Here is a 56,806-nt window from a genome sequence, read left to right as displayed (position 1 = left end):
ACGCCACGGCCGTCCTCGGGTACTACCCCTATCGTGACGAGATTGACGTCACGCCCGTCCTGCGCAGGGCCCTTGACAAAGGCCGCACGGTGGCGCTGCCCCGCTGCGTCGGCGGTGACGTGTCCCTTCAGTTCGTGGTCGTCGGCTCGTTTGACGACCTCGCCGCTGGCGCGCGCGGCGTCCTGGAGCCGACGCAAGGCGAGCCCCTTGACCCCACGCTCGTCGCCGGGTCCATCTGCCTCGTTCCCGGTCTCGTCTTTGATGCGCGAGGCTACCGCGTGGGCTATGGCGCGGGTTACTACGACAACTTCCTCGCGCGCTTCACGGGTACGAAGGTCGGCCTCGTGCGGACGCTTCAGGTCAGCGGGGCGCCTCTGCCCATTGACGAGCATGACGTGGCCGTGGACCTGCTCGTGAGCGACGCGGCCGTCTGGGGCTGCCGTTCGGCCTAGGCCCTCAGGCCAGGCTCGCGCCGCGCGGCCGCCTTGGCGCCCGCTAGGCCTCTCCCTGACGCCGCAGGTGGCTCGCCAGGTCCCTCATCGCCTTGGCGTACCCCTGTATGCCCATGCCCATGACCGTCTCGAGACAGGCCTTTCGCACGTAGGACACCTGTCTGAACTCCTCCCGGGCGTCGAGCTTGGAGATGTGCACCTCGATGGCGGGGATGCCCACCGCCCTCAGGGCGTCGAGCAGGGCAATGGACGTGTGCGTGTAGGCGCCGGGGTTGAGGATGATGCCCGCGTAGGTGCCGTAGGCGTCCTGGATGGCGTCCACGAGGTCGCCCTCGTGGTTGGACTGGTAGCAGACGCAGTCCTCAAATCCCAGGTCGGCCGCCGTGCGCCTGCACAGGTCGAGCAGCGTGGCAAAGTCCTGCGACCCGTAGATGCCCGGCTCTCGTATGCCCAGCATGTTGATGCTGGGGCCGTTGATGACGAGCAGCCTGCCAAGGCCCAGGCCCGCCCCGCCCTGCGCGCCGGGCGCCGTCGGGGCCTCGTCGGGGGCGCCCAGGCTCCCGTCCGCCGGCGCGGCAGCGTCTTTCTCGCTGCGCCGGAGCAGGCGCGCGAGCTCCATCACCTCGTCGCCGCCCGCACCGGCGGGGGCGGCGGACTCATAGGCGGGGCTCGTCCCCGCTGCGGCGGGGGTCTCGCCGCCGCGCAGGACCTGGACGTTCAGGCGTCGTGCGGGCTCCGGAGGACGCTGCGTGGCGTCCCTCGTGCTGTAGGGGTCCACGCCCAGCAGGCGACAGAGCGCATGGTGGACGGCCTCGACCTTGTTGGGGCCAAAGACGACCTCGATGCCGTTGGCGCCGCGGCCGACGACGCCCAGGACGCCGGGGATGGACACGAGCCCCTCGCGGTCGATGAGGGAGGGGTCGGCGACGGCAAGGCGCAGGCGCGTCATGCAGAGCATGTTGGACACAAGGTTATCGGGGCCGCCGATGTGCTCGAGGACATCGGTCGCCATGTCTTCAGTGGTCATGTGTGAGACTCCGGGGCCGCCGTGACAGGTTGATATGGGAACAAGTATAGGGCGCGCCGCCGCAGAGGGGCCCGGTGGGGGCGAGCGGCGCGACGGGCGACCGCCCGGACGCCTCTGGACGAAAACCTAGAGGCCCAGCAGCCTGCGCAGCGCACGCGCGTCGGAGCCGGCGGACCCCGTGCAGTCCAGCGTGACGTCCGCCCAGGACGCGTAGAGCCCGCTCCGCTCGTGCTCGAGCCGCTCGAGCCCGCATGCCTGGGAGAGGGGCCTGCCGGCAAGGGAAAGCTGCGAGAGGGGCCGCCTGAGGAGCACGATGGTGCCGTTCTGGTGCAAAAGCGGGTAGTTCTCGGGTCGCGTCACGATGCCGCCGCCGCAGGCGACGACAAGGCCCGAGCGCCTGCCGTGCTCGGCGGCGACCTTGGTCTCCGCGCGACGGAAGGCGTCCTCCCCGTGGCGGGAGAGAAGCTCCCGGGCGCTCATGCCGCACTGGAGGTTCACGGCGTCGTCAAGGTCGACGAAGGGTCGTCCCACCAGGCGGGCCAGGGCCCTGCCGGCGCTCGTCTTGCCCACGCCGGGCATCCCGATGAGAAGGACGTTGGCGGTCGTGCGCCCGAGCCAGGCGAGGGTGTCGGCGATGACCTCATCGGGGACGGCGCGACCGAGGAACAGCTCGGCGGACAGGGCGGCCTGGGCCACAAGCATGGCGAGCCCCGACTCCGCGGGAACGTGAGCGCGCTCGGCGGCGAGGCAGATGCCGGTGCGCAGGGGGTTATACACGACGTCGAGCACCCCTTTAAGCCCGGCCAGGGACTCGATCTGCCCCTCAGCCAAGGGCGAGGCCGGACAGGCGGGAAACATGCCCACGGGCGTCGTGTTGACGACGAGGCAGGCGTCGGCGTGACGCTCAACAAGGCCTTCGTACCCGTCGGCGCCCGAGCGGGAGATGACGCACGCCCGGGCGCCGACGTCCGTCAGGGCGGCCACGACGGCCTTGCTGGCCCCGCCGGAGCCCAGCACCAGCACGCGCTCGCCGTCAAGGACGCGCGCCGCCGCGCCGCCCAGCTCGCGCCTGCAGAAGGCGTCGAGCATCCAGGCGAAGCCGGCGAGGTCGGTGTTGTCGGCCAGGATGCTCCCGTCATCCCGCCTCACCAGCGTGTTGGCCACGCCCAGCCTGCGGGCCCGCGCGCTCGTCTCGTCCGCGAGCTCAAAGGCGCGGCGCTTGTACGGTATCGTGACGTTGAGGCCGCGCCAGCCGCCGTTGCGCACGAAGTCAGCGACATCCTGGGGCTCGCGCTCGAAGAGGGCGTAGGGAGCGGAGCCCAGGCGCGCGTGAATGGCGGGCGACCAGCTGTGCGCGAGCGTGCGCCCCAGGAGCCCAAAGCGCCGCTCGCCCGCGCCGGCCATGCTAGGAGACCTCCGCGTAGCTTCCGAGGTGCCGAAACTCCTCGCAGACGTCACCGAGCTCCTTGACCAGCCGCCTGAACGCGGGGGAGGCGGCGGGGCACGCGACGTCAAAGTAGAACATGAACTCGAAGTCGCGGTTGGGGATCGGACGGCTCTCGAGCTTGGTGATGTTGATGTCCAGGGCGAAGAAGATGCCCAAAACCCGGTAGAGGGCGCCCGGGCGGTGACGGACCACGAGCATGAGCGAGCTTCTGTCGGCACCGGGATAGATGGTGAGACCCTTTGCGATGCAGGCGAAGCGCGTGTAGTTGTTGTCGTTGTCCTGGACGTTTTTGGCGAGCGCCCTGAGGCCGTAGAGCTCCGCGCACTCGCGCGAGGCCAGCGCGCAGACGCCCGGCTCGTCGCTCTGGGCCACGAACCTGGAAGCCAGGGCGGTGTTGCGCGTCACGTGCACGCGCACGCCCGGCAGCGTGGCGAGAAACGCCTCGCACTGACGGATGGCCTGCTCGTGGCTATAGACGTCCGTGACGTCCTGGAGCCTGGTTCCAGGCTTGGCGAGGAGATTGTGGTTCACCTTGACGCGACAGCTCCGCACGATGTGGACGTCATGGCGCATCATGAGGTCATAGACCTGGTTGACGGTGCCGGCCGTGCTGTTCTCCAGGGGCAGGATGCCAAAGTCGCAGGTCCCGGCCTCGACGGCCTCAAACACGCCCTCAAAGGACCCAACGTAGTCGATCTGGGCGTGACTGAAGATGCGCTCGGTCGCGATCTGCTGGTAGGCGCCCTCGACCCCCTGGGTCACCACGAGCGCGTCGGTGGGAAAGAGCGCGGGCGCCACGGCCAGCGCCTCGTCGATGGCCTCGACGGCGGGCGACGTCGCGCCCAGTATGTCGCCCTGCCGCGTGCGCGAGGCCTCCATGAGGAGCTCCATCAGGGCGGCGGCATGGCTTTTCAGGCCCTCGGGCACCCGCCGGCGGGCGTCGGCGACCACGCGGCGCTCGCGGGCGCGGTCAAGAACGGGCAGGTGGTGCGCCGCCTTGTAGGCGGCGACGTCCGCCGCGAGCTCCGTGCGCCTCACCATGAGGTCGAGCAGGGCATGGTCGATCTCGTCGATCTTGTCGCGGACGTCCTCGAGTTGCTCCATGGCGTCAGTCTCCCAGTCAGTCGTGGCGGGCGGTCTCGGCGGGTGCCGGCTCGGGCGGGTACGAGAGCCAGGCGTCCAGGACGGTGAGAGCGCAGAGCGCCTCGACGACGGGGACGGCCCTCACGGCGACGCAGGGGTCATGGCGACCGCGCACCGCGAGCTCGGCGTCCTCTAGCGTGACGAGGTCCACCGTGCGCTGGGGAGCGGCGATGCTCGGGGTGGGCTTGACGCCCACCCTGACCACGACCGGCGCGCCGGTGGTGATGCCGCCCAGGATGCCGCCGGCGTTGTTCGTGACGGGCCGAGGCCGGCCGTCGCGCATGCGGTAGGGGTCGTTGTTCTGGCTCCCGCGCAGCTCGCTCGCCGCAAAGCCACGCCCAAACTCGACGCCCTTGACGGCGGGGATGCCAAAGAGGGCGCGGGCAAGGAGGTTCTCCATGCCGTCGAACGGGGGGGAGCCGATGCCTGCGGGCAGGCCTGTGACGACGCACTCGATGACGCCGCCGACCGAGTCGAGGTCCCTGCGAGCCTCGTCGATCGCCTCGAGCATGCGCGCGCCGGCGTCTGCGTCGAGGGTGGGCGGCTGTGCGCCCCAGCGCGCCTCGAGGACGTCGATCTGTCGGTCAAGGCGTGCGAGGCCCTCGGGTTCGGCGGAGAGGGTCGAGAACCCCTCGTCACGCACGTCGGCGACAGACGCAAGGTGCCCCGCCACGCGCACGCCCCTGGCGGCGAGCTGCTGGAGCGCGACGCCCCCCGCGACGCACAGCGGCGCCGTCAGGCGCCCGGAGAAGTGCCCGCCGCCCAGGACGTCCTGGTTGCCGTGCCACTTGGCCCAGGCCGTGAGGTCGGCGTGACCGGGGCGGGGGAGGCGGCGCAGCTCGTCGTAGTCGCGGGAGCGCGTGTCGGCGTTCTCGATCACGAAGGCCAGCGGCGCCCCGCACGTCGCGCCTCGCTCGTTGAGGCCGGCGACGAAGCGCGGGCGGTCGGCCTCCCTGCGCGGCGTGGCCCAGGGACCCTGGCCGGGGGCCCGACGCGCCATGAAGCGCGCGAGCCTTCCCTGGTCGATGACGAGGCCGGAGGGCAGCCCCTCGACGACGCCGCCGATGGCGGGAGAGTGGGACTGGCCAAAGACGCTGACGCTGAGGGTCGTGCCAAGGGAGGAGGGCATGGCTACTCCTTGCAGTTCTCGGCGATGCCCCCGAGCTCGCGGAAGTCATCGAAGAAGCCGGGATAGGACTTGGCGACGCACTCGGCGCCGCGGATGGTCGTGGGGCCCTGCGCGTAGGCGGCCGCGACGGCGGCCATCATGGCGATGCGATGGTCGTTCGCGGCATCGACGACGCCGCCGGCGAGTGCGGGGACGCCCCGGACGGTGATACTGTCGCGTTCGGCCGTGACGTCGGCCCCCATCGCGGCGAGCGCCGCGCGAATGGATGCGATGCGGTCCGACTCCTTGAGGCGCAGGCGTGCCGCGCCGCTCAGATGGGAGGTCCCGCTCGCGTAGGCGCACTGCGCGGCGATGGGGGCGGCGAGGTCGGGGATGTCGGCGACGTCCACGTCGAGGGCGCGCAGGGTGCCGCCGCGGACGGTGAGCGCCCCTCGTGCCCACGACGCGCGCGCGCCCATCGCGGCGGCGACATCGACGATGACACGGTCCCCCTGACTGCTGGCGGGCGTAAGGCCCCTGACGGTGACGCCGCCTCTCCCCAGCGCCCCGGCGGCGACCCAGAAGCCGGCGCAGGACCAGTCGCCCTCGACGGAAAGCTCGCCGGGCGAGACGGGACTGGCGGCGGGGGAGGGCCTCAGGACGAGGTGCCCCTCCCTCCCGTCCTTGACGTCCCCTTCGACCACGTCGATGCCGAAGGCCCTCAGGGCCTCGATGGTCATGTGCAGGTACGACAGCGACTCCACGGGCCTGCGCACGGCGATGACGAGGGGGTCGCCCATGACTGCCGATGCGAGCAGCAGACCCGACACGAACTGCGAGGACACGTCGCCGGGAAGCTCGAAGCGTCCCCCACGCAGACGGCCCCGCACGGCCAGGGGCAGCTCGCCTTGGGGTCCCAGCCGCACCCCATGCTCCGTGAGCCGCTCGTACAGGGGCGAGAGGGGGCGTTGTGCCAGCCTGCCGCGACCGACGAGCGAGCCGGACGTGCCCAGGGCGGCGAGCACGGGGAGCATGAAGCGTAGGGTGGAGCCCGACTCCCCGCAGTCGAGCACGGCGCCCGCGCGGACGACGGGGACGCCCTCGCGACGCCGGACGGGTTGCACGACGAACCCCCGCCGCGTGCGCGCGACGCGGGCGCCGAGGGCCTCGAGGCAGCGGACCGTGGCGTCGATGTCCTTTGAGCTTGTCGAGCAGCGCAGGTCGCAGGGGGCGTCCGCGAACGCGGCGAGCAGCAGGAGCCGGTGGGCCATCGACTTGGAGGCGATGGCGTCGAGCGAGCCCGAGAGGGGATGGGGGCAGATGCGCACGTCCATCGGCGTCAGATCCCGCAGCCCAGGTCGATGAGCTCGGCAAGCTCGTCAAGGCGCACGGTGCGCACCTCGACCTGGCCGATCTTGCGAGGCACCACGACGTTTAGCGTCTCGCCGTGGCGCTTCTTGTCGCGGGTGGCAAAGTCCACGAGCGCGCGGTGGTCGGCGTCGGTGTCCGTGGGCAGCCCCAGGGAGGCGACGAGGGCCTCGATGCGACGGGGGACCTCGGCGTCGCACCAGCCGCGCGTCGCCGACGCCCGGGCCATGGCGCACAGGCCCACGGCCACCGAGGAGCCGTGGCCCAGCCCAAAGGAGCTCGCCGCCTCGACGGCATGGCCGATCGTGTGGCCCAGGTTGAGGGTCTGCCTGGCGCCGTGCTCTCGCTCGTCCCCCTCGATCACGTCGCGCTTCGTCCTGACGTTGCGCGCCACGACCCACGAGAGGAGCTCATGGTCGGGCTCGTCGAGGTCGAGAGGCGTGGCCTCCAGGCGCTCGAAGAGCTCCCGGTCGCGCAGGACGCCGTACTTGACGACCTCGCCCAGCGAGTCCCTGAGCAGCTCGGGCGTGAGGGTGTCCAGGCAGTCCATGTCGGCGACGACCGCCGCGGGCTGCCAGAAGCTCCCGGCGAGATTCTTGCCCGCAGACAGGTCCACGGCGCACTTCCCGCCCACCGAGGAGTCGACCATGGCCAGCAGCGAGGTGGGCACCTGGACGTAGTCGATGCCGCGCAGGTACAGAGAGGCCGCGAGCCCCGCCATGTCGCCCGTGACGCCCCCGCCGACGGCGACGACGACGTCGTCGCGGGAGAGCCCTCCGGCGGCGAGCCCCTCAAGCAGGACGGCCAGGGTGCCCATGGTCTTGGAGGCCTCGCCCGCCTCGAAGACGCTCAGCGTGGCGGCAAGGCCCGCGTCCGCGAGCGAGCGGGCGACGGCGTCAGCAAAGAGCGGGGCCACGTTGGAGTCCGAGATGACCTGCGCCCGCGTCGCGCGGGGGCAGGCGTCCCTGACGATGCCGCCGACCTCATCGAGCAGGCCTTCTCCCACATGCACCAGGTAGTCCCTCGACGTCGTCGTGACCGTGATCGTCGTCTCGCTCATCGTCCCTCGATCTCCCTCTTCAGGCGGTCGCCCTCGACAAGCAGGCGCTCGAGCCTCTCGCCGTCCCGCGCGTCGATGGCGTCCTTGTACTGTCGCAGGTTGTCGATGAGCGTGCCGATCTCGCGCGAGAGGTTGTCGGCGTCATCGAGGAAGAGCTCACGCCACATGGGCGCGTTGAGGCGGGCCACCCGGGTGAGGTCGCGGTACGACCCCGCCGAGAAGCCGGCGTGCTGTCGGGCGGACGGGCTCTTGACGTAGGCGTTCGAGACCACGTGGGCCAGCTGGGAGGTGAAGGCGACCACCTCGTCGTGACGCTCCGCGGTGGTGACGGTGAAGCGCCCGAATCCGCAGGGGGCCAGCAGGCGCTCGATGCGGTCGAGAAGGTCGAGGCGCTCCACGTCGTCCATGCCTGCGGGGGGCACCATGACCATGGGGGCGCCCCTGAACAGGTTCGCGCGCGAGTGCGCGTAGCCCGAGAACTGCGTCCCCGCCATGGGATGGCATCCCACGAAGTGCCAGTCGTGGCGCGCGGCCATCGGGAGGCAGGCGTCGCAGACGGCCCGCTTGACCCCCACCGTGTCGATGACGACGGCGCCCGGCGCCACGAGTGCCTGCCTGCGTCGCAGCCAGTCAACGCTCACCCGGGGGTAGCCCGCCAGGATGATGAGCTCGCAGCTGCGGACCAGCTCGTCGGTGAGCCTGCCGTCCACGACGTCCACCATCGCGAGCTCGAGCGTGGCGTCGCTGCGGTCCCACGCGTACACCTCGCGTCCCGCCGCGTGCAGGGCGCGGGCAAAGGACCCGCCTATGAGACCAAGGCACACCACCCCCACGCGTCCGGGGACGAAGCCCTCCCCGTGCCCGCCGCGCGCCGCTCGCGCCTCGTCGTCCTGTGCCATGCCTAGCCCTCCTCGTCCGCCCTGACGGCCTCCCTGACGAGCGCGATGCGCCGCATGGCATCGGCGAACTGCCGAGGCGTCAACGCCTGGGCGCCGTCCGACCAGGCCTCGCTGGGATGGTCATGGACCTCGACCTCGAGCCCGTCGGCACCTGCCGCCACGGCCGCGTAGGCGATGGGGCGCACGTAGCGGGCGTGTCCCGTGGCATGGCTGGGGTCGCCGATGACGGGAAGGTGGGAGAGGCGGTGGAGGACGGGTATCGCGTTGACGTCAAAGGTGTTCCTCGTGCGCGTCTCGAAGGTGCGGATTCCTCGCTCGCAGAGCATGACGTTGGGGTTGCCCTCGCTCATGACGTACTCCGCCGCCATGAGCAGCTCGTCGATCATGAGGCCCGACCCGCGCTTGAGCAGGACGGGCACCTTCGTCTTTCCAACCTCCCTGAGCAGGGCGAAGTTCTGGGAGTTGCGCGCGCCCACCTGCATGACGTCCACGCCCTTGTCGAGGAAGGTCTGGACGTCGCGGGGGTCCATGACCTCGCTGACCACCGGGAGGTCGAGCTCGCCGGCGACCTCCATGAGAAGGTCGAGGCCCCGCTCGCCCATGCCCTGGTACGAGTAGGGGCTCGTGCGCGGCTTGTAGGCGCCTCCCCGCAGCAGCCCGGCGCCTGCCGCCTTGACGGCGCGCGCGATGGCACTGAGGCCCTCGCCCTCGACGGAGCAGGGGCCGGCGATCACCTGGAAGCTGCCGCCCCCGACCAGGACGCCGTGGCCGCAGTCTATGACGGTGTCTTCGGGATGGAACTTGCGGTTTGCCTTCTTGAAGGGCTCGGAGACGCGGCGCACCTGGTCAACGATGTCCAGCGACTCGAGGAGGAGGGGGTCGATCTGCGTGGTGTCGCCGATGATGCCCACGATGGTCTCGCTGGCGCCCTGCGACACGTTGGTCTTGAAGCCGCGCCTCTCGATCCACGAGACGAAGTGGTCGAGCTGGTCCTGCGTGGCGGTCTCGTTGATGATGGCGATCATGTGCGGCATCCGCCCCCTCGTCGGCACCGACGGCGCCGGTCCATATGAATGGGCCGGCCGCGCCTGATGCGCGGCCGGCCACAGACATGTCTGGTGACCCCAGTGGGGTTCGAACCCACGACCTTTCGCTCCGGAGGCGAACGCTCTGATCCACTGAGCTATGGGGCCATGCGAGAAGAGATTATAGCGAATGTGGCCCGCGCGGGTGCGTGTTGCGTGATAATCATGGCGCAGAAGACGACAATTCACATTGTTACGGGAGCCGCCATGCCATCCATCGTTGAGTCCCTCAGCGCCGAGACCTTCAGCACGGCCGTCATCGACGCACGCAGGCCCAAGACCCTCGAGGCGGGCGGCGTCCGTCGTCGCTACGTCGACGTGAGCGCAATCCCGGGGGCCGACAGGCTTCCCCGTGCCCTCGTCATCCTGCTTGAGAACTGCGTGCGCCGCGCCCGCACGGACGACGACGCGGTGCGCTTCGCCCGTCGCGTCGTCGAGGCGGGCCTCGCCGGCTCCCAGGGCGAGGAGATCGAGTTCATGCCCGCCCGCGTGCTCTTTCAGGACTTCACCGGCGTCCCCGTCTTCGTTGACGTCGCCGCCATGCGCGACGCGATGGTCGCCCGCGGCGGTGACCCCTCCCGCGTGAACCCGCGCATTCCCTGCACGCTCGTGGTGGACCACTCCGTCGTCGCCGACTGTGCCGGCGAGCCGGACGCGGCCGAGCGCAACGAGGCGCTCGAGGCCGAACGCAACGCGGAGCGCTTCGCCTTCCTCAAGTGGGCGAGCACGGCCTTTCAGAACGTCGACATCGTCCCTCCCGCAGGCGGCATCTGCCACCAGCTCAACATAGAGCGCTTCTGCACCGTCGTCGGGACCGACGCCTTGGCCGCCGGCGAGCTTGCCTGCTTTGACACCCTGGTGGGCACGGACTCCCACACCCCCACGGCCAACGGCCTCGGCGTCCTGGGCTGGGGGGTCGGCGGCATCGAGGCGGAGGCCGCCGCCCTGGGCCAGCCCATCTCCCTGCTCGTTCCGCCCGTGGTCGAGCTCAGGCTCGTCGGAGCCCTGGGTGACGGCGTCTCGGGCATGGACCTCGCCCTCACGGTCGCCAAGCTGCTGCGAGACGCCAAGGTCGTCGGGGCGCTCGTCGAGGTCACGGGGGAGGGGGTCGGCGCCCTCACGCCCACGCAGCGCGCCTGCGTCGCCAACATGACGCCCGAATACGGCTGCACGACCACGCTCTTCCCCGTGGACGAGGCGGCCCTCGACTACCTCAGGCTCACGGGCCGGCCGGCCGGCGACGTCGACTTCGCAAAGGCCTACCTGCGCGCCGAGGGGGTCTTCGGCACCCGGCGGGGCCGTCGCTACGCCCGCACCCTAAAGCTCGACCTCGCCCGGGTCACGACCTCCCTCGCCGGCCCCTCGCGCCCCCACGCCCTCGTCACGCCCGCCGGGCTCAGGGAGCGCTTCCGCCGCGCGGCGGAGGAGCATGGCAACGGCGACCTGACGGCCCGCTTTGACGTCACGGTGGGGGGGACGACCCACTCGCTGGGCCACGGGACGCTCGCCCTGGCGGCCATCACCAGCTGCACCACGGCGACCGACCCCGCCATGATGGTCGCGGCGGGGCTCCTCGCCCGGCGCGCCGTACGTCGGGGCCTGAGCCCCAAGCCCTGGGTCAAGCGCATCTTCGCGCCGGGAAGCCACGCCACGGAGCTCACCCTCGCCCGCGCCGGGCTTACGGAGCCCCTCTTCAGGCTCGGATTCTTCACCTGCGGCTTTGGCTGCATGAGCTGCATCGGCAACTCGGGCGAGATCGACGCGGGCCTCAAGGCGCAGGCGAGCCGCATGGAGCTCACGAGCGTCCTGTCGGGCAACCGCAACTTTGACGGGCGCATCTCGCCCGACGTCGCCCAGAACTACCTGTGCCAGCCGGCGCTCGTGGTCGCCTACGCCCTGGCGGGAACGCTCGACATCGACCTGTCACACGAGCCCGTCGGCATCGCCTCGGACGGACGGCCCGTCATGCTGCGCGAGCTCATGCCCACGAGCGAGGAGCTGTCTCGGGTGCTCTCGGAGGTCCTCTCGCCAGACCTCTATCGCGAGGGGACCCGAGGCCTCTTCGAGGGCTCTGAGACCTGGCGACGGATCAAGGTGCCCGAGGGCAGCACCTTCGCGTGGGACGAGGCGTCAACCTACATCCGTCGCGCGCCCTACTTCGAGCTTGCCAGGCCCGCCGACGTGGTGACGATCGAGGGCGCGCGCATCCTGGCGCTGCTGGGCGACTTCGTGACCACCGACCACATCTCGCCCGCGGGCACCATCGTGGCGGACGCCCCCGCTGCGGCCTACCTGCGCGAACACGGCGTGGCGGAGCGGGACTTCAACAGCTACGGGAGCCGGCGGGGCAATCATGACGTGATGGTGCGAGGCACCTTCGCCAACGTCCGCCTCGAGAACGCGCTGGCCGATGGTCGCAGGGGCTGGTGGACCACCGACCAGCTCGACGGGCGGGTAAAGCCCATCTTCGACGCCGCCGAGCACTATCGCTCCCGGGGGGTCGCCTCCGTGGTCGTGGCCGGCAGGATGTACGGCTCGGGGTCCAGCCGCGACTGGGCGGCGAAGGGACCCCTGCTTTTGGGCGTGCGCGCGGTCATCGCCGAGAGCTTCGAGCGCATACATCGCTCCAACCTCGTCCAGATGGGCATCGTGCCCCTCGAGTTCACGGACGGCCAGTCGGCGTCCTCGCTCGGCCTCAGGGGAGACGAGCTCATCGACGTCGGGCCCATCGACCTCTCTCGGCCGACGGGCGCACCTGCGCGCTGCCGGGTCGTGGCGCGCGCCGACGACGGTCGCGCGACGGCCTTTGAGTGCCGCGTCAGGATCGACACGCCCATGGAGGGCAGGTTCGTCGCGCGCGGTGGCATCCTCCCGTACGTGCTCGACCAGATGACGTAGCGGGCGTGCGCCCCTGCCACCAAGGAGAAGGAACGTGATTTGTCCAAACTGCGGCACCCATGTCCCTGACGACGCGCTGCGCTGTCCAGCGTGCCGTTGCGACCTGGGCAGGACGACTGCCCTGCCGCGCCCCCAGGGCGTCTGGTGCGCCCGCTGCGGCGCCCTCGTGCCGGACGGCGCCGGCGCCTGCCCCAGCTGCGGCTTTCCGGTCCCGACGCCACCTCGCCCGCCCGTCGGCCGCCCCCGGACGATCACGTCCGGCAATCGCGCGGCGCCTGCGCCCGACCCCGCCCTCGATTTCGCGGGAGCCTCCGACGACTCGCCCGCGGCGCCGGCAGACGACTCGCCCGCTTCGGCGATGCCCGACGCGGCCCTGCAGCTCCCGCTCGTCCGCATCGAGAGCGCCATACCCTCCGAGCCCGTCCCCGGCACGGGGGAGGGGCCCGTCGACCACCTGCCCCGCCTGAGGACGTTCGTCGCCGCCCTCGTCGCCGCCCTCGTCGTCGTGGGGGGCGGGGCCCTCGTCATCACGCATCCCTGGGACCCCGGCGCCAGCGACTCGCGGGCAAAGACGAGCGCCGACACCTCCATGGCGGGGTTTCCCGGCGTGGTGACCGAGCTGAAGGGGCAGGACGGCCGCGCCCCCGCCGCGCGTGACGTCAAGAGCGGGGACGAGGCCACGCTCGCCAAGCTCACGGACGTCTACGCGCAGCTGGGTACGCTCAGGGACAGGGTGGACGCCAACGAGCGCCTCTACGCGAGCGTGGCCGCCTCCGCCGACCGGGCGGCCCGCGACGAGGGCAAGGCCGCCGCCGACCAGCTGTCGCTTGACATCTCGAACTTGATCCTGTCCATCGCGGACATCGACGTCACGTCCGGCACCTACGCGGCCGACGCCCAGAACATGTCGACGCTGGGCAACTACCTTCGCAACAGGATGGACGCCCTCGACGCCTGCTGGCGTCGGGCCCTTGCGGTCGAGGACCCCGCGGCGCGCGCCGACGAGATAGCGGGCTATCTCTCGTCCTCGGCGGCGGCAAGCTGGAAGGGCCAGTTTGACCAGGCCTATGAAGCCATGGCGCCCCAGGTCCGCTAGCTGCGGGCGGGGCGCCCCCGTCCTCTGCCGAATATGTGAACGGAGGGGATGCGCTGATAGAATATCGTGAGGAAATCATGTCTCCGCAGCCGGTCTGCGGCCGTCACGAGGGGGAATCTGCGCATGGGCCTTTTTGGCGATACGCTGCACACGCCCGGCTACGAGCTCAGCGGGCACGAGATCGCCGTCTTTGACACGAGCCAGGGCACGATTCGCGTGAGCTTGGACGGCGCGGGCGCGCCCATCCACGTTGCCAACTTCTGCGAGCTTGCGAGCGCCGGCTTCTATGACGGGCTCAAGTTCCATCGCTACGTGCCCGGCTTCGTGATCCAGGGGGGCTGCCCCAACACGCGCGAGATGGACCCTGGGGACGTCGCCGCCGGCAAGGCGGGCCCCGACGGCCGACCCGGGACGGGCGGCCCCGGCTACTGCATCCACGAGGAGTACAGCACCAACCCTCGCAACAGCCACGTTGACGGCGCGCTCGCCATGGCGCGCTCCCAGCTGCCCAACTCGGCGGGCTCCCAGTTCTACTTCTGCCTGGGCCCCCAGCACGGCCTCGACGACGGCTACACCGTCTTCGGGACCACGAGCGAGGGGATGGATGTCATTGGCAGGCTTCGCGCCGGCGACGTCATCAACTCCATTAGAATAGAGGGCTAGGGACTTCTTGGCCCTGACGCCTAGTTTGGGAGGTTAGCGTGAATCAGCAGGCATTCGACGCAGGCAAGGCCGCGCTTCAGCGCGGCGACGTGCCTGAGGCAGTACGGCAGCTCAGCGCGGCGAAGGGCCCCGGCGAGGTGTCAGGCGCCGTGGACCATCAGCTGGGCAACTGCTTCATGAGGATGGGCCGCTACGCCGACGCCGCACGCTGCTACGCCGACGCCCTCCAGGACAGGTCCTACGGGCATGCCGGCGCGCTCGCGTGCAACCGCGGTCGCGCCCTGCTGGCCGCCAACCGTCCCCAGGAGGCGGTCGCATCCCTCACGATGGCCGTCAAGGACGAGGGCTACCCGACGCCCTACAAGGCCTACCTGGCCCTGGGCGACGCCTACAAGCGCCTGGGCAACGTCCGCGAGGCGGGCGTCGCCTATCGCAGCGCCGCCATCGACGAGAACAATCCCAACCCCTCCGCCGCCCTGCGCGAGCTGGGTGGGTCGTTCATGCAGATGGGCCGTGCCGTGGACGCGGTCGAGGCCTATCGCACCGCGCTCGACTTCTCCCAGCCGCTCGGCGGGCAGAACGCCATCTATGGCGACCTCGGCCTGGCCTACGTGGCCGCCAACCGCATGAGCGAGGCCGTGGACGCCTTCGCCCACGCGACGGCCGACGGCAGCTACCAGCTGCGCCCCGAGGTCCAGGCCGCCTACGACGCCGCCCAGAAGGCCGTTCGCGCCATCCAGGGCGGCGGCCCCTCCGAGACGGACGCCTTCCTCGCCGCCGCCGGCTACGGCGCCGGCGTCGACCCTCTCGACCCCACGGGAGCCACGGGCGAGTTCATGCCCTCTCCCGAGGACACGGGCTTCTTCTCCGTCACCGAGGCGGAGCTCGTCGAGCAGGACCGGCACGACCGCAAGATTCGCCGCAAGCACAAGCACCGCGGCCTCAAGGCGTTCCTCATCCTGCTGCTTTTGCTCGTCCTCGTCGCAGGCGCCCTCGGCCTCGCCTTCTACCGGGGCTACGGCTGGCCCATGCAGGACAGCGTCGTCGAGAGCCTCTTCAGCGCCAACGCCTCGGGCGGCGACGTCACGCCGTATCTCGCCGCAGGCGTCTCGGACGAGCAGCGCGCGCAGATTCAGACCCTGCTTCCCACGACCGTGTCCTCCGTCGGCGTCAGCGACGTGACTCGCTCCATGACGAGCTCGCAGCTGACCGCCACGGCAACGCTTCCCGCCGGCGGGGCCCAGCAGTACCATGTCACGCTCGTGCGCGACGGCATCGGCTGGAAGGTCTCCTCCGTCGAGGTCGCCTACGCCTCGCGGACCGAGGACTCGACCACCGTCTCCCCTGACTCGTCCGTCGGCACGTCCACCGGCACCATCTCGTCAACCACGACGTCGAACTAGGCCTGGCGGGCCCGCCGCCCGCCGATGCGATTGGATAGAACCAATGTCGATTCTCGACTCGCTCTTCGGTGAATATGACGGGGACCTTGCCATCGACCTCGGCACCGCCAACACGCTGGTGGCGGCCAGGGGTCAGGGCATCGTCCTCAACGAGCCCTCCGTCGTCGCCATCGACCAGAGCGCCGACCGCGTGCTCGCCGTCGGTGCCGACGCGAAGCGCATGATCGGCAGGACCCCCGGGTCGATCATCGCGGAGCGTCCCCTCAAGGACGGCGTCATCGCCGACTTTGACGTCACCGAGGTCATGCTGCGCTACTTTATCGAGAAGGCCCGCGGCACGCGGCGCTATCCCTGGTCGCCGCGGCCGCGCGTCGTCGTCTGCGTGCCCTCTGGCGTCACCTCCGTCGAGAAGCGCGCCGTCTTCGAGGCCACGATCTCCGCCGGCGCGCGTCAGGCCTACCTCATCGAGGAGCCCATGGCCGCCGCCATCGGCGCCGACCTTCCCATCGAGGACCCGACGGGCTCCATGGTCGTCGACATCGGCGGCGGCACGACCGAGGTGGCCGTCATCGCCATGGGCGGCATCGTCGTCTCCCAGTCCATCCGGACGGCCGGCGACGAGTTTGACCAGACCATCCTCGAGCACGTCCGTGACGCCTACAACCTCTCCATCGGGGAGCGCACCGCAGAGGACATCAAGATCAAGGTCGGCTCCGCCGCGCCGCTGGCCGAGGAGCTTGACGTCGAGGTCAACGGCCGTGACGTCCTCTCGGGCATGCCCAAGGCCGTTCGCATCGAGTCCGAGGAGATTCGCCGCGCCCTGGACAAGCCCCTTGACGCCGTCACGAAGGCCGTCAAGGACGCCTTGGACGTCACCCCGCCCGACCTGGCGAGCGACCTCATGTACTACGGCGTCCTGCTCACGGGCGGCGGCGGCCTCCTGAGGGGTCTTGACCAGCGCCTGCGCGACGAGACGGGCGTGCCCGTCAACGTGAGTCCCACCGCCCTCGAGAACGTCGTCAACGGCTGCGCCAAGGTCCTCGAGGCAAACGCCCTCGCCGGCGCCTTCGTGCAGAGCGAGAACCTGTAGGCCATGGCGCGCAGGGGAGGCGGGGGCCGGGGCATGCCCGACCTTCGCAGAAGCGACTCCGATTCGGGTGCGAGGCTCTTCGTGGTTCTGCTGGCCCTCTCGCTCGTCATGTTCACGATGAGCGCCCGCGAGAACGGTTCAGGCCCCTTTACGGCCGTGCGCGGCGGCTTCATGACCGTCACGACGCCCATCCGCTATGTGGGCTCGATGCTCACGATGCCCTTCCAGGGGATCGGCAACGTGGTGGGCAACCTCACGGCGGGCCAGGAGACCCTCTCGGACCTTAGGGGTCAGAACGAGCGTCTTCAGGCCGAGAACGCGCGGCTCAGGGAGGAGGCCCAGGCGGCCGGGCGCCTCCAGGACCTCCTCAAGCTCCAGAGCAGCTACGACCTTCAATCGACGGCGGCGCGCATCATCGCGGCCTCCACGGACTCGTGGTCGCGCACCGTGGTCATCGACAAGGGGACCAGCTCGGGCTTTGCCGTGGGCATGCCCGTCACGGACTCGACCGGCGTCATAGGGCAGATCGTGGAGTGCGGCGCCACCTCCTCCACGGTGCGGCTTTTGGGTGACGAGAACTCGAGCGTGTCGGCGATGATCCAGTCGAGCCGCGCCCACGGCGTGCTCACGGGGTCGGCCGACGGGACGCTGCGCCTGACGCTCATCTCCGCCGACCAAAGCGTCTCGGTGGGCGATTCGGTCGTCACGAGCGGCCTGGGCGGCGTCTACCCCAAGGGGCTTCCCATCGGCAGGGTCCTGTCGGTCAACAAGAGCGAGGGCGACCTGTACTACAGCATCGTCGTCGAGCCCCTCTCGTCCACCGAGAGCTTTGAGGAGGTCCTGGTCATCACCTCGCTCACGGAGGGGCAGAAGGCGAGCGCCGACGACATCGCCGCGGCGGACGCGCAGGACGCGTCCGTCGTCAGCGAGGCCGCGCCGCCGGCCGACGAGACCGATACGGGGCCCAAGGACGCCGCGGGCACGACGGCCGCGTCGTCGGCGACGTAGCGCCCCGCGGGCGACGAGAAGGAGGAGGGGGCAGACATGCAGGTACATGACACCAACAGGCATCGGCGCGACAGCTCCCTGCTCGCCCTCGCCTGCCTCGTGCTCCAGATAGCGCTCGCGCCCAACCTGGCACTTGCCAACGGGCACATCAACTTCGCCCTCGTCTTCTGCGCCGTCATCTCGCTGACGGTCGGGGGCAGCTGGGGCGTCCTGTGCGGCTTTGTAGCGGGCCTCGTCTTTGACCTGTGCACCACCGGGCCGGTGGGCCTGATGGCCTTCCTGCTGACCGTCGCCTCGTTCGTCATGGGCATGGAGAGCAGGAATCGCCTGCAGGACGACTCGTCGGCCGCCATGATCCTGTTCTTCATCGTCTGCTTTGGCGTCTGCTTCGCCTACAACCTCGCCATGCTCCTCGTGGGCCAGGCGAGCTCCGTCGTGGACGTCCTCTTCCTGAGGAGCCTGCCCACCTTCCTGCTGACCTCGCTCACGTTTTTGCCCTTTGCCTACGTCCGCTCTCGCGGGTCCCTTCGTCTTCTGGGCCTCGGCGCGCAGGCGCGCAGGCACGGCGGCAGACGCGGCCTGAGAAAGCGCTAGGGTGAGCTCGTGAGTCCCGTCATCCTCGTTATCATCGTCCTGCTCGTCATCCTCGCCTGCCTCGTCGCCGCCTTTGTTATGCTCGGCAGGGGGACGACGCGCTTTACCTTTGACATCGGCGGCGGGGTGCCGCGCGCGTCGGGCGGCAACGACAGCTCTGCCGAGACGGGCTTCAAGAACCGCCTTCTCGGCCTGAGCGTCTTTGCCGGCTCCGTCATAGGCGCCCTCCTCCTCAAGCTCTGGTCCATGCAGCTGGTCTCCGCCGACGACTACAGCGCGCAGGCCGAGAGCAACCGGACGCGCACCATCTCGGTGGTCGCGCCGCGCGGCCGCATCCTCGACCGTCACGGCAGCGAGCTCGTCTCCAACCGGGCAAGCCTGTGCGTGGTGGCCAAGTCCGACGTCGCCGGCGACGCCATCGAGGTCAAGCTGCTCGCCAACCTCATCGGCATGCCGGCGATGGCCGTCAAGCGCAAGATCGAGAGCACGAGCGAGGGCGCCCAGAGCATGAGGACCGTCGCCGAGGACGTGTCGCGGCGCATCGTCGCCTACATCGACGAGCACACGAACCTCTTTCCGGGCGTCCAGGTGACCCAACGGACCCAGCGGCTCTATCCCAACGGCAGCCTGGCCGCCCACGTGCTGGGCTATACCGGCGCCATCACGGCCGACCAGGTGGACGCCCTCGGCAAGGCGTCGGGGGGCTCCATCAGCTACGAGCTGGGCGACACGGTGGGGCAGGCGGGCATCGAGTACCAGTACGAGAGCGTCCTGCAGGGCATCAAGGGGACGCAGACCGTCTACGTCGATGCGGACGGCAACATCCTGAGCACGTCGAGCAAGGTCGAGCCCCAGAGCGGGTCCGACATCACGCTGACGATCGACAAGGACGTCCAGGCCGCCGCCGAGGCGTCCCTGGCGGGCCACATCAAGCGCCTGCACGACGCCGGCAGGCAGGACTGCAACGGCGGCGCCGTCGTGGTCCTGGACGCCACGAACGGCGACGTGCTGGCCCTGGCGAGCTATCCCACCTATTCGCCCAACGTCTTCGTGGGCGGCATCGCCAACGACGACTGGACGGACCTGTCGTCGGACGCCGCCAACAACCCCATGCTCAACCGCGCCATCGCCGGCCAGTACCCCTCGGGCTCGGTCATCAAGCCCCTCACCGCTTTCGCCGCGCTCAACTACGGCATCGCCACGGACGCCTCGACCTACGTCTGCACCGGGTACTGGACGGGCTTCGGGACGGGCTCGGGGCAGTACTGCTGGAACAAGTCGGGGCATGGGTCCATGACGCTCGAGACGGGCATCGTCAACTCCTGCGACGTCGTCTTCTACGAGATCGGCAAGGGCTTCTTCTACGCCGATGACCCCGAGGGCATGCAGGAGACGTTCCGCTCGTGGGGCCTGGGGTCCAAGGAGGGCATCGACCTGCCGGGCGAGGCGGCGGGACGCGTTCCCGACGCTGCCTGGAAGAGGGACTACTACGCCTCTTACAGCTCGGACGACAGCAGCTGGAAGGGAGGAGACGACACCAACCTCGCCATCGGCCAGGGCGACCTGCTCGTGACGCCGCTCCAGATGTGCTGCGTCTACGCGGGCATCGCCATGGGCGGGACCGTCTACAAGCCTCACCTGCTCAAGTCCGTGGACGCCGCCGTGGGCGCGGGCACGGTCATCGACTACAAGGCCAGCGAGACATATCAGGTCAACGAGGCGGACGACAACCTCTCCCTCGTCAGACGCGCGCTCAAGGGCGTCATCTATCAGGAGTCGGCGGCCCAGGCCTCGCACTTCACGACGCTCCCGGTAACGGTGGCGGGCAAGACGGGCTCGGCCGAGACGGCCAAGAGCCAGCCCGACGGCTGGTTCGTCGCCTACGCGCCCTATGACGCGCCCCGCTACGTGATAGCCGCGACGATCGAGTACGGCGGCTACGGCAACGAGGGCGCCATGCTCGTGGTCCGTGACGTCCTGGGCCAGATCTATGACTGCCCGGACACGTCCACCCAGCAGACTTCCAGCGGAGAGAGGTAGCATGGCCCGGGGAACCAACATGGGGGAGGCGCTCGGCTCGGTCGTGAGGGGCGCGGGCATGGCCGTGAGTCAGGCCATGGAGAAGAACCTCCGGAGCCCTCGGGCGGGAGGCAGCGCCCGCAGCCGCTCCAACTTCTACCGACCGCAGCTGCTGGCGGCGCTCGGCCTCGTGGCCTTCGGGGCGCTCGTCATCTGGACGGCGTCGCTCACCATTGCCGACGCCTCCTTCCCGCGCCACTGCGTCGGCATCGTCCTGGGGCTCGTCGCGGCGTTTCTCGTCTGGCGCTATGACTATCGCGTGCTCGGCAACGCGTCGCGGGCCCTTTTCATAGCGGACGTCGCGCTCATGATGCTGCCTCTCGTCCCGGGACTGGGCTGGTCGGCGAAGGGCGCCACGGGCTGGGTCAAGGTGCCCTTCATTCCCTTGACCTTCCAGCCCTCCGAGTTCGCCAAGCTGGCGACCATCTACCTCATGGCGGCCTTGGGCGCCGAGTACAACGGGCACATCGAGACGCTCAAGGACTACGTCAAGCTCTGCGCCGTCCTCGTCGTCCCCTTTCTCATCATCCTGCTCCAGCCCGACCTCGGGACGGGGCTCATCGTGCTGGTGACGGGAGCCTCCATCATCATCTGCTCGGGCGCGAGGCGCAGCTGGGTCATCGTCACGATCGTCCTCATCGTGCTCTTTGCCACCCTCGTCGTCGTGACGTCGATGACGCCGGGCCTGCCGCACCTGCTCAAGACCTATCAGCTCAACCGCCTCACCGTGTTCGTCAACTCCTCGGTCGACCCGGCGGGCAACGGCTATAACCTGCAGCAGGCCAAGATCGCCGTGGGTTCGGGCGGCTTCTTTGGCAAGGGCGTCGGCAACGCCACGCAGGCGGGCAGCGGCTTCTTGCCCGAGGCTCACACCGACTTCGTCTTCGCCCTGCTCGCGGAGGAGTTTGGCTTCATGGGGTCCGTGGCGATGCTCGCGCTCTTCGCAGTCATGATCCTCTCGACGATCGCCCTCGCGCAGCGCGTGGAGGCGCCCTTCGGCAAGCTCGTGCTCGCCGGCGTGGCCACCATGTGGTCGTTCCAGCTCCTCCAGAACGTGGGCATGTGCATAGGCATCATGCCCATCACGGGCATCCCCCTCCCGTTCATCAGCTACGGCTCCTCCTCCATGATGGCCCAGCTCACCGCCGTGGGCATGGTACAGTCTGTGTGGCGTCACATCCCCAAGACGGCGTAGGCGCCCGCCCGCGCCGCCGCCCACATCAAGGAGCCACCATGGCAAAGAAGTCCGTGTTCTCGCCCGCCGACGTCGCCGACATGTTCGGGGCGGGCCGCAGGGCCGAGCAAGATCGCACGCGGAGCGTCAACGTCACGATCATGGCGCCGGCCTCTGGCGGCGACGCCTCGCTCACGCAGGCGGTGCGGTCCGCCTTCGTGCCTCAGCTCGTTACGTCCTCCATAACGGTGCGTCCCCTCTCGGCCCTCCCTGACCCGGCGTCGTTCGACGCCGACTGGTGCGTCATCCTTCCGGACCCCAGCGGCACGACCGCCGCGGCGGCCGCGCGCGCGGCGGCGTCGGCCATGGTGGCCGCCTGCGTGGTCGTCGAGTCGAGCCTGGAGGAGCGCGACCTCGGGCTTGCGCCCGAGCTCGAGGGACTCGTCACCTACGTCGTCGCGAGCGACCCCGCGCGGGCCCTGGACGAGATCGCCTCGTGGGCGCTCGCGGCGCGGCCCGAGAAGGCCGTCGCGTTCGCCGCCAACTTCCCCTTCGCCCGCGCGCGGGCGGTTGAGGCCATCGTCGCGCGCTGCGCGCGCGAGAACGCCCTCGTGGGCACCGTCGCGATCATACCGGGGGCGGACCTGCCCGTGATGACGCTGAACCAGGCGAAGATGGCGCTCGAGATCGCCGCCGCGTGCGGCGAGGAGCTCAGGATCGCGAGCGTCGCCGACCTCGCGGGGGTGCTGGGGGCGGGATTTGCCTACCGTGCGCTCGCGCGCGCCATCGTCGGGGCCATTCCCGGCATCGGCTGGGCTGTCAAGGGGGGCGTGGGCTACCTGGGCACGCAGGCGACGGGGCGGGCCGTCGCCCGTCGCTACGGCCAGCGTCTGGCGGGCGTGCCGTCTTTGGGCGACGTCGCGACGGGGCTCGCCGACGCCGCCGTGCGCGCGCGACGTCTTCTCAGGCGCCCGACGGCTCCGGGCAATCAGCGATGAGGCTCGAGCGTCGCGACCGCTTTTCCGAGCTGGAGGCCCTGCTGTGGTCCGTCGAGAAGCCGGTGCGCTACCTGGACCACGAGTGGGGCGCCTGCGCGGACCAGGAGGGCCCCTTCCACGTCTGCCTGCTCTATCCCGACGTCTACGAGGTGGGTCAGCCCAACCTGGGGCTCTCCATCCTCTACGGCGCCGTCAACGCCGCCGAGGGCCTGTCCTGCGAGCGTTCCTACCTGCCCTGGACGGACCTGATCGACCTCATGCGCGCCAACGACGTGCCGCTCCTCTCGCTTGAGACGTCCTCACCGGTCGCGAGCTTTGACGTCGTGGGGTTCACACTCGCCCACGAGCTGGCCTGCACCAACATCCTCGAGGCGCTTGACCTTGCGCGCATCCCCCTCAGGTCATGCGAGCGCGCGGAGGATGACGCGATCGTCGTCGCGGGAGGTCCCTCCGTCTGGAACTGCGAGCCCGTCGCGCCCGTCTTTGACGCCATTCTGCTCGGGGACGGCGAGGAGGCTCTCGTCGAGATGTGTCGCGTGGTGCGAGAGGGCAGGGCCGCCCGCCGGTGCCGTCGCGACATCCTGCGCGCGCTCGCGCGCGTCCAGGGGGTCTACGTCCCCGCGCTGTATGACGTGGTCGTGGACGAGCGCTCCACGCGCTGGGGCCGAGCGGTCCCCAGGCCGGGCGAGGACGTGCCGCACATCGTCCTCAAGCGCTCCCTCGCCCGACTCGACAGGTCGGACCCCCTTCCCCAGAAGATCGTTCCCTACCTGCCCGTCGTGCAGGACCGACTGGCCATCGAGGTGCTCAGGGGCTGCTGCAGGGGGTGTCGCTTCTGTCAGGCGGGGATGACCTACCGGCCCGTCCGCGAGCGGCCGGCAAAGCAGGTGGTCGCCGCCGCCTGCGACGGCCTGACCAAGCTGGGCCACGACGAGGTGTCGCTCACCTCGCTCTCGACGACCGACCACTCGCAGTGCGCCGCCATCCTGCATGAGCTCAACGCCGTCCTGCGGGAGCGGGGGGTGCGCGTGTCCATACCCTCCCAGCGGCTCGACTCCTTCGGCGTTGACATGGCGGCGGAGGGCGCGGGGTCAAAGCGCGGCGGCCTCACCTTTGCCCCCGAGGCCGGCAGCCAGCGCCTGCGCGACGTCATCAACAAGAACGTCACCGACGAGGACATCGACGCCGCGGCCGCCAACGCCTTCAGGGTGGGCTGGCGGCGCATGAAGCTCTACTTCATGATGGGGCTTCCCACGGAGACCGACGAGGACGTGCTGGGCATCGCGCGCACGGCCGCGCGCGTGCTCGAGCTGGGCCGCTCCCTGGTCGGCAGGGCGGGCAGGTCGAAGGTGTCGGTGTCCGTCTCGGTGGCCGTCCTCGTCCCCAAGGCGCACACGCCCTTCCAGTGGGCGGGCCAGCTTCCCCTGGCACAACTGCGCCGCCGTCAGGAGCTGCTGCTTGCGGCCAACCGCGACCGCGCCGTCAAGATCTCCTACCATGACGCCGAGGTCTCGCAGGTGGAGGCCGTCCTGTCACGGATGGGCCGGCAGGGCTTCGAGCTCATCTTGGAGGCCTGGCGGCGCGGCTGTCGCTTTGACGCCTGGATGGACCAGTTTTGCTATGAGGGCTGGGTTGCCGCGGCCGGGGCGTGCGGGCTCGATTTGGACGAGATCGCCTCGACGCCCCTGCCCGTGGACGCGTCCTTGCCCTGGGACCACACCTCGCCCGGCGTTTCCAAGGGCTACCTGCAAAGCGAGTGGCGTCGGGCCCAGGAGGGCCTCACCACGCCCGACTGCACGATGACGGCGTGCACGGGCTGCGGCGTCTGTCCCGTCCTTGGGGTCGACCACGCCCTGGCGGGTGAGCGCCATGCCCAGTAGGGGAGCGAGGAGGCAGGACCAGTTCAGGCTGCGCGTGCGCTACCGCAAGGACGGCCGCCTCGCCTTCCTGGGTCACCTTGAGGTCATCAACACCGTCAACCGCTGCGTGCGGCGCTCAGGCCTGCCCTTTGCCGTGGGGGCGGGCTTCGCCCGCCGCATGCGCCTGCAGTTTTCCCAGGCGCTGCCCGTGGGGGCCTCGTCACGGGAGGAGTTCTTTGACCTCTGGCTCACCGAGCGCGTCGGGGCCGATCGCGCCCTCGCGGCCCTCGCAGGGGCGACGCCTGCCTCGCTGGCCCCCTCCCAGGCCGGATACGTGGCTCACGAGCTGCCGTCCCTCGAGGCCTGGCTCGTCCGCAGCCTCTGGCGCGTGGGCTTTCTGGGTCCCGTGGACGAGGTCGCCCTGGCTCGCGGCCTCGCCGAGCTTGAGGGGCGCGGGGAGTTCAGCTACCGTCGGGGCGACGCGCTCAAGCGCGTCTCGCTCCAAGACACGCTCATGGGCTGGTGGCAATGCGGGAGCGGGGCCTCGACGACGCTCGAGCTGAGCTGCGCCACGGGAGCCGCCGCTGCGCTGAGGCCGCGGGCCCTGGTGACGGCGGCCCTCGCCTCCCAGGGCGTGGCGGACGTCCCCGCCCTGAGGGTGGAGCGCCTTGCCCAGTGGCACGAGCAGGACGGTCGGCGCATGTTCGCCCTCGTGCCGGACGGGGGCCCGGACCACCTCCCACCTCGCGATCGGCACGAAAAATGACCAGGCTGTGAAGCCGCTTTCTTGTTGACGTCACAGCACTGCGCTGGTAAAGTTAAGTGCTGTTGCACGTACCGGCATCATTGAAGGGTAAATCATGTACGCAATCGTTACCACTGGTGGCAAGCAGTATAAGGTTGCCAAGGGCGACATCATCGATGTCGAGAAGCTCGACGCGCAGCCTGGCGACACGGTCCAGCTTGACGTCCTCATGCTCAATGACGGCACGCGGACGGTCGTTGACGCTGCCACGCTCGAGGGCAAGAAGGTCAGCTGCGAGGTCGTCGATCAGTTCAAGGACAAGAAGGTGCTCGTCTTCAAGCTCAAGAAGCGCAAGCGCTATCACCGCACCCGCGGCCATCGTCAGAACCTGACCAAGCTGCAGGTGTCCGAGCTCCCCGAGCTCGCGTAGCGTTTGGCAACCCAGCGAAAGCAGATAGGCAGGTACTACCATGGCTCACAAGAAAGGCCTCGGCTCCTCCCGTAACGGCCGCGACTCCAACTCCCAGCGTCTGGGCACCAAGATCTTCGGCGGCCAGGCCATCAAGACCGGTCAGATCATCGTCCGCCAGCGCGGCACGCACATTACCCCGGGCGACAACGTCGGTCGCGGCAAGGACGACACGCTCTTTGCCCTCGCCGACGGCGTCGTCGAGTTCACGAAGGGCAAGAAGCACTACGTGCACGTGCGCACGGCATAGATGCGTCCCAGAGCGTGCGGGGCTCCCTGCGGGGAGCCCTTTTTGTTTCGACTTGGCTACCACCAGGCGTCTGAGGCCGCCCGGGGTGCGGGATGGGCCTATGCTACGCACAGGATAGGGAACCAGAGATGAGAGGGGAGGTCGCCATGCTTGCGAGCGCGTCCAGGGTCATGCGTGGGGCATGGTGGCACGACAGTCTTCCTCCTGGTCGACCGTAGGTCGAGTCCCTCGTCCATGCGACGCCAAGGGCTCCCGGGTTGACCGGGGGCCCTTTTTTGTCGCCCCTCCCGGACGCCTCGCCTCGTCGCTCATCCGCCCGCGCACGACCAGACCAAGAAGGAGAGCATCATGTCAGACGTCATTGAACCCCGCACCGTCACCACCACTTCCCAGAACAAGTCAGGCACTCTCGACGTCGCCGCCCTCGTGCTCGTCGCCATCCTGCTCGCCGCCGGATTCGTGCTCAACCTGACGGTGGGCAAGGCCCTCGGCGCCACGGGCATCCAGCCCGAGTTCGTCATCGCCGCCTACTGCCTCGCCATCCTCATCATCCGGCCCACGGTGGGGCAGACGATCGTGATTGCCCTGCTCGCCGCCACCGTCATCCAGATCACGACCTCCGCACCCGGCGTGGAGTACCTGTGCGACGTGCCCGCCTCCCTCATCATCCTGCTCGCCTCGCGCCTGACGGGGCGCGGCGGGGCCGGCAAGGTCGTCATCCCCTTCGTGGGGTCGTTTCTCACCACGGCGGTGTCGGGCATGATCTTTGCCGGCGTCGTCACCCTCGTCATCCGTGCGGTGCCCGTCTCCTTCGTCGCGATGATGCCCATCGTGTTCGGCACCGCCGTCGCCAACGCGATCATCGTCGCCCTCCTCTATCTGCCCCTCAAGAAGGCTGCCAAGCGCTAAGCTAGGTGTTCGTGGAAGGGTCGCCGTGCGGCCCTTCTACGGAACGGCCCGTCTCGACGCACGAAGGGAAGGAGCGGCGTGCCCAGCACTGACCACAACGCGCCCGGCATTGATTCCGGCGCGCCCATGGTGAGCCTCGAGCGGGTCTCGTTCACCTACGAGGGCGAAAAGCGCCCCGCCGTGCGAGACCTGTCCCTCTCCATACCCCGAGGCGACCTCCTCGGCATCATCGGACCCTCGGGCTCGGGCAAGACGACGCTTGCCTCCATCCTCTCGGGCGCGGTGCCGCATCACTTCGCGGGCGAGTTCAGGGGCGTCTGCCGCGTGGACGGGCTCGACACCTGCCAGGTCCCGCTCACGGACGTGTCGCGCAGGGTCGGGTCGGTCCTCCAGGACATCGACGCGCAGATGGTCGCCGCCAACGTCGAGGACGAGCTCCTCTTTGGGGTCGAGAACTTCGGCGTGGCCCACGACGAGATTCCCGACCGCGTGCGGGAGGCGCTCGCGACCTGCGGCATCCTCGACCTCGCGCATCGGGACATCGCCACGCTCTCGGGCGGCCAGAAGCAGAAGGTCGCCATCGCCGCGATCCTGGCCCTGAGGGCGCCCGTCATGGTGCTCGACGAGCCCACCGCCGCCCTCGACCCCGTCTCGTCACGGGCGGTCTTTGACACCCTGCGCGAGCTCGTGACGAGACAGGACATGACCGTCATCGTCATCGAGCAGAAGATCGCGCTGCTAAGCGAGTACTGCGACCATCTGGCCGTCATGGACGACGGCGGCGTCGCCCTGCACGGCACGCCGCGCGAGGTTCTGGCGCACGGCGACGAGCTGCGTCGCATCGGAGTGGACTCGCCTCGGGTCACGCGCGTCTCGAACCAGTTCGTGGCCCGTGGCCTCATCGGCGCGCCCGAGGTCTGCCTTACGGTGGGCGAGGCGGAAGACCTCGTCTCGCGCGTGGTTGGACGCGCCGCCGCCGACCGGCCGCGCCCCGTCGCGCCCTTCCGCGCCGCCCAGGGACCTGGGACGCTCCGGGCGGCGTTTGAGGCCGTCCTGAGCTTGGAGCACGTCTCGTTCACGTACCCGGGCAACACCGCCTCGCTCGTGGACGTGAGCCTGGACGTGCGCCCCGGCGAGCTCGTCTGCGTCATCGGACAGAACGGGGCGGGCAAGACGACGGCGACGAAGCTCATGAACGGCCTGCTCAAGCCCTCGTCAGGACGGGTTTGCATCACGGGGCTCGATACCGCCCTCACGCGCACCAGCGAGATCGCCCGCCATGTCTCCACGCTCTTCCAGGACCCCGACCGTCAGATATGCAAGGGAAGCGTCGTGGAGGAGGTCGCCTTCAGCCTCGAGCTGCTTGGCGTCCCGCGGGACGAGGCGCTCCGTCGCGCGGCGGACACGGTCGACCACTTCTCGCTGCCCGCGTCGGCGGCGCCGTTCTCGCTCGGGCGCGGGCAGCGCCAGATCGTTGCCCTCGCCTCCGTGGTCGTCACGAACCCCCAGGTCCTCATCCTGGACGAGCCCACGAGCGGGCTTGACTACCGAGAGTGCATGGTCGTCATGGACGCCGTCTCGGCGGCTCGCCAGCAGGGCTGCGCCGTCGTCATGGTCTGCCATGACATGGAGGTCGTGTCGGACTTCGCCACGCGGCTCGTCGTCATGGCCGACGGCCGCGTCATCGCCGACGGCGACGTGGCCGACGTCTTTGCCGACGAGCGCGTCATGCGCGCCGCGAGCGTGCGGCCCCCCGAGATAGCGCGTCTGGCGCGCAGGCTCTCCGAGCGCGTCTCGCCCGCCTATGGACGTGCGCGCGAGGTCGCGGACGTGGTCCTCGTCACGGAAGGTCTGGTGGCATAGTGTCCAGCGTGCTTGACTACAGCGGGGGGACGACGCTTCTGCATCGGTGCAACCCGATCTCCAAGATGGCCCTCGCGGTCGCCTTCTGCGTCGCCACGTTCCTCGCGGACTCCTACCTCGCCCTCGTGGGCCTCATCGCCCTGGTCGTGCTGCTCGGCGTCTACGCCGGGGTCGCGCGGCGCGTCCTGGCGATGCTCGGCGCCTTCCTGGTGCTCGCGTGCTTCATGACGCTCGTCCAGACGCTCATCGTGCGCAGCGGCGACCACGTCGTGCTCTGGGTGACGAGCGACGGTCTTGCCCTCGGCACGCACGTGGCGCTCCGGCTCGTGGCCTTCGCGCTGCCGCTCATGACCATGCTGGCCATCACGCGCTTTTCCGACCTCGCAAATGCCGCCTGCGAGGTGCTGCGTCTGCCGTATCGCTACGCCTTCACGCTCACGACGGCCCTGCGCTTCGTGCCCATCTTCACCGATCAGATGGAGCGCATCATGGAGGCGCAGACGGCTCGCGGCGTGGAGTTTGACACGAGAAACCCCATCCGCAAGCTCATGCTCATGCTGCCCCTCATCGCCCCGCTGCTCATCTCGTCGGTCGGGAAGGCCGACGACACGGCCCTCGCCGCCGAGGAGCGCGGCTTCTACCTGAGGACCCGCGACTCCTCCCTCAAGCGATACCCCTTCAGGCCCGTCGACGTGCCCGTCCTGTGCCTTGCCGTGGCGCTCGTGGTCGTGGGCGTCCTCTTCTAGTACGATGGGGTGCCGGAAAGGAGGGGATCATGCCATCCAGCAGCTTCACTGATCTCTCGCGCGTCAATGTTCGCGGCGGCGACGGCGGCGCGGGCTGCATGTCGTTTCGCCGCGAGGCGTACGTGCCCAAGGGCGGGCCGGACGGCGGCGACGGCGGCGACGGCGGCGACGTGGTGCTCGTGGCCGACGCGCAGCTCTCGTCCCTCATCGACTACCGCTTCAAGCATCACTTCCGCGCCGAGCGCGGCACCCATGGGCAGGGCGCCCGCCGCCACGGCTCCGATGGCGCGGACCTCGTCCTCAGGGTCCCGCTGGGCACGCAGGTTCGCGAGCTTGACCCCCAGACGATGGAGCCCGCCTATCTCATCGCGGACCTCACCCGTCCGGGCCAGCGCGTCATCGTCGCGCCGGGCGGCCAGGGCGGCCGGGGCAACATACACTTCGTGACCTCCGTGCGTCGGGCCCCCGCCTTCGCCGAGAAGGGGGAGCCCGCCCTCGAGCACTGGATAGAGCTTGAGATGAAGCTGATGGCGGACGCCGCCCTCGTGGGCATGCCCTCCGTGGGCAAGAGCTCCCTCATCGCGCGGGTGAGCGCGGCCAGGCCCAAGGTCGCGGACTATCCCTTCACGACGCTCGTTCCCAACCTCGGCATGGTCAGGGCCAAGGACGGCTCGTCCTTCGTCGTGGCAGACGTACCCGGCCTCATCGAGGGTGCGAGCGAGGGCAGGGGCCTGGGCCACGAGTTTCTTCGTCACATCGAGCGCAGCGCCCTCATCCTGCACGTCGTTGACATGACGGGCGGCTTCGAGGGCAGGGACCCGGTAAGGGACTACCGTGCGATCAACGCCGAGCTTGCCGCCTATGCCGACGAGCTGGCGGCGCGACCCCAGGTCGTCGTCGCCAATAAGTGCGACATGCCGGGCATCGCCGACGCCCTCTCTCGCCTCAGGGCTCAGGCCCATGCGGACGGCAGGCCCCTCTTCGAGGTCTCTGCCGTCACCGGTCAGGGAATCGACGAGCTCGTGAGCGCGGTTGCGCGAACGGTCGGTCGCCTCAGGGCCGAAGCGGTCGTCGACGACGGGGCGGCCGACGAGCTCACGGAGGCCGTCGAGCGCGACCGCCGGCGCAGGGACCGTCGCGTGGAGGTTGCGCGCGAGGCCCGTCACGTGTGGCGCGTCAGCGGCCCGGCCGTCGAGCGCATGGTGGTCCAGACCGACTGGGACAACGAGGAGGCCGTGGCGTACCTTCAGCATCGCCTCGGGCGCGCGGGCATCGACGCCAAGCTCGCCGACGCAGGCTGCGCGACGGGCGACGAGGTGCGCATCCTGGATTTTGCCTTCAGCTACGAGGGCGTCGAGCACGATGAGGAGCCCGAGGGCGTCACGGGTGACGAAAGATGAGCGACGTCATCGACACCGACGGCATCATCGTCGTCAAGCTCGGCTCATCCACGCTCGTGGACGCCTCAGAGGGAATTGACGAGGCCTTCATCGGCAGCCTCGCCGACCAGGTGGCCCGTCTGGCACGCGAGGGCTATCGCGTCATCATTGTCTCCTCGGGGGCCGTCGCCGCAGGCCTCGGGCGTCTGGGATTCACCCGGCGCCCCGCTGACATGCCGAGCCTTCAGGCCTGCGCGTCAGCCGGTCAGGCCGTCCTCACCGAGGTGTACGCCGAGGCCCTCTCACGCCACGGCATGACGGTGGGACAGGTCCTCCTCACCCGACGCGACCTCGCGGACCGTCAGGGCTACCTCAACGCGCGCTCCACCTTGGGAAGGCTGCTCTCACTGGGCGCCGTCCCCCTCGTCAACGAGAACGACACCGTCTCGGTGACCGAGTTCAACTTCGGCGACAACGACACCCTGGGCGCCATCGTCGCCTGCGCGGTCAACGCGAGCCTCTACGTGATCCTCTCGGATGTGGACGGCCTGCATGCGAGCGACCCCGCCGCCCATCCCGACGCCCCGCTCGTGACCCGCATCGAGGCCATCACGCCCGAGATCGAGGCCATGGCGGGCGGGGCGGGCACGTCCGTGGGCACGGGAGGCATGCGCACGAAGCTCAGGGCGGGTCGCATCGCCCTGGCAGGCAAGGTGCCTATGGTGATCTGCCGGGGACGGCAGCCGCAGGTGCTCGAGGACGTCGTGCATGGCAGGCCGGTGGGCACGCGCATCGAGGCGGCGGCGCAGACGACGCGAGAGTCCGCTCGCAAGCTCTGGCTCGCCACGGCTGAGCTGCCTCGGGGCAGCGTCGTCATTGATGACGGCGCCGTGCGCGCCGTGCTCGAGCGGGGGGCGTCAGTTTTGCCCGTGGGCGTCAGGGGCGTCGAGGGGAGCTTCCTCGAGCAGGACGTCGTCGACGTCCGTGCCGCCGACGGGACCCTCGTGGGGCGGGGCGTCTGCCGCTACTCGTCCGACGACCTCTCACGCTGCAAGGGGCTCAGGCTCGACGTCATCGGGCGCTTCTCTCCCGACAAGGCCACGACGCCCGCCATCCACCGTGACGACCTGCTCATCTTCTAGGAGGCGCATGAACCGGGACACGTGCGATAAGGACGAGGCGGCACGCGCCGACGCCGTGCGCGGCGACCTTCCCCCGCTGGGGGCGGACCCAGGGCGCACCTACCGCCTCGGCATCATGGGCGGCACCTTTGACCCCATCCACAACGGTCACCTCGTGGCGGCGGAGCAGGCCTTTGACGACCTCGGCCTTGACGTGGTCGTGTTCATGCCGGCGGGCCGTCCCGCGTTTAAGCAGGACAGGCACGTGAGCCTCGGCGAGCACCGCTATGCCATGACGCTACTCGCGACCTCCGACAACCCCCACTTCGTCGCCTCGCGCTTTGAGGTGGACCGCGTGGGCGTCACTTACACCGCCGACACCCTGAGGCTCCTGAGGGACCTGTACCCCGACAACGTGGAGCTCTACTTCATCACGGGCGCCGATGCGGTGGCGGACATCGTGAGCTGGCGCGACGCCGGCACGATCGCCCGGCTCGCAACCCTCGTCGCGGCGACGCGGCCCGGCTACGACCTCGGCCGGGCCGAGCGCGCCATCGACCGCTCCCCGTTTGGCTTTGACGTCATCTACCTTGAGGTTCCGGCCCTCGCGATCTCGTCCAGCTACCTTCGGGCACGCGTCGCCGCCTGCCAGAGCCTGCGCTATCTCACGCCGGACGTCGTGACGGGCTACATCCACAAGCATGCGCTCTACGGGGCCCGACCCACCCGCTACGGGTCATTGGAGGACGCATGACGTCACACGTCGCGTCGTCAGGGACCTTGCCGCGCCCGTCCTACGACGAGGGGCGTCGTGAGACGATCGCGCGTCTTGAGGGGGACCTTGAGCGGCACATGCGCGGCCTGAGGCCCCGGCGCTTCGAGCACTCGCTTTCGGTGGCCCTGACGGCCGAGTCGCTGGCGTGTGCCTACGGCGTCGACCCCTTCGCGGCCCGCTGCGCCGGCATCCTGCACGACTGGGACAAGGTCCTCTCCCCCTCGGAGCAGCTCGAGGCGGCGCGAAAGTTCGACGTCGACCTGGGCGTCGACCTTGCGCTCGTGCTGCCGCTTCTGCACGGCCTCACGGCTGCGCGACGTCTTGCGACCCTCTACCCGGAGCTGCCGCGCGAGGTCTTCAGGGCCATCGAGCTTCATACCCTGGGCTCGGCGGATATGACGCCTCTTGACATGGTGGTCTTTGTGGCGGACGCCATCGAGCCGACGCGCCGGGCGTCTGCCGACATCGAGGAGGTCAGGACCATGGTGGCCGCCGGCGCGCCGCTCGACGCGGTGTTTGAGCGCATGTTCGTCGCGGGCATCGCCTACGTGCTCAAGACGCGTCGCTATCTGTATACGGGTACGATAGACACATATAACCAGCTGGTGCTGGCGCGCCGTTCGTGAGGGCGCCCGCCCGCGACCAAAGGAGAGGGGTTCGCTACATGACGATGACATCACGTGAGGTGGCGAAGGTTGCCGCGTTGGCGGCGGACGACAAGAAGGCCGCGGACATCCTGCTCCTTGACCTGACGGGGCTCTCTGACGTCTGCGACTATTTCCTCATCTGCACCGCGCAGAACAACCCCCAGCTCGATGCCATCGTCGATGAGGTCCGCCAGAAGGTGAGCGCCAACTGCGGCATCAAGCCGCTCTCGTCCGAGGGGCGCAACACCGCAAGCTGGGTGCTCATTGACTACGGCTCCCTCGTCGTTCACGTGTTCAAGCCCGAGGCGCGCGACTACTTCAGGCTCGAGCGCCTGTGGGGCGAGGCGCCTCGCGTGGACCTGGGCCTCGAGGGCGCTCTGAGCGAGCCTGCCGCGCCGGGGCCCGTCGCGGGATAGTTCCGAGCCCGCCGAGGACGCCCCGCCGTAGGGCGGGGAGGCGCGGCGCGGGTCAGCCCGTCCCGTCGTGGTTGTTGCCCACCGTGTCCGACAGGGCTTCCCTCAGGCGCAGGTCGCTGCCGCGGGTGAGCGCGTCCGCGCCGAAGCGCGAGCGGATGCTGTCCTCCACCTCGACGAGGCGACGCCGGCCGCCCCCGTCGCTCCCGTCCCGTGTCATCGGCGTCCCGTCGGGCATGAAGAGGGAGAGCTGCTCCGCCTTCGCCCGGTCGAAGCCGCTGAGCGCGACGCCCACCAGGCGCACGGCAGTCCCCTCGGACCATACGTCGTCGAGCAGCTCCAGGGCTGTCGGGCCAAACATGCGCTCGTCGTCCGTGGGGCGCGCGAGCCGCCGCCGTGCCGTGCGCGTGTGGTCAAGGTCAAAGCGAAGCTTAAGCGTGAGCTCGTCGGCGCGCAGGCCCCTTTTGCGCAGGCGGGGGCCCACGAGCGCGCACATGTGGATTACGGCGGCCTCAAGCTCCTCTCGGCGACACAGGTCATGGGCGAAGGTTCGCTCGTTCGAGACGGACTTGGGCCTTGCCTGGTGGCACGCCATGCTCACCTGGCTTCGTTCGAGCCCGGCCGCGCGCGCCACGAGCCGCTCCGCCTGCGAGCCCACGGCCCGCCGCAGGCGCACCAGGTCCGCCTGTGCCAGCTCTCCCAGGCTTCTGACGCCCAAGGCCCGCAGGCCCCGCGCCGCCGAGGGCCCGACGCCGCTTAAGGCCTCAACGGGCAACGGGGCCAAGAACGCCTGCGTCTGCGCGTTCCTGACGACGCAGAGGCCGCGCGGCTTGTCGCGTTCGGAGGCGATCTTTGCCACGGTCTTGTTGACGCCCAGGCCTATGGAGCAGCTGATGCCCAGGTCGAGGACGCGGCGCTGGATGCGCCGGCAGATGGCGATGGGGTCCTCGCGCGAGTACCGGCCGGGCGTGACGTCAAAGAAGGCCTCGTCGACGGAAACCTGCTCCACGCGGGGCGTCTCGTCCCCGACGATCGCCATGACGCGCCTCGAAAGCTCGCGGTAGCGCTCGAAGTGTCCCGTCGTCCACATGGCGTCAGGACAGAGCCGCCGCGCCTGCCATGAGGGCATGGCGGAGTGGACGCCATAGCGTCTCGCCTCGTAGGATGCCGTCGATACGACGCCGCGCCGCTGCGGTGACCCTCCCACGATGACGGGCCTGCCGCGCCAGTCGGGATGGTCGAGCTGCTCGACGGAGGCGAAGAAGGCGTCGAGGTCCAAGAGCCCGATGGCAGCTCCCTCCCAGGCCATCTACGTCTCCCTTGCCGAGTGCGGCGACTGGGGCAGGATGACGAAGAAGGTCGTCCCTGCCCTGTCGCTCGTCGCCGCTATGGATCCCCCCTGAGCCTCCGCGATGCCCTTGGCGATGGCCAGGCCCAGGCCAAATCCCCCGGGTGAGTCCGTCCGGGTGCGCGAGCGGTCCGAGCGGTAGAAGCGGTCGAAGACGTGCCTGAGGTCGCCGGGCAAAATCGTCTCGCCTTGGTTGGTGACGGACAGGCGCAGGCGGCGGTGACGCTCCGGGGCGAGACGCACCGTGACCTCGCTGCCCCTGCACGCGTACTTGCAGGCGTTGTCGACGAGGATCCGCACGAGGCGCGAGGTCCAGTCCGGGTCACCCTGGACATGGAGTCCCTCGACGATCTCGGTCTTGATGGCGCAGCCCCTGTCGAAGGCGATGGCGTCAAACTCGAGGCAGGCGGACTCGACCAGCTCGCTGAGGTCCATCTCGCGGGTGCTGAGGGCGGGGGAGGCGGGGTTGGCGACGCCCTCGTCCGCCTTGGCGAGCTGCAGCAGGTCGACGACGAGGCCCCTCATGCGCTGGGCCTCGTCTTGGGTGCTCTCGACCCAGCGGCGGTCACGCGCAAGGAGCGCGTCTGACCTGAGGAGGATGTCGCTGTTGGCGAGGATGACGGCAAGCGGCGTCTTGAGCTCGTGTGAGGCGTCTGCCACAAAGCGCCGCTGTCGGTCGAAGGCCTCCTGGATGGGCTGGACGACCCAGTCGGCGAGGAACATGGCGATGATGGTGACCGCTCCCAGCGAGAGGACGAAGGCGACGAGCGAGCGCGTCACCTGGCTCTTCCAGAAGCGGTTGTAGCCGCTCGCGTCGAGCATGGCGATGCGCAGGTTGCCGTTGGCGAGCCTTCGGGACTTCCAGGCGACGTCGAGGCCGTCCACGCGCCCGTCACCCGACGCGCCACCCAGCGCCATGGAGACGATCGCCTCGAGATCGTCCGCGTCAAGCGAGACGGACGGGTTGTTGGTGGCCAGCACGATGCCGGTGGGGGAGACCTCAAGCAAGGTCACCAGGACGCCGCTGCCGATGGCGCCCTCGGGGCGCATGTCGACGGCGGGCTGGGTCGAGAGCGACCCCTCGAGGTAATGGTCGAGCACCTGATCCATGGCGTTGCTCTTGGCAAGCCAGGAAAACCACAGCGACGCTGCCAGGACGCCCGTGAGGACGAGGCCCACGAGCGTCGTGACGACGATGGTAAACTTTCGCTTGAGCGGCCCGAGCATGCTCACTCCCGACAGAGCGTCGCGTGGCGCTACCGGTCGTCCTGACCAAAGTACTCAAGACGATAGCCGAGCATGCGCAACGTGGTGATCTGCACCTTCGAGTGGATGTGAGCGACCTTCTTGCGCAAGAACGAGACGTAGGCCTCGACGGAGTTCTCCGAGGCTCCGCCCGTCGTGCCCCAGACCCTGCTGAGGAGGTCCTGCTTTGAGATGACGCGTGCGTTGGAGCTCATGAGCATCTGCATGACGGAGAACTCCTTGCCCGAGAGATGCACCTTGCGCCCGCCGCAGGACAAGTCATGGGTCATGAGGTCGAGCTTGAGGTCGGCAAAGTCCACCTCGTCGATGACGACGTCTCCCTGACGGCGAGTGAGCGCCCTCAGGCGGGCGATGAGCTCGGGCGTCTCGAAGGGCTTGGTCATGTAGTCGTCCGCGCCGGCGTCCAGTCCGCTGACCATGTCGGCGGTGGACGTCTTGGCCGTGAGCATGAGCACGGGCACGGAGTTGCCCGAATGGCGCAGCGCCCTGACGACCTCGATGCCGTTGATGCCCGGAAGCATGATGTCGAGGACGACGGCGTCATAGAGGCCGCTCTGGGCGGCGGCGAGGCCTGAAGGCCCGTCATAGACGGCCTCGGCGTTGAAGTCCTCATCCTTGAGGATGTGCACGATGGCGTCGGCGAGGTTGCGCTCGTCCTCGACTACCAGGATGTTCATTGCTGCCTCCTGCGGCTGGTGGATGGGGCGTGCTGACGAGACGTGTTCGAGCCATTGTACTATCTGCGCCTGTAATTGGCCTTAAACCACGTTGCCCATCGCGACTCCACACGACTCGCGGCACCTGTCGCCCGCCCGATGGTGCCGGCTCCACAAAAACTGTAGCTTGCGCCAGGTGACGCATGTCGTATCATAAAGAATCGCTTGTGTGGCAATGCGACGCATGACCAAACCGACCGAGGCGTCGCGCGATGTAAGGAGTACTACTTTGGCAGTTAAGATTCGTCTCGCCCGTCACGGCGCAAAGAAGCATCCGTATTACCGCGTCGTCGTCGCCGACGGCCGCATGCCCCGCGATGGCCGCTACATCGACCTCGTCGGACGCTATAACCCGCTGACGAACCCCAAGACGATCGACATCGACATCGAGAGGGTCGACGAGTGGGTCGCCAAGGGCGCCCAGCCCTCCAACGCCGTCGCCCATCTGATCGACATCGTGAAAAACGGCACCCCCGCCCCCGAGAAGAAGCGCAAGCTCTCCAAGAAGGCTGCCGCCAAGGCCGCCGCGGCCGCCGAAGAGAGTGCGGAGTAGCCGTCGTGGACGAGACACGCGCACCCGAGGTCGAGGAGCTTCCCTCCGACAAGGTGGCCGACCTCGTCGAGTTCGTCGTGTGCGGCTTGGTCACCCACGAGGAGAGCGTCTCCCTTGACGTCACCGACGGTGACGGCGCCTCGCTCATCGAGATCAGCTGCGCCGAGGAGGACGCCGGGCGCGTCATCGGCAAGCGCGGTCGCACCATCAAGGCCATTCGCACCCTGGCCCGGGCGCTGGGCTCCAAGGTGGGATGCGCGGTAGAGGTCGAGGTCCTGGGGTAGACGTTGCGTCAGAGCTTTCGACAGCTTGCGCGCGTCGAGAAGGCGCACGGACGAAGAGGGGAGGTCGTCGCGGTTCCCGTTGACGGCCTCCCGTGCTACCTACGCCCCGGCATGACCGTGTGGGCCGTCCCGCCGCCGCTCAAGGCGCCGAGGCGCCTGAGGGTCCAGGGCCTCAGGGGCGACGGGGAAGGTCGCCTGGTCTCCTTTGCGGGCGTGGGGGACATCGACGCCGCCTCCGCCTACGTGGGGACCACGCTTCTCGCGGCGACGGACGACCTGCCCGCTGACTTCTGGCTCCATGACGCCCGCACCCTGGTGGGGCGTCCGGTGCGCGATCTGCGTCGCGGGGACGTGGGCAACATCGTCGAGGTCATGCGCGGCGTCGCCAACGACGGCTGGGTCGTGCGGGGGCCGGACGGCGACCTGCTCGTCGCCGTCGTGGACGAGCAGGTCGTGGGCATTGACGAGGGGGGCGTCGTCGTGGTACGCCTGCCGGCGGACGCCCGGGCGGCGACGCCCGGCGAGGACGAGGAGGTGTCAGGCTCATGATGATCGAGGCCCTCTCGGTGATCCCGGAGGTCTTTGACCCCTACCTGTCGGCGTCCGTCCTCGGTCGCGCCCGTCGCCGCGGCGTCTTCACCTTCGAGGCGCACGACCTCAGAAGCTGGACGCACGACCGGCATCGCACCGTGGACGACGCCCCCTTCGGCGGAGGCCAGGGCATGCTCATGATGTGCGGACCCCTCTTCGAGGCCGTCGAGGACCTCAGGGCCCGCGGCCCGAGGCGCCCGCACGTGGTGTTTTTCTCGCCCTGCGGACGACCCTACAGCCAGGCGCTGGCGCAGGGGCTCGCCGGCCGCGACCGCCTCCTTCTTGTCTGCGGCCGCTACGAGGGCATGGACGAGCGGGCCTATGAGCTGGCGGACGAGACGGTCTCGCTGGGCGACTACGTCCTGACGGGCGGGGAGCTCGCCGCCCTGGCGCTCATCGACTCCGTCGTTCGGCTGCTGCCCGGCGCCCTGGGCGACGAGCAGAGCGCCCAGGACGAGTCGTTCTCGGACGGCCTGCTCGAATACGCGCAGTACACGCGTCCCGCCGACTTTCGGGGCAGGCGGGTGCCCGAGGTGCTCCTGTCGGGCGACCATGCGAAGGTGGACGCCTGGCGCAGGGAGAGCGCCATCAGGCGCACGGCCCGCTGGCGCCCCGACCTCCTGGGCACCGCGACGCTCTCGGCGCTCGAGCGTGCCTTCGCGGGGGAGCTCGCGAGCCGGGCGGAAGGGGAGGGCCAGGATGGGTGACATCGATGACGTCTCAGGCACGGGCGGCGCGCACCTGCGCGAGGAGCGCCGCGATGCCGGCGCCCTCTCGTGGGCCAAGTCCTTCGTCGTCGCCCTCGTCGCGGTGGCGCTGCTGCGCGCCTTCGTCTTCGGCGTCTACTACGTGCCGTCGGGCTCGATGCTCGACACGATCCGCCAGGGTGACCAGCTGGTGGGCGAGAAGGTGTCGTACCGCTTCGTGAGCCCCCGCCCCGGCGACGTCGTCACCTTCGACGACCCCGAGGACCCGGGCACGACCCTCATCAAGCGCGTGGTCGCGACGGCGGGCCAGACGGTGGACATCCATGACGGGAAGGTGTATGTGGACGGCGTCGAGCAGGTGGAGGACTACGTCGAGGGTAGGCCGACCCTCCCGCTCGACCGCCACGCCCCCGCCCTCGCGGCCGACGTCAGCTATCCCTACATCGTGCCCGGTGACCGCGTCTGGGTGATGGGCGACAACCGCACCAACTCGCTCGACTCCCGCTACTTTGGCGCCGTGAGCGTCTCGTCGATCACGTCGCGCGCGCTGTTCATCTATTGGCCCTTCGCCGACGCCAGGGGGCTCTAGCATCCCGTCGGGACGGATTGGAGACGCACGGAGGATGGATACGAAATCGCTGACGTTCCAGGACATGATCCTGGCTCTCGAGCACTACTGGGCGGACCAGGGATGCACCGTCATGCAGCCCTATGACTCGGAGGTGGGCGCCGGCACGTTCCACACGGCCACCCTCCTGCGCTCGCTCGGCCCCGCCGCGTGGCGCACCTGCTACCCGCAGCCCTGCCGCCGCCCCGCCGACGGGCGCTACGGCGAGAACCCCAACCGCATGCAGCACTACTACCAGTTCCAGGTGGTCCTCAAGCCGTCCCCGGCGGACTCCCAGGAGCTCTACCTCGGCTCGCTCTCGGCGATCGGCCTTGACCCCGCCGCCCATGACGTGCGCTTCGTCGAGGACGACTGGGAGAGCCCCACGCTCGGCGCCTGGGGCCTGGGCTGGGAGGTGTGGATGGACGGCATGGAGGTCACGCAGTTCACCTACTTCCAGCAGGTGGGCGGCATCGAGGTCGATCCCGTCCCCGTCGAGATCACCTACGGCCTGGAGCGCATCGCCATGTACGCCCAGGGCGTCGACTCGGTGTATGACATCGTGTGGAGTTATCTGCCCGACGGGACCCCGATGACCTACGGCACGGTGTTTTTCGAGAACGAGCGCGAGTTTTCGACGTACAACTTCGAGGTCGCCAACGTCGACCTCATGCGCGAGAAGTTTGACGAGTACGAGGCGGAATGCCACGCCTGCCTACGGCACAGGCTGCCGCTCCCCGCCTATGACTGCGTCATGAAGTGCAGTCACGCCTTCAACCTGCTGGACTCGCGCGGCGCCATCTCGGCCACCGAGCGCGCCAACTACATCCTGCGCGTCCGCGCCGTGGCCAAGGCCTGCTGCGAGTCATATCTGACGGAGGTGGCGTCCGCCGTCGAGGGCGCGGGCACGGAAGGGGAGGTGGCCTAGGATGGCCGAGACACGTGACTTTCTGCTCGAGATTGGCTGCGAGGAGATGCCCTCCGCGCCGCTCATGAACGCCCAGAGGCAGCTGGGCGAGCTCGTCCGCGCCGGCCTGGGGCAGGCGGGCCTCGCCTTCGAGGGCCTTGAGACCCTCTCCACGCCCCGTCGCCTCGCCGTCGTCGTCAGGGGTCTGCCGACCCGGACAAGGGAGGTCCGCGAGAGCCGGCGCGGCCCTGCGGCCTCCATCGCGTTTGACGAGGGAGGAAGCCCCACGAAGGCGGCCCTGGGCTTCGCGCGCAAGAACGCCGTCGACGCCGGCGACCTCGTGCGCCGACGTGACGCCGACGGCAGGGAATACGTCTTCGCCGAGCGCGTGAGCCCCTCCCGCCAGAGCGCCCAGATCCTCAGCGAGCTGTCCGAGCACGTCATGGCCTCCCTGGAGTGGCCCAACTACCGCTCCCAGCGCTGGGGCTGCGAGCACCAGACCTTCGTGCGACCCGTTCGCTGGATCTGCGCCCTCTTCGGCGCCGAGGTGGTCCCCGTGACCTACGCGGGCGTCACGAGCGGCGCCACGACGCGAGGTCACCGGGTCATGGGGGCGGGCGAGCATGAGGTCAAGGACCCGGCGAGCTACGTGGAGACGCTCCGCTCCTGTCACGTGATGGGCGAGCGCGAGCGCGCGCAGGTCATCCGGGCGGGCATCGCCGACGTCGAGGCCGCCCGCGACGGGGCCCGGGTGGACACGCCCGCCCGCGTCTTTGACGAGGTCGTGAACCTCTGCGAGTGGCCCCACGTGCTCGTGGGCCGCTTTGACGAGGAGTTCCTCGCGGTGCCCGAGGAGATCATCAGCGAGTCCATGCTCTCCCACCAGCGCTACTTTCCCATCCTGGACGCCTCGGGCGCCCTCACGCGCGAGTTCGTCGTCGTCTCCAACGCCGACCCGGCCTGCGACGACACGGTGATCGACGGCAACGAGCGGGTCGTGAGGGCGCGCCTCGACGACGCCAAGTTCTTCTGGGAGGAGGACCTCAAGCGCCCTCTTGAGGACTACGTGAGCCGCCTGGGCACCGTCGTCTTCCAGGAGCGCCTGGGCACGGTCCTGCAGAAGGCCGAGCGCATGGAGGCCGTCGCCCCCGAGGTCGCCCGCGCGGCGGGCGCGGACGCCGATGTCGTCGCCCATGCGGCGCGCGCGGCCCGTCTTGCCAAGGCCGACCTCGTCACCCAGGCCGTCGTCGAGTTCACGAGCCAGCAGGGCGTCATGGGGGGCTATTACGCCCGGGCCGCCGGCGAGCCCGCCGACGTCGCCGACGCCATTCGCGAGCACTACCGCCCGCGGTTTTCCGGCGACGCGCTGCCCACCGGCGTCGTGGGCACCGCGGTCGCCGTCGCCGACAAGCTCGACACCATCTGCGGCATCTTTGCCATCGACGAGGCCCCGACGGGCTCCAAGGACCCCTTCGCGGTGCGTCGGGCGGCCATCGGCGTCATCGCGCTGCTGCGCTCGCTGCCTCCCGTGAGCCTGCGCGCGCTCATCTCCCTCTCGCTCGACACCTATCAGTCCCAGGGGCTCCCGTTTGACCCCGAGGTCGCCCTTCGTGCGATCGTCGGCTTCTTCCAGGGGCGCCTGGCGACCATCGCTCGCGAGGACGGCGTCTCCGTCGACGTCATCGAAGCCGTCACGGCCGTCGGGGTCATCGACCCCGCCGAGTTCCTCGCGCGCGCCCACGCCCTCGAGGACGCCCGCTCAAGAGAGCCCGAGCTCTTCGAGGATCTGGCCCACGCCTACACCCGTGCCGCCCACCTCGCCGACTCGAGCCTGGCCGGCGAGCCGGACGAGACGACCATGGGCGATGCCGAGCGCGCGCTGCTCGGGGCTTGCCGCGTGGGGTCCGCCTCCGTGCGCGACGCGCTCGCGGCGCACGACTACGAGGCCGCCTGCGTTGCCCTCGCCGAATTGCGCCGACCAATCGACCGGTTCTTCGAGGACGTTCTCGTCATGGACAAGGACACTGGTATCAGGGAGAATCGTCTTAGGCTCCTCAACCTGTTCGTCTCGGTCTTCACGGGCGTGGCGGACGTCGGGGCGCTCTCCAGGGCGCAATAGGGCCAGCAGGCATCGTTTGTGCCGCGAACGTCGTCGGCGGCACCGAGGATTGGGAGGACTATAGATGGTGGAAGATTCGCTTGGCGTGGACATCTTCTCGGACGTCACCCCCGTCGTGTTCGTGCTTTCCGACGCGCGCGGCGAGACTGCGGCGAGCGTCGTCGAGGCGGCAGCCGATCAGTTCAGCGACAAGGTCGTGACCATCAAGCAGCTTGGCAACGTCAAGTCCGTGGACATGGTTCGCACCTACCTGGACTCCAACATCACCGCGGACGTGCCCCTGGCGGTGTTTCATACGATCGTCGACCGCAACCTACGTCGTGACATCCGCCGCGAGCTTGACAGCCGGGGCATTCCGAGCATTGACCTGCTCGGCCCCGCCATCACGGTCATCTCGACGCTCACGGGCGAGGAGCCCCACTACGAGGTGGGCCGCCGCAGCGACAACGAGGCTCAAGTCGGTTAGCACATCCAGACCCTCTCCTGCGCCACAAATATGCCAGGTGGTCAAAGGATTCGATGTTTGGCGGACCTCCCAGGTTCGCGGCGTTGCTGACTAGAATGGATTCGATAGGGAGGCGGCGTTTTTTGGACGCCGTCTTGCAGGAATGGTACGGACAGTCCGTGCCTGGCTATTGATTGGGGTGTCGCATGGCTGAAAAGCATGTATATCGCTTTGGTGTGGACGAGAACGGCCAGAACGTGACGGAGGTCGCCGGCGACTCCGTCGAGAAGGCCCGCTGGATCACCGGCGGCAAGGGCGCCAACCTCGCCGAGATGGCCAACATCGGCCTGCCCGTCCCCCCGGGCTTCTCCATCACCTGCCAGACCTGCGTCGCCTATTCGAGCGCGGGCAACGTCTGGCCCGATGGTGTCCTCGACGAGATTGACGGATATCGCCAGGACCTCGAGCGTCGCATGGGCAAGAAGATCGGCGATGCCGATGACCCGCTGCTCGTCTCCGTCCGCTCCGGCGCCCCCTTCTCCATGCCCGGCATGATGGACACGGTCCTCAACCTCGGCCTCAACGACCAGTCGGTCCTGGGCCTCATCAAGAAGACGGGCAACGAGCGCTTCGGCTGGGACTCCTACCGTCGCTTCGTCCAGATGTTCTCCAACGTCGTCATGGGCGTCGAGGGCCAGCTCTTCGAGGACGCCATCACCGAGATGAAGCGCGCCAAGGGGGTCAAGCTCGACACCGACCTCGACGCCGACGACCTCAAGGAGCTCACGGACCAGTTCAAGCAGATCTTCGCCAGGAACGTCGACTCCCAGGCCCATCCCGAGGTCGCCCCCGGCGGCGTCGCCGCCTTCCCGCAGGACCCGCTGCTCCAGCTGCGTCTTGCCGAGCAGGCCGTCTTTGGGTCCTGGAACACCGAGCGCGCCATCCTCTACCGCAAGCAGAACAAGATTGACGACACGCTCGGCACCGCCGTCAACGTCCAGGTCATGGTCTTCGGCAACATGGGCGACACCTCGGCCACCGGCGTCGCGTTCACGCGCAATCCCGCCGACGGCACCAACGAGCGCTACGGCGACTTCTTGGTCAACGCCCAGGGCGAGGACGTCGTGGCCGGCATCCGCAACACGGAGCCCATCTCGGACCTCCCCAAGATCGCCGGCCTCGAGAAGGCGGGCGAGGACCTGTATCGCGTCTTCGAGATCCTCGAGGACCACTACGCCGACATGATGGACCTCGAGTTCACCATCCAGGAGGGCAAGCTCTGGATGCTGCAGACCCGCGTGGGCAAGCGTACCGCCCTCTCGGCGCTCAAGGTTGCCATGCAGATGGTTGACGAGGGCCGCATCACCAAGGAGCAGGCGATCCTGCGCGTGGCGCCCGACCAGCTCGACCAGCTGCTGCACCCCCAGCTTGACCCCAGCGCGGACTTTGAGGTGGCCGCCAAGGGCATGAACGCCAGCCCCGGCGCCGCCGTCGGCGCGGTCGTCTTCTCCTCCGACGCCGCCGTCCACTACGCCAACGTCGAGAAGCCCTGCATCCTCGTCCGCTGGGAGACCACGCCCGACGACCTCAAGGGCATGGTGGCCGCCGAGGGCATCCTGACCTCGCACGGCGGCAAGACCTCGCACGCGGCCGTCATCGCCCGCGGCATGGGCACCCCCTGCGTCTGCGGCGCCGAGGCGCTCAGGATAGACGCCAAGAACAAGGAGGTCTCCATCGCCGGCACCGACATCACGCTGCACGAGGGGGACATCATCTCCATCAACGGCACGACGGGCGACATCATCGTGGGCGCCGTGCCCCTGAAGCGCCCCGAGCTCACCGGTGACCTCGAGCACATGCTCCAGTGGGCCGACGAGGTTCGTCGGGACGCCTCGCGCGGTCGCATCTTCGGCGTGCGCACCAACGCCGACAACCCCGAGGACGCGCAGCTCTCCGTTGACTTCGGCGCCGAGGGCATCGGCCTCGACCGCACGGAGCACATGTTCCTCGGCGAGCGCAAGCAGATCATCCAGTCCTTCATCCTCGCCGAGACCGACGGCCAGAAGCAGCAGGCCCTCGGCCAGCTCCTCAAGGCCCAGACCGGCGACTTCGAGGGCATGTTCAGGGCCATGGACGGCAAGGCCGTCATCGTGCGCCTGCTCGACCCGCCCCTGCACGAGTTCCTCGACGACCCCCGCGAGCTTGCCGTCGAGATTGCTCATGCCGAGGGCCGCGGCGAGAACGAGACCCAGATCGTGGCCATGCGCGAGCGCCTCGCCCGCCTGGACTCCTTCCAGGAGGCCAACCCCATGCTCGGCCTGCGCGGCTGCCGTCTGGGCATCGTCTATCCCGAGCTCAACGACATGCAGGTTCGCGCCATCGCCGGCGCCGCCGCCACGCTCAAGAAGCAGGGCCTTGACCCCAAGCCCGAGATCATGGTCCCGCTCATCTCCACGGTCGATGAGCTCAGGCTCGTCCGCGAGCAGGTCGAGGCCGGCATCAGGGCCGTCGAGGAGTCCGAGGGCGTGGAGCTCTCCATCCCCATCGGCTGCATGATCGAGCTGCCGCGCGCGGCCGTGACCGCCGATGAGATCGGCATGTACGCCGACTTCTTCTCCTTCGGCACCAACGACCTCACGCAGACCGCCTTCGGCTTCTCGCGCGACGACGTCGAGAGCGCCTTCATCCCGCAGTACCTCGCCAAGAAGGTCCTCAAGACCAACCCGTTCGAGACGCTTGACGCCGGCGTCGCCAAGCTCGTCGAGATGGGCGTCAAGGGCGGTCGTTCCGCCAACGAGACCATCGTCTGCGGCGTCTGCGGCGAGACGGGCGGAGACCCCGACTCCATCAAGATGTACTATGACCTCGGCCTTGACTACGTCTCCTGCTCGCCCTACCGCGTGCCCATCGCACGCCTCGCCGGCGCGCAGGCCAAGATCCTCTCCAACGGCGGGCCCGCGACGGTCGCCTAGGTGAGGCCAGAGCGGTAGAACGAGAGGGGGAAGGGGCCTGGCTCCTTCCCCCTCTCTTTTGGAAGGGAGTCTCCCATGGGCAAGGGCCTCGCCCTCATCAGTCGCAAGGATCTCGAGGGCAGGGAGCGACGGCTCCTTTGTAGTGCCGCCTGTCGAGCCGACCAGAGCAAGGGGAGGCTCCGCATCGAGCAGGACGATCCCTACCGCACCTGCTTTCAGCAGGACCGCGACCGCATCCTGCACAGCAAGAGCTTCAGGAGGCTGGCCAACAAGACGCAGGTGTTCCTCGCGCCCGACGGCGACCACTACCGCACACGGCTCACGCACACGCTCGAGGTGGCGCAGATAGCCGGCTCGATAGCCCGGCCCCTCGGCCTCAACGAGGACCTCACCGAGGCCGTCGCGCTCGGGCATGACCTGGGCCACACGCCGTTCGGCCATGCCGGCGAGCGGGCCCTCAGGGCGGCGCAGGCCAAGGTCCTGAGCGTGGACCCTGCGGCGGAGGGCCTCTTCTCGCACAGTGAGCAGAGCGTCCGCATCGTCGAGACGCTCGAGCGGGACGGACGCGGCCTCAATCTCACGGCCGAGGTCGTAGACGGTATCCTCTGCCACAACTGCGGACCCGTCGCCTCCACCCTGGAGGGGCGCATCGTCGCGCTTGCCGACAGGATCGCCTACGTGACCCATGACATGGACGACGCCAAGCGGGCGGGCTTGCTCAAGGAGGAGTCTCTGCCTGCCGCCTATCGCGACGTTCTGGGCACGAGCTCGTCGGAGCGCATAGAGACCATGGTCCATGACGCGGTCGAGACGAGCGCGCGGGCGGGGGACATCCTCATGTCAGACACGGTGGGCAGCGCCATGCTGGGCATGCGCCGCTTTCTCTTTGAGAACCTCTACCTGCACGGCGAGGCGAAGCGCGAGGAGCCCAAGGCGTCTCATCTCGTTTTTGAGCTCTTCCTGCACTTTTATGCCCACCCCGACGAGCTTCCGCCGGCATGCGAGGGCTGCGAGGACGACCCCCTCCATGTGCGGGCGGCCGACCACGTGAGCAGCATGACGGACCGCTTTGCCATCCGCTGCTACGAGAGGATCAACGTCCCCAAGGCCTGGAGCCTGTCGGGGATGGCCGTGGTGTGAGCCATGCCCATGGTTCTGGGGTTGCCGGGCGTGGGAAGCTTTGCTATCCTTAAAAAGGTAACTAAGGTTAACTTTTTAAGGAGGCTCGACAGTGGAGACGCCGTCAAGGGAAGGGGGCTCACCCCTTGCCCGGCTGTATGAGTGGTCCCGGCCCTATCACGGACTCTACCTGCTCTCGGTCCTGTTGGCGGTCGTCGGCGTCGCCGGCAGCGTCCTGCCGTACGTCGCCGCAGGCAACATGGTCGTGGCTGTCCTGCAGGGCAGGCGGGAGCTCGGCCTCTACGTCGGCTGGTGCGCCTTTGCGGCGGCAAGCTATGGCTGCTACGTCCTGTTCCACTATGCCTCGACGTCTGTCTCGCACCTTGCGACGTTCAGGACCATCTCCGCCGTGCGCAGGCTCGTCGCGACCAAGCTCGCCCGCGTGCCGATGGGCTATGTACTCGACACGCCCTCGGGCACCCTCAAGAACATCCTCGTCGAGAAGGCCGACGGCATCGAGACGGTCCTCGCCCACGCGGTGCCCGAGATGACCAGCAACCTCCTGGTGCCGGTGGTCGTCGTCGCCTATCTGTTCTCGCTCGACTGGAGGTTGGCGCTCGTCTCCCTTGCGACGCTGCCCGTCGGCGCGCTCGCGCTCGGCCAGATGATGCGCGACTATGAGAGCTGGTATGGCAGAACGGTCAGGACGGGCAACGAGATGTCGTCCGCGGCGGTCGAGTACGTGAACGGCATACAGGTGATCAAGGCCTTCGGTCGCTCGGCGAGCTCGTATGAGAAGTTCTCGACGGCCGCGCGGAACCACGCTCGCTCCTACATCGACTGGATGGCCCACTGCCAGGTCTGGTCCGACCTGGCCCTTGCCATCATGCCCGCGACGCTGGTGGGAGTCCTGCCCGTGGGCTGCATGCTCGTCTCGGCGGGCCAGCTGGCCCCCGAGACCCTTGTCCTGGCGGCCACGCTCTCCTTGGGCATCTTCCCACCGCTGTATGCCGCACTCAGCTTCTTCGACTCCCTCGCCCAGGTCGGGACCATCGTCGGGCAGATCTCGGGCGTGCTTGACGAGAGGGAGCAGCGCCGGGCTGACGATGGCGCCGTCCTGCCTGCGCTTGAGGACGTGCCCGGCATCGAGCTTTCGGGCGTGCGCTTCTCCTATGGTGATGTCGAGGTCCTCCATGGGGTGGACCTCTCCGTCATGCCGGGCTCCGTCTGCGCCCTCGTGGGCCCCAGCGGCTCGGGCAAATCGACCCTGGCGCGGCTCATGGCCGGGTATTGGGACCCGGACGCGGGGACCGTGAGCCTTGGGGGCCGCAATCTCACGAGCCTCTCGGCACGCCAGCTCGCCGACGAGGTCGCCTATGTGTCCCAGGAGTGCTACCTCTTCAATGACTCGATCATGGAGAACATCCGGATGGGGCGGCCCGACGCGACGGACGCCGAGGTGATGGAAGCAGCCCGCCTCTGCGGATGCCACGAGTTCATCATGGCGCTCGACCACGGGTACCAGACCGTGGTGGGTGACGCCGGCGGTCACCTCTCGGGCGGGGAGCGTCAGCGCGTCGCCATCGTCCGCGCCATGCTGCACGATAGTCCCGTCATCATTCTGGACGAGGCGACCGCCTACACGGACCCCGAGAGCGAGGCACAGGTGGAGGCCGCCGTCTCTCGCCTCATCCGCGGCCGCACGCTCGTCGTCATAGCGCATCGCCTCTCCACCATAACCACCGCAGACAGGATCGTCGTCGTGGACGGCGGGCTCGTGCGCGCCAGCGGGACGCATGAGGAGCTCATGGAAGAGTGTGCGCTGTACCGCAGGATGTACCTCACGCACAGGGGCGCCCGCGACGAGGCGCAGGAAGGGGAGTAGCCATGCTTTCTACCATCCGCGCGTACTTCGCCTTTGGGGGTGCGAACGCGGCCAAGCTGCGTCGAGGCATGGCATGGGCGGTGGCGAACTCCCTCTTCGAGGCGCTGCAGATTCTCGCCCTCTCCATCGTCCTCAGCGCCGTCGCGCGCCGCGAGCTCAGCTCATCGACTGCCGTCTCGTCACTTCTCGTCATGCTTGTCTCCATCGCCGGCAGCTTCGTCACGGCTCACTTCAAGAGCCAGAACTTCTGCGACGGCAACTACTCCATGTGCGGCGAGAAGCGCGCCGCTATAGGGGACCACCTCCGCCTTTTGCCCATGGGCTACTTCAACGAGACCAGCCTCGGCGAGATGGCGAGCACCATGACGAGCACCCTCGATGACGTGCAAAACGCCGGCGGCATCGTCTACACCAACGTCATCTCGGGCCTCGTGCTCACCCTGATCATGTCCCTCTCGCTGGGCGTGATGGACCCGCGCTGCGGCTTGCTCGCGCTCGCCACCCTCGCCGGCGTGCTGGGGGTCATGGCCGTCATGCAGCGCGTCTCACGCGCCACCTCGCGCCGTCGAGTCGAGGCACAGCAGGGCCTCGTGGGCGCCGTCCTTGAATACGTGCAGGGCATGTCGGTCGTGAGGGCCTTCTCGGTCGCAAAGCGCGCCGAGAGCCGCCTTGGTGCGGCAATACGGTCCTGCGAGGCCGTCAACCTCGGCCTCGAGCTTCGCTTCATCGGCTTCATGGTGCTGGAGGCGGCAATCTGCAAGGCCGCCAGCGTTGGCCTGTGCCTCCTCTCCGTCCATCTTTGGGTCTCGGGCTCGCTCGAGACGGGCACCTGCCTCACCATGCTCGTCGCGTCGTTCCTGGTCTTCGCCAAGCTCGAGCTCGTCGGCAGCTATGCCAGCCTGCTGCGCATGATCGACCTCAGCATGGACAAGGTGAACGCGCTCATCGCCACGCCCCCCATGGACGAGGGGGCGGGCGTCGAGTCAAGCGAGGGCTTTGACATACGGCTGGAGGACGTCTCGTTCAGCTATGGGGGGCGTCGAGTGGTCGATCGCGTTTCGCTCGACATCCCTCAGGGCAGCTCCTGCGCCCTCGTCGGTCCCTCCGGCGCGGGCAAGACTACGCTCGCGCACCTCATGGTGCGCTTCTGGGACGTGAGCGCGGGCCGCGTCCTCGTGGGGGGCCATGACGTGCGCGACTGGAAGGTAGACGCGCTCCTCTCCAACTTCTCCATGGTGTTCCAGGGCGTCTACCTCTTTGACGACACGGTCGAGAACAACATCAAGTTCGGCAGGCCTGAGGCCAGTCATGAGGAGGTGGTGGAGGCGGCCCGTCGCGCCTGCTGCGACACCTTCATCGAGAGCCTTCCCCAGGGCTACGAGACGAGGGTGGGCGAGGGCGGGGCTGCGCTCTCGGGTGGTGAGCGCCAGCGGCTCTCCATCGCCCGCGCCATCCTGAAGGATGCCCCCGTCGTCATTCTGGACGAGGCAACGGCAAACGTGGACCCCGAGAACGAGCTCGAGCTCCAACGTGCCGTCGAGGAGCTGAGACGCGGAAAGACGGTCATCATGATAGCCCACCGGCTGAAGACCGTGAGGACGGTTGACCAGATCGCGGTGATTGACGCCGGGAGGATCGTCCAGCGCGGAACCCATGACGAGCTCATGCGCTCGGGCGGCATCTACCGAGATTTCGTGGGCATGCGTGAGAGGGCAATCGGATGGAGGCTCGCCCGTTCCTAGGACAGACGCGCGTCTTGCGGCATGGAAGGGTGGAAATGATGAAATGCGGCTTGCCCTCGCGGGCCTTGAGTCCTACAATACTCTTTCGTGTGCAAAGCTATGTGTCACGCCAAGACGGTGGCACCTCTAGAGACGAGGAAACTATGGACTACATTCGCGCCATCGAGCGCCAGCAGATCCGCGAGGACATCCCGCAGGTCCGCGTCGGCGACAACGTCAAGGTTCACTACCGCATCAAGGAGGGCGACCGCGAGCGCGAGCAGGTCTTCCAGGGCGACGTCATCCGCATGAGCGGCGGCAGCTCCCGCGAGACCTTCACCGTCCGCAAGATCAGCTTCGGCGTGGGCGTCGAGCGCACCTTCCCCCTCCACAGCCCCAAGATCGCCAAGCTCGAGGTCGTCCGTCATGGCGCCGTCCGTCGCGCCAAGCTCTATTATCTGCGCGACCGCGTGGGCAAGGCGGCCCGCATCCGCGAGAAGCGCTAAGACGTCAGCGAAGGCCCCGGGAGACCGGGGCCTGTTCGTAAGGAGGTCCCATGGCGCGGCCGCAGGCCGCCTCGGCTCGCGAGGTCGCCGCCCTTCTGGGCGAGGCGGACGCGGACGAGCTGGGCGAGCTGATCGCACGGTATGCCGACGACCCGCGCCGGCAGGTGGCGCACGCCGTCGCCGTCGCCGCGAGGCGACGCGAGCGTGAGCTGGCGGAGCGAGAACGCGTGCGCTCGCTGTACAGGCTGCAGCGCGAGCTGGGGGGCTCGGGCGTCGTGCTGGGCGTGGACGAGGTCGGGCGCGGGGCTCTGGCGGGACCCCTCACCGTCTGCGCCGTGGCGCTGCCGGACGACCCCGTCATATGGGGCATCAACGACTCCAAGCAGCTGACGCCCGCGCGCAGGGAGGTCCTGGCCGCCCGAATCCTGGCAGTGGCTGCGGCCGTGGGCGTCTGTCACGTCGAGCCTGCCGACATCGACGAGCTGGGCATGGGTCAGGCCCTGCGTCGGGCCATGGCGGGGGCCATACGCGACGCCGACGTGACGCCCGCATGCGTCCTCATCGACGGCAACCCCGTCCATGTGCACCCGCTCGAGCGTACGGTGGTGCACGGCGACGCCCGCATAGCCTCCATCGCCGCCGCGTCCATCGTGGCAAAGGTCACGCGCGACGCCCTGATGCGCGCCTACGATGAGGAGTATCCCGGCTATCACCTTGCGGCCTGCAAGGGCTATGCCTCCGCCAAGCACATAGCGGCCATCCGCGAGCGCGGGCTCACGCCGCTTCACCGGGCGAGCTTCTGTGGAAACTTCCTGGAGACGCCCCGCCTCTTCTGAGGGCCTCGCGCTCGCCCTCGCAGCGGTCGCGTCTCATCCGGTCCCCTGAGCTTTTGAAACGGTCTGTCTGCGTCGCCTGCGCGACGCCGCCGCAGGCCGCCGCAGACGGGTGCGAGCCCCCCGCAAGTTCGGCCTGGCATCCTTGGCGTACGCACACGACCAAGGAGGGACCGATGGACGACGCCAGCTTTGTCTCGAGAATGACCTTCGGCAGGGGGGCTGAGGATCCCATGCCCGTCGACGCAGGGCCTGGCAAGGGCCTCGAGGCGAAGGAGGGGGCCGACGCTGTCCACGGTGACGTGGGCCCTGAGCATCTTCGCGCGCGCCAGGACGCCTGGTGGTCATCCGTGGACGACTGCTGGGAGCCCAAAGGCACCTCGCCCTATGACATGAGCCCGCGCGAGGTGGGCCGCCTCGGCGAGCGCCTCGCCGCCAGCTACCTCGTGCGCCGGGGCTTCGAGCTGCTGGAGCGCAATCTCGTCAACGCCGGCGGCGAGGCGGACATCGTTGCCAGGGATGACGATTGCGTCGTCCTCGTGGAGGTCAAGACGCGCGTCGCGCGCCCCGACGACGTTGACGTGGTCCCCGAGCTGGCCGTCACCAAGGACAAGCGCCGCCGCTATCGCAACATCGCCCTGGCCTATCTCCTTGAGCACGAGAAGACGGAGTGTCTGCGCTTTGACGTCATCGCCATCAAGGTGGAAGGCGAGCGGCAGGCTCATCTGCGGCACCTCATCGGCGCTTTCGCCTGGGACCTCTGATGGCGGCGTCAAACGTGTCGGTGGCGTCGGCCTGCCTCTGGGGCGTCGAGGCGCTGCCCATACAGGTCGAAGTGGCCACGTCGGCGGGACTGCCCGGCATCTCCATCGTGGGGCTCCCGGGGGCGGGGGTCATGGACGCCCGCTCGCGGGTGCGCTGCGCCCTCAAGTCCTGCGGGTTCAAGATGCCGCCCCTGCACTATACCGTCAACCTCGCGCCTGCTGGCATCAGAAAGAACGGCACGGGCTTTGACCTTCCCATCGCTGTGGCCGTCCTCGCCCTGAGCGGGCAGATGTCCACCGAGGGGCTCGACCGCTGCCTCTTCGTGGGCGAGCTGGGTCTGGCGGGCGAGGTGTGCGAGACGCGCGGCACGGTGGCCTATCAGATGCTCGCTCGCAGGCTGGGGGTTCGGCTCGTGGGCGCGGGCGGCGCGACGTTGGGTGCTGACGGCTGCGACCTGCGGCCCCTGCGGAGCCTGGCGGACCTTCGCCGGGGCGTGAAGGAGCTGCCTCGCGCGTCCCGCCCTGCCCCGGGCCTCGCGCCCAGTGGCGACGGTCGTGTCAAGGGGCTTGACTTTGTCGACGTGTACGGCCAGGAGGAGGCGAAGAGGGCGCTGGTCATCGCCGCCGCAGGCAAACACGGCCTGCTCATGGTGGGGTCTCCCGGGGCCGGCAAGACCATGCTGGCCCGGCGCCTCCCCTCCATCCTGCCCCCTCTCACCGACGCCGAGCTCGAGGAGGTGCTGCTGATGTCGTCGGTGTCAGGCCAGCCCGTCGACGACATGGCCGTCTTTCGGCGGCGACCCTTCAGGGCGCCGCATCATTCCGTCTCCCTGGGTGGCCTGGTGGGCGGCGGACGTCCCGTCATACCTGGAGAGATCTCCCTTGCCCATCATGGCGTGCTGTTTCTGGACGAGCTTCCGGAGTTTGCGACGAACGTCCTGCAGGCCCTGCGTCAGCCCATGGAGGACCGCTGCGTGCGCCTGGTGCGAGTGGACGGCCTCTACAGCTTCCCCTGCGACTTTCAGCTCGTGGCCGCGGCAAACCCCTGTCCCTGCGGGCATCTGGGAGACCCGGCGCGCAGCTGCAGCTGCGCGCCCGGGCGCGTCCAGGCGTACCAGGGACGCATCGGCGGGCCCCTCATGGACAGGATCGACCTGCACCTTGACGTGAGGCGTCCGCCCTCGCAGCTCGTGGTGAAGGGGGTGCGGGGGATGGGCTCCGCCCAGATGCGCGAGCTCGTGATGGGCGCGCGGGAGCGCAGGGCCCGTCGCGCCAGGCGGTCCGTCGGCGCCGCCGCGCCGCTCGCCGAGCGACTGCTCATGGAGGGGAGCGCCCAGAGCTGCCTCGAAGGGCTTGCGGCGCGCCTCGCCCTGGGAGGGCGCACCATCGTGAAGATCGCGCGCGTCGCGCGCACCATCGCGGACGTGGAGGGCAGCGACAAGGTTCTCAGGGACCACGTGCTCGAGGCGAGCGGCTACAGAAGCCGGGCGGGGGAGCGTGAGGGGCATGTCTGATTGTCGGGCGCGACACGAGCGCCACGACGTCGCGCGCGGGGACGTCGGCTATCCCGTCGCCCTAACCGACCTCGAGGACGCGCCCTCCCAGCTCCACGTGCTCGGCGACGTCGCGGTTTTGGGCGAGAGGTGCGTCTCCGTCATAGGGGCCCGCCGGGCCACGCCCTACGGCCTCGCCGCGGCCCGCCTCGCGGGGAGGGTGGCGGCGGAGTGCGGCCTGGTCGTCGTGACCGGCGGGGCCATGGGCTGCGACCACGCGGCCTGCCGCGCGGCGCTCGACGCGGGCGGCAGGACGATCATCGTGGCGGGCACCGGGGCCGACGTCACCTATCCGCAGAGCTCGCGCGACATCTTCCTGGAGGCTCCCGACCAGGGCGCCGTCGTCTCCCTGGAGCCCTGGGGCCAAACACCGCGCCGTTACGCGTTTCCCAAGAGGAACCGCGTCATCGCCGCCCTGTCGCAGAGCCTGATCATCTGCGAGGCCGGGCTGCGGTCGGGAACCTTCTCCACCGCCGTCGCGGCCGACGACCTGGGACGCGACCTCTACGTGGTTCCCGGCAGCATCTTCTCGCCGGAGTCCATGGGCGCCAACCGGCTCATCGCCGACGGCGCCTGCGTCATCGCCTCCGAGATGGACCTCGAGCAGCGCATCGCGCTCGACTACGGCGTCCTCAGAATGGTGCGCGAGGGCGCCCGACGCCCCGAGGGAAGGCTGCTCGCGGCGCTCGTCAGCGAGCCGACGCGCCCCGACGACCTTGCCCGATACCTCCAGCAGGGCATCGTTCAGGTGCTGGGCGCGCTTGCCGACTATGAGTCGCGCGGCGTGGTGAGGAGGCTTCCCGACGGCCGCTTCAGCCTGACGGAGACGGCGTACCTCGCGCACGGTACAATGGGGGCGTCACATGACGCAGAGCCGGCGAACGCCGGGGGCGAGGGGGGCCGCTAGGTGCAGGACGCTCGGGTTATCGTCGTCGGCGGGGGGCTCGCGGGCTGCGAGTGCGCGCTGCAGCTGGCGCGACGCGGCGTCGCCGTGACGCTCTTTGAGCAGCGTCCCGCCGTGACGTCGCCGGCGCATCATACGGGCGACTTCGCCGAGCTCGTATGCTCCAACTCGTTCAAGTCAACCCGTCATGACTCCGCGGCGGGCCTCCTCAAGGAGGAGCTGCGTGCGATGGGCTCCGTCCTGCTTTCCTGCGCCTTTGAGGCCCGCGTCCCCGCTGGCGGGGCCCTCGCGGTGGACCGTGCGCGCTTCTCGAGGCTCGTTGGCGCCGCCCTTGAGGAGAGCCCCCTCATCGAGCTGCGTCGCCAGGAGCTGACGTCCGTGCCGGAGGGACCCTGCGTCATCGCCGCGGGCCCCCTGTGCTCTCCGGCCCTGTTCGAGGACCTGCGCGCCCGCCTTGGCTCGTCCTCCCTGTCCTTCTACGACGCCGCCGCACCCATCGTTGACGCCGAGACGCTCGATCGCTCGGTGGTCTTCGAGCAGTCCCGCTACGGGGGGGAGGGCGGCGACTACCTCAACTGCCCGCTGACCCGAGAGGAGTACGACGCCTTCCTTGACGAGCTCGTCTCGGCGCGTCGGACCATTCTCAGGGACTTTGAGCGCTCCGAGCTCTTCTGCGCCTGTCAGCCGGTGGAGGAGGTGGCGCGCACGGGACGCGACGCCCTGCGCTTTGGCGCCTTGAAGCCGGTCGGGCTCACCGACCCGCGAACGGGGCGCCGTCCCTGGGCCGTGGTGCAGCTGAGGGCCGAGAACGCCGCGCGCAGCGCCTACAACATCGTGGGCTTCCAGACCAACCTCACCTGGGGCGAGCAGGCGCGCGTGTTCCGGATGATTCCGGGGCTCGCGGGCGCGGAGTTCTTCCGCTTTGGTGTCATGCACCGCAACTCCTTCGTCGACGCTCCCCGCGCCTTGGACGAGAGCTTTGCCATACCGGGCACCAGCTGCCGGCTGGCGGGCCAGATCTGCGGCACCGAGGGGTATGCCGAGGCGCTTGCCTCAGGTCTGCTCGCGGCTCTCAACACGGTTGCCGACCTGCGCGGGATTGCGCGCGTCAGCCTTCCGGTCACGGGGGCGCTCGGCTCCTTGGCGGCCTGGGCGACCAACCCCGCCACGACGGACTATCAGCCCATGCACGTGAACTTCGGGCTGGTGCCCCCGCTCGCGGGCCCGCGCAAAAAAAA

Annotated in this window: 52 protein-coding genes and 1 tRNA gene (1 of these 53 cut by a window edge); 41 read left to right on the top strand and 12 right to left on the bottom strand. The window is 69.1% G+C overall.

Features of this window, described 5'->3' with window-relative positions:
• A protein-coding gene (locus tag HMPREF2826_RS07780) for a 5-formyltetrahydrofolate cyclo-ligase (protein WP_070640732.1) crosses the window boundary here: on the top strand, positions 1-452 show its 3' portion. Its footprint begins 145 nt before the window's first position; 452 of the gene's 597 nt are visible here — the last part of the coding sequence; its start codon lies off the left edge, out of view; the stop codon is at positions 450-452.
• A gap of 43 nt (positions 453-495) precedes the next feature.
• Here HMPREF2826_RS07780 and HMPREF2826_RS07775 read toward each other — a convergent pair whose 3' ends face one another.
• The 9 genes from HMPREF2826_RS07775 to HMPREF2826_RS07735 form a co-directional block, all read right to left on the bottom strand.
• Positions 496-1,479, bottom strand: a complete 984-nt coding sequence (locus HMPREF2826_RS07775) for a type II 3-dehydroquinate dehydratase (RefSeq protein WP_070640730.1) — start codon at positions 1,477-1,479, stop codon at positions 496-498.
• Between the two features lie 126 nt (positions 1,480-1,605).
• Positions 1,606-2,883, bottom strand: a complete 1,278-nt coding sequence (locus tag HMPREF2826_RS07770) for a shikimate kinase (protein WP_070640728.1) — start codon at positions 2,881-2,883, stop codon at positions 1,606-1,608.
• Between the two features lies 1 nt (position 2,884).
• A complete protein-coding gene (locus HMPREF2826_RS07765) occupies positions 2,885-4,030 on the bottom strand; it encodes a bifunctional chorismate mutase/prephenate dehydratase (protein WP_070640726.1) in 1,146 nt (381 codons plus the stop codon).
• 16 nt (positions 4,031-4,046) lie between these two features.
• Positions 4,047-5,198 carry a chorismate synthase gene (gene aroC / locus HMPREF2826_RS07760; RefSeq protein WP_070640724.1) on the bottom strand — a complete coding sequence of 384 codons (1,152 nt, stop codon included), beginning with the start codon at positions 5,196-5,198 and terminating at the stop codon, positions 4,047-4,049.
• 2 nt (positions 5,199-5,200) lie between these two features.
• Complete coding sequence (aroA, locus tag HMPREF2826_RS07755; protein ID WP_070640722.1) at positions 5,201-6,511, bottom strand: 3-phosphoshikimate 1-carboxyvinyltransferase; 1,311 nt, start codon at positions 6,509-6,511, stop codon at positions 5,201-5,203.
• Positions 6,512-6,516: 5 nt separating this feature from the next.
• Positions 6,517-7,605, bottom strand: a complete 1,089-nt coding sequence (aroB, locus tag HMPREF2826_RS07750) for a 3-dehydroquinate synthase (RefSeq protein WP_070640720.1) — start codon at positions 7,603-7,605, stop codon at positions 6,517-6,519.
• Positions 7,602-8,504 carry a prephenate dehydrogenase gene (locus HMPREF2826_RS07745; protein WP_070640718.1) on the bottom strand — a complete coding sequence of 301 codons (903 nt, stop codon included), beginning with the start codon at positions 8,502-8,504 and terminating at the stop codon, positions 7,602-7,604. Before HMPREF2826_RS07745 ends, aroB begins: the two co-directional genes overlap by 4 nt.
• A gap of 2 nt (positions 8,505-8,506) precedes the next feature.
• Complete coding sequence (gene aroF / locus HMPREF2826_RS07740; protein ID WP_070641273.1) at positions 8,507-9,529, bottom strand: 3-deoxy-7-phosphoheptulonate synthase; 1,023 nt, start codon at positions 9,527-9,529, stop codon at positions 8,507-8,509.
• A 91-nt stretch (positions 9,530-9,620) separates the two neighbouring features.
• Positions 9,621-9,697 (bottom strand) — tRNA-Arg (locus HMPREF2826_RS07735).
• Between the two features lie 99 nt (positions 9,698-9,796).
• Here HMPREF2826_RS07735 and acnA point away from each other — a divergent pair.
• From acnA to rsfS, 22 genes are all read left to right on the top strand, one after another.
• Positions 9,797-12,487, top strand: a complete 2,691-nt coding sequence (gene acnA / locus HMPREF2826_RS07730) for an aconitate hydratase AcnA (RefSeq protein WP_083307333.1) — start codon at positions 9,797-9,799, stop codon at positions 12,485-12,487.
• A 34-nt stretch (positions 12,488-12,521) separates the two neighbouring features.
• Positions 12,522-13,583, top strand: coding sequence for a zinc ribbon domain-containing protein (locus HMPREF2826_RS07725; RefSeq protein ID WP_070640716.1), 1,062 nt, complete (start codon positions 12,522-12,524; stop codon positions 13,581-13,583).
• Between the two features lie 123 nt (positions 13,584-13,706).
• The gene (locus tag HMPREF2826_RS07720) at positions 13,707-14,246 is read left to right on the top strand and encodes a peptidylprolyl isomerase (protein WP_070640715.1); all 540 of its coding nucleotides are present in this window, start codon (positions 13,707-13,709) and stop codon (positions 14,244-14,246) included.
• Between the two features lie 38 nt (positions 14,247-14,284).
• Positions 14,285-15,649 carry a tetratricopeptide repeat protein gene (locus tag HMPREF2826_RS07715; protein WP_070640713.1) on the top strand — a complete coding sequence of 455 codons (1,365 nt, stop codon included), beginning with the start codon at positions 14,285-14,287 and terminating at the stop codon, positions 15,647-15,649.
• A 43-nt stretch (positions 15,650-15,692) separates the two neighbouring features.
• Entirely contained in the window at positions 15,693-16,739 is a 1,047-nt protein-coding gene (locus tag HMPREF2826_RS07710) for a rod shape-determining protein (protein WP_058270302.1), read from the top strand.
• Between the two features lie 33 nt (positions 16,740-16,772).
• A complete protein-coding gene (gene mreC, locus HMPREF2826_RS07705; RefSeq protein ID WP_246824718.1) occupies positions 16,773-17,747 on the top strand; it encodes a rod shape-determining protein MreC in 975 nt (324 codons plus the stop codon).
• A 36-nt stretch (positions 17,748-17,783) separates the two neighbouring features.
• On the top strand, positions 17,784-18,341 hold the full coding sequence (gene mreD / locus HMPREF2826_RS07700) for a rod shape-determining protein MreD (protein WP_058270304.1): 558 nt from the start codon (positions 17,784-17,786) through the stop codon (positions 18,339-18,341).
• 9 nt (positions 18,342-18,350) lie between these two features.
• Positions 18,351-20,381, top strand: a complete 2,031-nt coding sequence (mrdA, locus tag HMPREF2826_RS07695; protein WP_070640709.1) for a penicillin-binding protein 2 — start codon at positions 18,351-18,353, stop codon at positions 20,379-20,381.
• 76 nt (positions 20,382-20,457) lie between these two features.
• A complete protein-coding gene (locus HMPREF2826_RS07690; RefSeq protein ID WP_371440587.1) occupies positions 20,458-21,615 on the top strand; it encodes an FtsW/RodA/SpoVE family cell cycle protein in 1,158 nt (385 codons plus the stop codon).
• A 38-nt stretch (positions 21,616-21,653) separates the two neighbouring features.
• A complete protein-coding gene (locus HMPREF2826_RS07685; protein WP_070640707.1) occupies positions 21,654-22,592 on the top strand; it encodes a hypothetical protein in 939 nt (312 codons plus the stop codon).
• Positions 22,589-24,472 carry a TIGR03960 family B12-binding radical SAM protein gene (locus HMPREF2826_RS07680; RefSeq protein ID WP_070640706.1) on the top strand — a complete coding sequence of 628 codons (1,884 nt, stop codon included), beginning with the start codon at positions 22,589-22,591 and terminating at the stop codon, positions 24,470-24,472. Before HMPREF2826_RS07685 ends, HMPREF2826_RS07680 begins: the two co-directional genes overlap by 4 nt.
• Positions 24,462-25,217 (top strand): TIGR03936 family radical SAM-associated protein, encoded by a 756-nt coding sequence (locus tag HMPREF2826_RS07675; protein ID WP_083307332.1) that lies wholly within the window; start codon positions 24,462-24,464, stop codon positions 25,215-25,217. Before HMPREF2826_RS07680 ends, HMPREF2826_RS07675 begins: the two co-directional genes overlap by 11 nt.
• A gap of 94 nt (positions 25,218-25,311) precedes the next feature.
• Positions 25,312-25,626, top strand: a complete 315-nt coding sequence (gene rplU / locus HMPREF2826_RS07670; protein ID WP_070640702.1) for a 50S ribosomal protein L21 — start codon at positions 25,312-25,314, stop codon at positions 25,624-25,626.
• A 40-nt stretch (positions 25,627-25,666) separates the two neighbouring features.
• On the top strand, positions 25,667-25,915 hold the full coding sequence (gene rpmA, locus HMPREF2826_RS07665; protein ID WP_058270310.1) for a 50S ribosomal protein L27: 249 nt from the start codon (positions 25,667-25,669) through the stop codon (positions 25,913-25,915).
• 348 nt (positions 25,916-26,263) lie between these two features.
• Positions 26,264-26,824: a hypothetical protein gene (locus HMPREF2826_RS07660; protein WP_070640700.1), complete on the top strand. Its 561-nt coding sequence runs from the start codon at positions 26,264-26,266 to the stop codon at positions 26,822-26,824.
• 78 nt (positions 26,825-26,902) lie between these two features.
• The gene (locus HMPREF2826_RS07655) at positions 26,903-28,687 is read left to right on the top strand and encodes an ABC transporter ATP-binding protein (protein ID WP_371440580.1); all 1,785 of its coding nucleotides are present in this window, start codon (positions 26,903-26,905) and stop codon (positions 28,685-28,687) included.
• Positions 28,687-29,433, top strand: a complete 747-nt coding sequence (locus HMPREF2826_RS07650; protein ID WP_070640699.1) for an energy-coupling factor transporter transmembrane component T family protein — start codon at positions 28,687-28,689, stop codon at positions 29,431-29,433. Before HMPREF2826_RS07655 ends, HMPREF2826_RS07650 begins: the two co-directional genes overlap by 1 nt.
• Positions 29,434-29,462: 29 nt before the next feature.
• Positions 29,463-30,833 carry a GTPase ObgE gene (gene obgE / locus HMPREF2826_RS07645; protein ID WP_210388986.1) on the top strand — a complete coding sequence of 457 codons (1,371 nt, stop codon included), beginning with the start codon at positions 29,463-29,465 and terminating at the stop codon, positions 30,831-30,833.
• Positions 30,830-31,954: a glutamate 5-kinase gene (gene proB / locus HMPREF2826_RS07640; RefSeq protein ID WP_070640697.1), complete on the top strand. Its 1,125-nt coding sequence runs from the start codon at positions 30,830-30,832 to the stop codon at positions 31,952-31,954. The genes obgE and proB overlap by 4 nt, the downstream gene beginning before the upstream one ends.
• 7 nt (positions 31,955-31,961) lie before the next feature.
• Positions 31,962-32,687: a nicotinate-nucleotide adenylyltransferase gene (nadD, locus tag HMPREF2826_RS07635; protein WP_070640695.1), complete on the top strand. Its 726-nt coding sequence runs from the start codon at positions 31,962-31,964 to the stop codon at positions 32,685-32,687.
• Positions 32,684-33,334, top strand: a complete 651-nt coding sequence (yqeK, locus tag HMPREF2826_RS07630; RefSeq protein ID WP_070640693.1) for a bis(5'-nucleosyl)-tetraphosphatase (symmetrical) YqeK — start codon at positions 32,684-32,686, stop codon at positions 33,332-33,334. The genes nadD and yqeK overlap by 4 nt, the downstream gene beginning before the upstream one ends.
• A 38-nt stretch (positions 33,335-33,372) precedes the next feature.
• Entirely contained in the window at positions 33,373-33,771 is a 399-nt protein-coding gene (gene rsfS / locus HMPREF2826_RS07625; protein WP_070640691.1) for a ribosome silencing factor, read from the top strand.
• A 52-nt stretch (positions 33,772-33,823) separates the two neighbouring features.
• On the opposite strand, the gene dinB is transcribed toward rsfS, so the two are convergent.
• From dinB to HMPREF2826_RS07610, 3 genes are read right to left on the bottom strand one after another with little or no spacing between them, the layout of a single operon-like run.
• Entirely contained in the window at positions 33,824-35,077 is a 1,254-nt protein-coding gene (gene dinB / locus HMPREF2826_RS07620) for a DNA polymerase IV (RefSeq protein WP_070640689.1), read from the bottom strand.
• Complete coding sequence (locus HMPREF2826_RS07615; protein WP_070640688.1) at positions 35,078-36,343, bottom strand: sensor histidine kinase; 1,266 nt, start codon at positions 36,341-36,343, stop codon at positions 35,078-35,080.
• Between the two features lie 29 nt (positions 36,344-36,372).
• Positions 36,373-37,059 carry a response regulator transcription factor gene (locus HMPREF2826_RS07610; RefSeq protein ID WP_070640686.1) on the bottom strand — a complete coding sequence of 229 codons (687 nt, stop codon included), beginning with the start codon at positions 37,057-37,059 and terminating at the stop codon, positions 36,373-36,375.
• Between the two features lie 268 nt (positions 37,060-37,327).
• Between HMPREF2826_RS07610 and rpsP the strand changes: the two genes are divergently transcribed.
• The 18 genes from rpsP to trmFO all read left to right on the top strand — a co-directional run.
• A complete protein-coding gene (gene rpsP, locus HMPREF2826_RS07605) occupies positions 37,328-37,651 on the top strand; it encodes a 30S ribosomal protein S16 (protein WP_070640684.1) in 324 nt (107 codons plus the stop codon).
• Between the two features lie 5 nt (positions 37,652-37,656).
• Positions 37,657-37,935: a KH domain-containing protein gene (locus tag HMPREF2826_RS07600; protein ID WP_058270320.1), complete on the top strand. Its 279-nt coding sequence runs from the start codon at positions 37,657-37,659 to the stop codon at positions 37,933-37,935.
• 3 nt (positions 37,936-37,938) lie between these two features.
• Positions 37,939-38,484 carry a ribosome maturation factor RimM gene (locus HMPREF2826_RS07595; RefSeq protein ID WP_070640682.1) on the top strand — a complete coding sequence of 182 codons (546 nt, stop codon included), beginning with the start codon at positions 37,939-37,941 and terminating at the stop codon, positions 38,482-38,484.
• Positions 38,481-39,233 (top strand): tRNA (guanosine(37)-N1)-methyltransferase TrmD, encoded by a 753-nt coding sequence (gene trmD, locus HMPREF2826_RS07590; protein ID WP_070640680.1) that lies wholly within the window; start codon positions 38,481-38,483, stop codon positions 39,231-39,233. The genes HMPREF2826_RS07595 and trmD overlap by 4 nt, the downstream gene beginning before the upstream one ends.
• Positions 39,226-39,822 (top strand): signal peptidase I, encoded by a 597-nt coding sequence (gene lepB / locus HMPREF2826_RS07585; RefSeq protein WP_083307331.1) that lies wholly within the window; start codon positions 39,226-39,228, stop codon positions 39,820-39,822. The genes trmD and lepB overlap by 8 nt, the downstream gene beginning before the upstream one ends.
• 34 nt (positions 39,823-39,856) lie before the next feature.
• The gene (locus HMPREF2826_RS07580) at positions 39,857-40,768 is read left to right on the top strand and encodes a glycine--tRNA ligase subunit alpha (RefSeq protein ID WP_070640678.1); all 912 of its coding nucleotides are present in this window, start codon (positions 39,857-39,859) and stop codon (positions 40,766-40,768) included.
• Position 40,769: 1 nt separating this feature from the next.
• Complete coding sequence (gene glyS, locus HMPREF2826_RS07575) at positions 40,770-42,866, top strand: glycine--tRNA ligase subunit beta (RefSeq protein ID WP_070640676.1); 2,097 nt, start codon at positions 40,770-40,772, stop codon at positions 42,864-42,866.
• A 64-nt stretch (positions 42,867-42,930) separates the two neighbouring features.
• Positions 42,931-43,332 (top strand): kinase/pyrophosphorylase, encoded by a 402-nt coding sequence (locus tag HMPREF2826_RS07570; protein ID WP_070640674.1) that lies wholly within the window; start codon positions 42,931-42,933, stop codon positions 43,330-43,332.
• 185 nt (positions 43,333-43,517) lie between these two features.
• Entirely contained in the window at positions 43,518-46,283 is a 2,766-nt protein-coding gene (ppdK, locus tag HMPREF2826_RS07565) for a pyruvate, phosphate dikinase (RefSeq protein ID WP_070640672.1), read from the top strand.
• A 75-nt stretch (positions 46,284-46,358) separates the two neighbouring features.
• Positions 46,359-47,423 (top strand): deoxyguanosinetriphosphate triphosphohydrolase, encoded by a 1,065-nt coding sequence (locus tag HMPREF2826_RS07560; protein ID WP_070640670.1) that lies wholly within the window; start codon positions 46,359-46,361, stop codon positions 47,421-47,423.
• A 91-nt stretch (positions 47,424-47,514) separates the two neighbouring features.
• Positions 47,515-49,287, top strand: a complete 1,773-nt coding sequence (locus HMPREF2826_RS07555; protein WP_070640668.1) for an ABC transporter ATP-binding protein — start codon at positions 47,515-47,517, stop codon at positions 49,285-49,287.
• Between the two features lie 2 nt (positions 49,288-49,289).
• A complete protein-coding gene (locus HMPREF2826_RS07550) occupies positions 49,290-51,029 on the top strand; it encodes an ABC transporter ATP-binding protein (protein WP_070640666.1) in 1,740 nt (579 codons plus the stop codon).
• Positions 51,030-51,172: 143 nt separating this feature from the next.
• A complete protein-coding gene (gene rplS, locus HMPREF2826_RS07545; protein WP_070640664.1) occupies positions 51,173-51,514 on the top strand; it encodes a 50S ribosomal protein L19 in 342 nt (113 codons plus the stop codon).
• Positions 51,515-51,564: 50 nt separating this feature from the next.
• A complete protein-coding gene (locus HMPREF2826_RS07540) occupies positions 51,565-52,350 on the top strand; it encodes a ribonuclease HII (RefSeq protein WP_070640661.1) in 786 nt (261 codons plus the stop codon).
• A 173-nt stretch (positions 52,351-52,523) separates the two neighbouring features.
• Complete coding sequence (locus HMPREF2826_RS07535) at positions 52,524-53,111, top strand: YraN family protein (protein WP_070640659.1); 588 nt, start codon at positions 52,524-52,526, stop codon at positions 53,109-53,111.
• Complete coding sequence (locus HMPREF2826_RS07530; RefSeq protein WP_070640657.1) at positions 53,111-54,625, top strand: YifB family Mg chelatase-like AAA ATPase; 1,515 nt, start codon at positions 53,111-53,113, stop codon at positions 54,623-54,625. Before HMPREF2826_RS07535 ends, HMPREF2826_RS07530 begins: the two co-directional genes overlap by 1 nt.
• Positions 54,618-55,571, top strand: a complete 954-nt coding sequence (locus HMPREF2826_RS07525) for a DNA-processing protein DprA (protein WP_070640655.1) — start codon at positions 54,618-54,620, stop codon at positions 55,569-55,571. Before HMPREF2826_RS07530 ends, HMPREF2826_RS07525 begins: the two co-directional genes overlap by 8 nt.
• On the top strand, positions 55,572-56,806 hold a 1,235-nt coding region (trmFO, locus tag HMPREF2826_RS07520), incomplete at its 3' end, for a methylenetetrahydrofolate--tRNA-(uracil(54)-C(5))-methyltransferase (FADH(2)-oxidizing) TrmFO (RefSeq protein ID WP_070640653.1).

The organism is Olsenella sp. HMSC062G07 (assembly GCF_001811895.1).
In the GTDB taxonomy this organism is placed as follows: Bacteria; Actinomycetota; Coriobacteriia; order Coriobacteriales; family Atopobiaceae; genus Olsenella_F; species Olsenella_F massiliensis.
Note: the sequence above shows the minus strand (reverse complement) of the source record. Positions and strands in the feature narration are given on the sequence as shown.

Bases quoted from the DNA above. Each gene is read 5' to 3' on its own strand.
- rsfS (WP_070640691.1), top strand. From the start codon at position 33,373: ATGACGATGACATCACGTGAGGTGGCGAAGGTTGCCGCGTTGGCGGCG.
- HMPREF2826_RS07775 (WP_070640730.1), bottom strand. From the start codon at position 1,479: ATGACCACTGAAGACATGGCGACCGATGTCCTCGAGCACATCGGCGGC.
- HMPREF2826_RS07745 (WP_070640718.1), bottom strand. From the start codon at position 8,504: ATGGCACAGGACGACGAGGCGCGAGCGGCGCGCGGCGGGCACGGGGAG.
- mreC (WP_246824718.1), top strand. From the start codon at position 16,773: ATGCCCGACCTTCGCAGAAGCGACTCCGATTCGGGTGCGAGGCTCTTC.
- rplU (WP_070640702.1), top strand. From the start codon at position 25,312: ATGTACGCAATCGTTACCACTGGTGGCAAGCAGTATAAGGTTGCCAAG.
- HMPREF2826_RS07615 (WP_070640688.1), bottom strand. From the start codon at position 36,343: ATGCTCGGGCCGCTCAAGCGAAAGTTTACCATCGTCGTCACGACGCTC.
- HMPREF2826_RS07765 (WP_070640726.1), bottom strand. From the start codon at position 4,030: ATGGAGCAACTCGAGGACGTCCGCGACAAGATCGACGAGATCGACCAT.
- aroF (WP_070641273.1), bottom strand. From the start codon at position 9,529: ATGATCGCCATCATCAACGAGACCGCCACGCAGGACCAGCTCGACCAC.
- rpmA (WP_058270310.1), top strand. From the start codon at position 25,667: ATGGCTCACAAGAAAGGCCTCGGCTCCTCCCGTAACGGCCGCGACTCC.
- HMPREF2826_RS07550 (WP_070640666.1), top strand. From the start codon at position 49,290: ATGCTTTCTACCATCCGCGCGTACTTCGCCTTTGGGGGTGCGAACGCG.
- HMPREF2826_RS07675 (WP_083307332.1), top strand. From the start codon at position 24,462: ATGCCCAGTAGGGGAGCGAGGAGGCAGGACCAGTTCAGGCTGCGCGTG.
- acnA (WP_083307333.1), top strand. From the start codon at position 9,797: ATGCCATCCATCGTTGAGTCCCTCAGCGCCGAGACCTTCAGCACGGCC.
- glyS (WP_070640676.1), top strand. From the start codon at position 40,770: ATGGCCGAGACACGTGACTTTCTGCTCGAGATTGGCTGCGAGGAGATG.
- HMPREF2826_RS07540 (WP_070640661.1), top strand. From the start codon at position 51,565: ATGGCGCGGCCGCAGGCCGCCTCGGCTCGCGAGGTCGCCGCCCTTCTG.
- proB (WP_070640697.1), top strand. From the start codon at position 30,830: ATGAGCGACGTCATCGACACCGACGGCATCATCGTCGTCAAGCTCGGC.
- HMPREF2826_RS07560 (WP_070640670.1), top strand. From the start codon at position 46,359: ATGGGCAAGGGCCTCGCCCTCATCAGTCGCAAGGATCTCGAGGGCAGG.
- aroB (WP_070640720.1), bottom strand. From the start codon at position 7,605: ATGAGCGAGACGACGATCACGGTCACGACGACGTCGAGGGACTACCTG.
- HMPREF2826_RS07710 (WP_058270302.1), top strand. From the start codon at position 15,693: ATGTCGATTCTCGACTCGCTCTTCGGTGAATATGACGGGGACCTTGCC.
- lepB (WP_083307331.1), top strand. From the start codon at position 39,226: ATGGGTGACATCGATGACGTCTCAGGCACGGGCGGCGCGCACCTGCGC.
- yqeK (WP_070640693.1), top strand. From the start codon at position 32,684: ATGACGTCACACGTCGCGTCGTCAGGGACCTTGCCGCGCCCGTCCTAC.
- nadD (WP_070640695.1), top strand. From the start codon at position 31,962: ATGAACCGGGACACGTGCGATAAGGACGAGGCGGCACGCGCCGACGCC.
- dinB (WP_070640689.1), bottom strand. From the start codon at position 35,077: ATGGCCTGGGAGGGAGCTGCCATCGGGCTCTTGGACCTCGACGCCTTC.
- rplS (WP_070640664.1), top strand. From the start codon at position 51,173: ATGGACTACATTCGCGCCATCGAGCGCCAGCAGATCCGCGAGGACATC.
- HMPREF2826_RS07770 (WP_070640728.1), bottom strand. From the start codon at position 2,883: ATGGCCGGCGCGGGCGAGCGGCGCTTTGGGCTCCTGGGGCGCACGCTC.
- HMPREF2826_RS07580 (WP_070640678.1), top strand. From the start codon at position 39,857: ATGGATACGAAATCGCTGACGTTCCAGGACATGATCCTGGCTCTCGAG.
- trmD (WP_070640680.1), top strand. From the start codon at position 38,481: ATGATGATCGAGGCCCTCTCGGTGATCCCGGAGGTCTTTGACCCCTAC.
- HMPREF2826_RS07535 (WP_070640659.1), top strand. From the start codon at position 52,524: ATGGACGACGCCAGCTTTGTCTCGAGAATGACCTTCGGCAGGGGGGCT.
- ppdK (WP_070640672.1), top strand. From the start codon at position 43,518: ATGGCTGAAAAGCATGTATATCGCTTTGGTGTGGACGAGAACGGCCAG.
- HMPREF2826_RS07570 (WP_070640674.1), top strand. From the start codon at position 42,931: ATGGTGGAAGATTCGCTTGGCGTGGACATCTTCTCGGACGTCACCCCC.
- HMPREF2826_RS07690 (WP_371440587.1), top strand. From the start codon at position 20,458: ATGGAGAAGAACCTCCGGAGCCCTCGGGCGGGAGGCAGCGCCCGCAGC.
- mreD (WP_058270304.1), top strand. From the start codon at position 17,784: ATGCAGGTACATGACACCAACAGGCATCGGCGCGACAGCTCCCTGCTC.
- HMPREF2826_RS07685 (WP_070640707.1), top strand. From the start codon at position 21,654: ATGGCAAAGAAGTCCGTGTTCTCGCCCGCCGACGTCGCCGACATGTTC.
- obgE (WP_210388986.1), top strand. From the start codon at position 29,463: ATGCCATCCAGCAGCTTCACTGATCTCTCGCGCGTCAATGTTCGCGGC.
- HMPREF2826_RS07680 (WP_070640706.1), top strand. From the start codon at position 22,589: ATGAGGCTCGAGCGTCGCGACCGCTTTTCCGAGCTGGAGGCCCTGCTG.
- HMPREF2826_RS07530 (WP_070640657.1), top strand. From the start codon at position 53,111: ATGGCGGCGTCAAACGTGTCGGTGGCGTCGGCCTGCCTCTGGGGCGTC.
- HMPREF2826_RS07660 (WP_070640700.1), top strand. From the start codon at position 26,264: ATGTCAGACGTCATTGAACCCCGCACCGTCACCACCACTTCCCAGAAC.
- HMPREF2826_RS07610 (WP_070640686.1), bottom strand. From the start codon at position 37,059: ATGAACATCCTGGTAGTCGAGGACGAGCGCAACCTCGCCGACGCCATC.
- aroA (WP_070640722.1), bottom strand. From the start codon at position 6,511: ATGGACGTGCGCATCTGCCCCCATCCCCTCTCGGGCTCGCTCGACGCC.
- HMPREF2826_RS07525 (WP_070640655.1), top strand. From the start codon at position 54,618: ATGTCTGATTGTCGGGCGCGACACGAGCGCCACGACGTCGCGCGCGGG.
- HMPREF2826_RS07720 (WP_070640715.1), top strand. From the start codon at position 13,707: ATGGGCCTTTTTGGCGATACGCTGCACACGCCCGGCTACGAGCTCAGC.
- aroC (WP_070640724.1), bottom strand. From the start codon at position 5,198: ATGCCCTCCTCCCTTGGCACGACCCTCAGCGTCAGCGTCTTTGGCCAG.